51 protein-coding genes and 1 pseudogene (2 of these 52 running past the window's edge) are annotated in these 57,671 nt (G+C 51.9%); 48 read left to right on the top strand and 4 right to left on the bottom strand.

The annotated features are described in order from the left end of the window. The 3 genes and pseudogenes from BMX45_RS26155 to BMX45_RS26145 form a co-directional block, all read right to left on the bottom strand. Positions 1-52: pseudogene (locus tag BMX45_RS26155) on the bottom strand (helix-turn-helix domain-containing protein) (its annotated part extends 230 nt beyond the left edge of the window); the annotation flags it as partial. Between the two features lie 69 nt (positions 53-121). Further along, complete coding sequence (locus tag BMX45_RS26150; RefSeq protein ID WP_090913120.1) at positions 122-1,234, bottom strand: coiled-coil domain-containing protein; 1,113 nt, start codon at positions 1,232-1,234, stop codon at positions 122-124. A 255-nt stretch (positions 1,235-1,489) separates the two neighbouring features. Continuing rightward, a complete protein-coding gene (locus BMX45_RS26145; RefSeq protein WP_006209059.1) occupies positions 1,490-1,726 on the bottom strand; it encodes a DUF2626 domain-containing protein in 237 nt (78 codons plus the stop codon). A gap of 341 nt (positions 1,727-2,067) precedes the next feature. Between BMX45_RS26145 and BMX45_RS26140 the strand changes: the two genes are divergently transcribed. The 38 genes from BMX45_RS26140 to BMX45_RS25955 all read left to right on the top strand — a co-directional run bounded on the left by BMX45_RS26140 (position 2,068) and on the right by BMX45_RS25955 (position 44,900). Continuing rightward, entirely contained in the window at positions 2,068-2,718 is a 651-nt protein-coding gene (locus tag BMX45_RS26140) for an RsfA family transcriptional regulator (RefSeq protein ID WP_090913118.1), read from the top strand. A 139-nt stretch (positions 2,719-2,857) separates the two neighbouring features. Beyond that, complete coding sequence (locus tag BMX45_RS26135; RefSeq protein ID WP_090913117.1) at positions 2,858-3,817, top strand: ketopantoate reductase family protein; 960 nt, start codon at positions 2,858-2,860, stop codon at positions 3,815-3,817. A gap of 12 nt (positions 3,818-3,829) precedes the next feature. Continuing rightward, positions 3,830-4,216, top strand: a complete 387-nt coding sequence (locus tag BMX45_RS26130; RefSeq protein ID WP_090913115.1) for a DUF3397 domain-containing protein — start codon at positions 3,830-3,832, stop codon at positions 4,214-4,216. Between the two features lie 149 nt (positions 4,217-4,365). After that, the gene (locus tag BMX45_RS26125; protein ID WP_090913113.1) at positions 4,366-6,030 is read left to right on the top strand and encodes a peptide ABC transporter substrate-binding protein; all 1,665 of its coding nucleotides are present in this window, start codon (positions 4,366-4,368) and stop codon (positions 6,028-6,030) included. Between the two features lie 207 nt (positions 6,031-6,237). Beyond that, on the top strand, positions 6,238-7,170 hold the full coding sequence (locus tag BMX45_RS26120) for an ABC transporter permease (protein ID WP_090913111.1): 933 nt from the start codon (positions 6,238-6,240) through the stop codon (positions 7,168-7,170). Between the two features lie 2 nt (positions 7,171-7,172). Further along, positions 7,173-8,123 (top strand): ABC transporter permease, encoded by a 951-nt coding sequence (locus BMX45_RS26115; RefSeq protein ID WP_009590830.1) that lies wholly within the window; start codon positions 7,173-7,175, stop codon positions 8,121-8,123. 13 nt (positions 8,124-8,136) lie between these two features. Then, positions 8,137-9,132 carry an ABC transporter ATP-binding protein gene (locus BMX45_RS26110; RefSeq protein WP_009590828.1) on the top strand — a complete coding sequence of 332 codons (996 nt, stop codon included), beginning with the start codon at positions 8,137-8,139 and terminating at the stop codon, positions 9,130-9,132. Then, positions 9,129-10,067 carry an ABC transporter ATP-binding protein gene (locus tag BMX45_RS26105; RefSeq protein WP_009590843.1) on the top strand — a complete coding sequence of 313 codons (939 nt, stop codon included), beginning with the start codon at positions 9,129-9,131 and terminating at the stop codon, positions 10,065-10,067. The genes BMX45_RS26110 and BMX45_RS26105 overlap by 4 nt, the downstream gene beginning before the upstream one ends. A 188-nt stretch (positions 10,068-10,255) precedes the next feature. Then, positions 10,256-11,887 (top strand): bacillithiol biosynthesis cysteine-adding enzyme BshC, encoded by a 1,632-nt coding sequence (bshC, locus tag BMX45_RS26100; RefSeq protein ID WP_090913109.1) that lies wholly within the window; start codon positions 10,256-10,258, stop codon positions 11,885-11,887. Between the two features lie 40 nt (positions 11,888-11,927). Beyond that, complete coding sequence (locus BMX45_RS26095; protein ID WP_090913107.1) at positions 11,928-13,196, top strand: adenosylhomocysteinase; 1,269 nt, start codon at positions 11,928-11,930, stop codon at positions 13,194-13,196. Between the two features lie 207 nt (positions 13,197-13,403). Next, complete coding sequence (gene mraZ, locus BMX45_RS26090; RefSeq protein ID WP_009590832.1) at positions 13,404-13,841, top strand: division/cell wall cluster transcriptional repressor MraZ; 438 nt, start codon at positions 13,404-13,406, stop codon at positions 13,839-13,841. An 80-nt stretch (positions 13,842-13,921) separates the two neighbouring features. Further along, positions 13,922-14,875 (top strand): 16S rRNA (cytosine(1402)-N(4))-methyltransferase RsmH, encoded by a 954-nt coding sequence (rsmH, locus tag BMX45_RS26085; protein ID WP_090913105.1) that lies wholly within the window; start codon positions 13,922-13,924, stop codon positions 14,873-14,875. Between the two features lie 33 nt (positions 14,876-14,908). Further along, positions 14,909-15,322 carry a hypothetical protein gene (locus BMX45_RS26080; protein WP_009590826.1) on the top strand — a complete coding sequence of 138 codons (414 nt, stop codon included), beginning with the start codon at positions 14,909-14,911 and terminating at the stop codon, positions 15,320-15,322. An 18-nt stretch (positions 15,323-15,340) separates the two neighbouring features. Beyond that, positions 15,341-17,647, top strand: coding sequence for a penicillin-binding transpeptidase domain-containing protein (locus BMX45_RS26075; RefSeq protein WP_090913103.1), 2,307 nt, complete (start codon positions 15,341-15,343; stop codon positions 17,645-17,647). Between the two features lie 86 nt (positions 17,648-17,733). Next, complete coding sequence (locus BMX45_RS26070) at positions 17,734-19,677, top strand: stage V sporulation protein D (RefSeq protein WP_090913101.1); 1,944 nt, start codon at positions 17,734-17,736, stop codon at positions 19,675-19,677. 61 nt (positions 19,678-19,738) lie between these two features. Then, on the top strand, positions 19,739-21,223 hold the full coding sequence (locus BMX45_RS26065) for a UDP-N-acetylmuramoyl-L-alanyl-D-glutamate--2,6-diaminopimelate ligase (RefSeq protein WP_090913099.1): 1,485 nt from the start codon (positions 19,739-19,741) through the stop codon (positions 21,221-21,223). Continuing rightward, positions 21,223-22,644 (top strand): UDP-N-acetylmuramoyl-tripeptide--D-alanyl-D-alanine ligase, encoded by a 1,422-nt coding sequence (gene murF, locus BMX45_RS26060; protein WP_090913098.1) that lies wholly within the window; start codon positions 21,223-21,225, stop codon positions 22,642-22,644. Before BMX45_RS26065 ends, murF begins: the two co-directional genes overlap by 1 nt. Positions 22,645-22,648: 4 nt before the next feature. Further along, on the top strand, positions 22,649-23,614 hold the full coding sequence (gene mraY, locus BMX45_RS26055) for a phospho-N-acetylmuramoyl-pentapeptide-transferase (protein WP_090913096.1): 966 nt from the start codon (positions 22,649-22,651) through the stop codon (positions 23,612-23,614). Between the two features lie 3 nt (positions 23,615-23,617). Further along, positions 23,618-25,051, top strand: coding sequence for a UDP-N-acetylmuramoyl-L-alanine--D-glutamate ligase (gene murD, locus BMX45_RS26050; protein ID WP_090913094.1), 1,434 nt, complete (start codon positions 23,618-23,620; stop codon positions 25,049-25,051). A 49-nt stretch (positions 25,052-25,100) separates the two neighbouring features. Continuing rightward, positions 25,101-26,198 carry a stage V sporulation protein E gene (gene spoVE, locus BMX45_RS26045; RefSeq protein ID WP_090913093.1) on the top strand — a complete coding sequence of 366 codons (1,098 nt, stop codon included), beginning with the start codon at positions 25,101-25,103 and terminating at the stop codon, positions 26,196-26,198. A 5-nt stretch (positions 26,199-26,203) separates the two neighbouring features. Further along, positions 26,204-27,313: an undecaprenyldiphospho-muramoylpentapeptide beta-N-acetylglucosaminyltransferase gene (gene murG / locus BMX45_RS26040; RefSeq protein WP_009589637.1), complete on the top strand. Its 1,110-nt coding sequence runs from the start codon at positions 26,204-26,206 to the stop codon at positions 27,311-27,313. A 158-nt stretch (positions 27,314-27,471) separates the two neighbouring features. Next, on the top strand, positions 27,472-28,377 hold the full coding sequence (murB, locus tag BMX45_RS26035) for a UDP-N-acetylmuramate dehydrogenase (RefSeq protein ID WP_015734237.1): 906 nt from the start codon (positions 27,472-27,474) through the stop codon (positions 28,375-28,377). A 16-nt stretch (positions 28,378-28,393) separates the two neighbouring features. After that, positions 28,394-29,677 carry a UDP-N-acetylglucosamine 1-carboxyvinyltransferase gene (murA, locus tag BMX45_RS26030; protein ID WP_009589613.1) on the top strand — a complete coding sequence of 428 codons (1,284 nt, stop codon included), beginning with the start codon at positions 28,394-28,396 and terminating at the stop codon, positions 29,675-29,677. Between the two features lie 58 nt (positions 29,678-29,735). Continuing rightward, on the top strand, positions 29,736-30,491 hold the full coding sequence (locus tag BMX45_RS26025) for a cell division protein FtsQ/DivIB (RefSeq protein ID WP_090913125.1): 756 nt from the start codon (positions 29,736-29,738) through the stop codon (positions 30,489-30,491). Positions 30,492-30,706: 215 nt separating this feature from the next. Beyond that, the gene (gene ftsA, locus BMX45_RS26020) at positions 30,707-31,990 is read left to right on the top strand and encodes a cell division protein FtsA (RefSeq protein ID WP_009589690.1); all 1,284 of its coding nucleotides are present in this window, start codon (positions 30,707-30,709) and stop codon (positions 31,988-31,990) included. A 57-nt stretch (positions 31,991-32,047) separates the two neighbouring features. Then, positions 32,048-33,175 carry a cell division protein FtsZ gene (gene ftsZ, locus BMX45_RS26015; protein WP_090913091.1) on the top strand — a complete coding sequence of 376 codons (1,128 nt, stop codon included), beginning with the start codon at positions 32,048-32,050 and terminating at the stop codon, positions 33,173-33,175. Positions 33,176-33,563: 388 nt separating this feature from the next. Continuing rightward, on the top strand, positions 33,564-34,577 hold the full coding sequence (gene spoIIGA / locus BMX45_RS26010; protein WP_254778269.1) for a sigma-E processing peptidase SpoIIGA: 1,014 nt from the start codon (positions 33,564-33,566) through the stop codon (positions 34,575-34,577). 169 nt (positions 34,578-34,746) lie between these two features. After that, on the top strand, positions 34,747-35,469 hold the full coding sequence (gene sigE, locus BMX45_RS26005) for an RNA polymerase sporulation sigma factor SigE (RefSeq protein WP_009589674.1): 723 nt from the start codon (positions 34,747-34,749) through the stop codon (positions 35,467-35,469). A gap of 77 nt (positions 35,470-35,546) precedes the next feature. Beyond that, positions 35,547-36,329: an RNA polymerase sporulation sigma factor SigG gene (gene sigG / locus BMX45_RS26000; protein ID WP_006209087.1), complete on the top strand. Its 783-nt coding sequence runs from the start codon at positions 35,547-35,549 to the stop codon at positions 36,327-36,329. A 197-nt stretch (positions 36,330-36,526) separates the two neighbouring features. Beyond that, complete coding sequence (locus BMX45_RS25995) at positions 36,527-36,826, top strand: YlmC/YmxH family sporulation protein (RefSeq protein ID WP_139083843.1); 300 nt, start codon at positions 36,527-36,529, stop codon at positions 36,824-36,826. Positions 36,827-36,893: 67 nt separating this feature from the next. Further along, positions 36,894-37,748 (top strand): peptidoglycan editing factor PgeF, encoded by an 855-nt coding sequence (gene pgeF, locus BMX45_RS25990; RefSeq protein ID WP_090913087.1) that lies wholly within the window; start codon positions 36,894-36,896, stop codon positions 37,746-37,748. Positions 37,749-37,756: 8 nt separating this feature from the next. Then, positions 37,757-38,446 carry a YggS family pyridoxal phosphate-dependent enzyme gene (locus tag BMX45_RS25985; protein ID WP_090913085.1) on the top strand — a complete coding sequence of 230 codons (690 nt, stop codon included), beginning with the start codon at positions 37,757-37,759 and terminating at the stop codon, positions 38,444-38,446. A 2-nt stretch (positions 38,447-38,448) separates the two neighbouring features. Next, positions 38,449-38,895, top strand: coding sequence for a cell division protein SepF (locus BMX45_RS25980; protein WP_009589651.1), 447 nt, complete (start codon positions 38,449-38,451; stop codon positions 38,893-38,895). Positions 38,896-38,903: 8 nt separating this feature from the next. After that, a complete protein-coding gene (locus BMX45_RS25975) occupies positions 38,904-39,173 on the top strand; it encodes a YggT family protein (protein WP_090913083.1) in 270 nt (89 codons plus the stop codon). An 11-nt stretch (positions 39,174-39,184) separates the two neighbouring features. Beyond that, positions 39,185-39,970 (top strand): YlmH family RNA-binding protein, encoded by a 786-nt coding sequence (locus BMX45_RS25970; protein WP_090913081.1) that lies wholly within the window; start codon positions 39,185-39,187, stop codon positions 39,968-39,970. Positions 39,971-40,141: 171 nt separating this feature from the next. Beyond that, on the top strand, positions 40,142-40,636 hold the full coding sequence (locus BMX45_RS25965) for a DivIVA domain-containing protein (protein ID WP_090913079.1): 495 nt from the start codon (positions 40,142-40,144) through the stop codon (positions 40,634-40,636). Positions 40,637-41,227: 591 nt separating this feature from the next. After that, entirely contained in the window at positions 41,228-44,317 is a 3,090-nt protein-coding gene (ileS, locus tag BMX45_RS25960) for an isoleucine--tRNA ligase (RefSeq protein WP_090913077.1), read from the top strand. A 232-nt stretch (positions 44,318-44,549) separates the two neighbouring features. Beyond that, the gene (locus BMX45_RS25955) at positions 44,550-44,900 is read left to right on the top strand and encodes a DUF5665 domain-containing protein (RefSeq protein WP_009589626.1); all 351 of its coding nucleotides are present in this window, start codon (positions 44,550-44,552) and stop codon (positions 44,898-44,900) included. A gap of 59 nt (positions 44,901-44,959) precedes the next feature. On the opposite strand, the gene BMX45_RS25950 is transcribed toward BMX45_RS25955, so the two are convergent. Further along, positions 44,960-45,700, bottom strand: a complete 741-nt coding sequence (locus BMX45_RS25950; RefSeq protein ID WP_090913075.1) for a TraR/DksA C4-type zinc finger protein — start codon at positions 45,698-45,700, stop codon at positions 44,960-44,962. A gap of 212 nt (positions 45,701-45,912) precedes the next feature. On the opposite strand from BMX45_RS25950, the gene lspA reads away from it, so the two are divergent. The 10 genes from lspA to carB form a co-directional block, all read left to right on the top strand. After that, positions 45,913-46,413: a signal peptidase II gene (lspA, locus tag BMX45_RS25945; protein ID WP_015734248.1), complete on the top strand. Its 501-nt coding sequence runs from the start codon at positions 45,913-45,915 to the stop codon at positions 46,411-46,413. Continuing rightward, positions 46,413-47,384: an RluA family pseudouridine synthase gene (locus tag BMX45_RS25940; protein WP_090913073.1), complete on the top strand. Its 972-nt coding sequence runs from the start codon at positions 46,413-46,415 to the stop codon at positions 47,382-47,384. Before lspA ends, BMX45_RS25940 begins: the two co-directional genes overlap by 1 nt. Before the next feature lie 152 nt (positions 47,385-47,536). Beyond that, entirely contained in the window at positions 47,537-47,692 is a 156-nt protein-coding gene (locus tag BMX45_RS31470) for an RAxF-45 family protein (protein WP_009589583.1), read from the top strand. Between the two features lie 144 nt (positions 47,693-47,836). Further along, positions 47,837-49,798 (top strand): ABC-F family ATP-binding cassette domain-containing protein, encoded by a 1,962-nt coding sequence (locus BMX45_RS25935; protein ID WP_090913071.1) that lies wholly within the window; start codon positions 47,837-47,839, stop codon positions 49,796-49,798. Between the two features lie 151 nt (positions 49,799-49,949). Further along, entirely contained in the window at positions 49,950-51,203 is a 1,254-nt protein-coding gene (locus BMX45_RS25930; RefSeq protein WP_090913069.1) for an LL-diaminopimelate aminotransferase, read from the top strand. A gap of 317 nt (positions 51,204-51,520) precedes the next feature. Continuing rightward, positions 51,521-52,081 (top strand): bifunctional pyr operon transcriptional regulator/uracil phosphoribosyltransferase PyrR, encoded by a 561-nt coding sequence (pyrR, locus tag BMX45_RS25925; RefSeq protein WP_015734253.1) that lies wholly within the window; start codon positions 51,521-51,523, stop codon positions 52,079-52,081. Beyond that, positions 52,081-52,992, top strand: coding sequence for an aspartate carbamoyltransferase catalytic subunit (locus BMX45_RS25920; RefSeq protein WP_175495207.1), 912 nt, complete (start codon positions 52,081-52,083; stop codon positions 52,990-52,992). Before pyrR ends, BMX45_RS25920 begins: the two co-directional genes overlap by 1 nt. Positions 52,993-53,114: 122 nt before the next feature. Continuing rightward, positions 53,115-54,416, top strand: a complete 1,302-nt coding sequence (locus BMX45_RS25915) for a dihydroorotase (RefSeq protein ID WP_090913065.1) — start codon at positions 53,115-53,117, stop codon at positions 54,414-54,416. 60 nt (positions 54,417-54,476) lie between these two features. Then, complete coding sequence (carA, locus tag BMX45_RS25910; protein ID WP_009589632.1) at positions 54,477-55,613, top strand: glutamine-hydrolyzing carbamoyl-phosphate synthase small subunit; 1,137 nt, start codon at positions 54,477-54,479, stop codon at positions 55,611-55,613. A 1-nt stretch (position 55,614) separates the two neighbouring features. Next, a protein-coding gene (carB, locus tag BMX45_RS25905; protein WP_090913062.1) for a carbamoyl-phosphate synthase large subunit crosses the window boundary here: on the top strand, positions 55,615-57,671 show its 5' portion. It continues 1,150 nt past the right edge of the window; 2,057 of the gene's 3,207 nt are visible here — the first part of the coding sequence; its start codon is at positions 55,615-55,617; the stop codon falls past the right edge of the window.

Here is a 57,671-nt window from a genome sequence, read left to right as displayed (position 1 = left end):
AGTCATACCCTTGAATTAATGCCAATTTGCTGTCCTTAGTAAATTTAGTCATAAAAAACTGCACCTCCAACTGTTAGATGTGTCTAACAATTGGGGTGCAGTTCATCGCGGGCAGCTTTTTCTATAGATCCAGCTCCATTTTGACCACTAATCGTTGATCATCGCTTGCGACCTCCGTCGCTTTCAAGAAAGAAACCAGCTGCTTGGGATAAAAGTTCATGTCGAATTCTTCCTGCAGCGCTCTGCGCGTTGTATCGGGCAATTCCAGCCGGTTGAACACAAGTTTGTCGACTTCAAACATAATGGCATTCTCCGGTTCGTTAATGACGGTGTATTTCCCTTCAATCAGCAGCGACAAATTTCCGCTTTCGCCGGAAGCTATTACTTTTCCATCGTCAAAATGAAACGCAAAGCTATTGAAGATTTCGTCTTCGGATCTTAAAAACGTGTTGAGATCATCTTCATGGATGTCGATGGTGTATACCTTTCCGTTGGTCTTCAGCATATTTTTGCTGCCTTGGACGAACGACGGCAGATTTTCCATGGCGTTAGCCAGGGCCTGGAAATGACGCTTCACCTCGTACAGCCCTACATTCTCCCAATAGAGGGTAAACTCCTCGATCAGCCTCTTCATGGCATCGGGATTGCTGCTGGCTGTGAGTGCTCCATCTACCTGCTGCTCAAGCGCAAGCACCCGTTCGCGCTGCTTCACCAGGCTGTCCTTTACTTCGGCGAGCTGGGACGCATTCCGTGCTGCTTCAGCCTGAGCGGAAGCAAGGGAGCGGTACTGATTGTTATATACGGTAAGCGTATCCCGGTCGTTCTGAATAATAATATCGTAAAAGTCCATGATGCGGAAAAAGCCGGCTAAGTCTTTTGCAGAAAGCAGCATGAAAAATAAGCTATCCCGCTCACCCATGTAATATGACCGAAGGACGGCAGCTGCTCGATCTCGCCGGTCTTCAATACGCAAGCCCATATCCTGGATTTGGATTTGCAGGTCGCTCTGAAGAGTCTGCAATTCCTCCATGCGTTTGGTTATCCGTTCGATTTCATGATCGATTTCCACGATGGAGAGGCTGTCCTCCAGAAGCTTGCGCGCCTCTTCCGAGTCAGGCATGACGGGGCTGACATCCTGCTGGGAATAAACCGCGGCGGGAGCCCCAAAGAAGCTGAAGAACAGGGTTAAACACAGCAAGACCGGGAGGAGTGGGTATTTTACTCGTACTTTCAAACGGGAGTCCTCCTTGCATGGTTGTTAGTCGAAAGGATACCAACCACGGTCTGTCCCTTCATTTTAACCAATATATGACGCGTACGACTCAATTATCAACCATTAGGCACTAAAAAAGCGATCCGGCAGCTAAAGCACCTGATCGCTCTTTTAAGTACTTGTTCTCTAATCGCAAGGAAAAATCCACCAGCGGCCTCAGGTTGTCCAGGTTGACCGCCGGCGGATCTCGTTTATCGCTTGCATGGTTTACATATATTAGAGTGGTTTGCCCATAATGAAGACCGTCCAGTAGCTAAAGCCTGTGAAGGTCACGATCATATAAGCCCAGAAGAGAAGAATATAGGTTCTCTCCGTGAATTTCAAATATCCCAGGATCACGAAAAATGCAGTCTGCAGGAAGAAAAGCAGTGCCATTTCAATATGATCTCCGGCAAAGGCCATCAACCCGATGGTCAGGGTGAAAAAGCCAAGGACTCGAAACATCCGTGCCACGATTATATCCTCCTCTCGTATGTACGCACATAATGCTGCTATGAACATTATAGCGTTATGGGAAAAACGTGTAAACGCCTAACTCAAGAAAACCCTTTATTTTTTATTATTAACCCGAAGCAGGGCATTGAATTCGGGAACAATTTGGATGAAACGCCCCTTTTCCCTCCGTAAGAGTATGATCTGTAATCAAAATGGAAATACATTTTAGTATCAAATAGATTCTATGAACTCTATGAGAGGCATAGAAATGAACTAAGCAGTTTTTATACCCTATTCAGCAGCCGATTTACGGTATTGAAGACGGTTATTTTAGGATGTCGTTAGGAGGGTTTTATGGTATGTCAGCAGTGAGACAGGATGCATGGAGCGCAGAGGACGACCTAATACTGGCGGAGGTGACCCTGCGTCATATTCGTGAGGGCAGCACCCAATTGGCTGCCTTTGAGGAAGTCGGAGAAAGAATAGGCCGGACGTCGGCGGCTTGCGGATTTCGTTGGAACAGCTGTGTTCGCAAGAAATATGAGGATGCTATCAGCTTGGCGAAATCTCAGCGTCAAAAGAGAAGTTATTATAAGAAGCAGCCTTCCGCTAGCGGACCTCAAGTTGCAGGATTGGCAGCTCCGGAAATGGAGCACGATGTTTATAAAAATGATGGCGCAAGCGAAGAGACGCTGTCCATCGATGCGGTGATCCGTTTCCTTCGTCAGTGGAAGGGCGGGCTGCAGGAAAGTTCACGCCAATACAAACTGCTTGAGAAGAATTTGCGTGAAAAAGAGGATGAGCTTGCAAGGCTACGCAGCGAGAATCAACGGTTGTTGAAGGAAGTAAGCGAAGTGAAAACCGACTACCATGTGGTCAATGACGATTATAAGGCACTGATTCAGATTATGGATCGGGCACGGAGACTGGCTTTTTTGAATGAAGAGGATGAGGAACTGAAGACCCGCTTCAAAATGGATGCCAACGGTAATCTGGAACGAATCGAATAGGTAAAGGTTATCCTGATCCGCCGTAACCCGCACTAGTGCATTTCATGCGCTTTGGCGGGTTATTTGTGCGTATTGAAGATTATTCTGATATATACTAAGACTAGCACATCATGTTTAATGACAGTAATGGGGGATGATCATGAATATACATATCATCGGGGCCGGATCTTTGGGCCTGTTATATGCCGGCAAACTTGCAGCTTCAGGCTGCAGTGTCACGGTATGGTGCCGCAGCGAGGAGCAGGCGAGCAAACTCCGGACTTCCGGCATCACGATCGAGAAGACGGAGGGGAAGCCTCAGACCGTTGCCCCCAAATCTTTTTCGGTCCGTGCATGGGATGCCTTTGCCGAGTCGGGAGCGGCAGCGGATGCGGATTATCTCTTTCTCATGTTGAAACAGCAAGGGATCGAAGAAATGGCCAGGGACGTGCTGGCACCATTCGGACACAATCACCGCAATCTCATATGTTTTCAGAACGGTACGGGCCATTTGGAACGGCTTCGGGAGCTGCTGACCATGTGGAAGCTCTATGCAGCGATTACCACGGAAGGAGCCAAGCGTACAAGCAGTTCCTCGGTTCTGCACGCCGGCAATGGAACGACGACAATCGGCAAAATGATGCCTGCTTCGAGCTTTATAGGGGCTACACATCATGAAGATCATGATATTGAGCTGGTTAAAGAGCTGAATAGAGCAGGATTTGAAGCTTTATTGTCGAATGAGATGGATGAGATGATCTATCGTAAACTGCTGATGAATGCGGTCATTAACCCTTTGACTGCATTGTGGCGGATTCCTAACGGAGCGCTGTTAAACTCCCCTGAACGGGCCGGGCTTATGAAGCAGCTGTATCATGAAGGAATCCTTGTATATGAAGCTGCCGGAATTCCGTATGGAAACAAGCTGTGGGAATGGATTGTAAGCGTCTGCCAATCAACTTCAGGTAACACGTCCTCCATGCTAAAGGACGTGATGGACGGCCGAACGACGGAAGTTGCCTGGATTAACGGAAGCATTGTCCAGCTTGGACACAAATATGGCGTTTCTGTGCCAAAACACGAGCTGATCACGCAGCTCATCGAGGGGATGAATCTATAGGGGGGTCTTAGCATGGGATTTTTACAGGGTCTGTTTAACACATTGAGTCTTTTTCCGTTCATTCCGTTTCTGATCGTGTATATCATAGTGCTCCAAAGAAATAAGAATCGAAAACAAGCGCTGGAGCTGGCGATGGATATTACCACCTTTTTTATGCTGTTCTCGGTATCCGCCTTGTTTAATAATACGTTTCAGACCAAATTCGGATTTTATCTGATACTCCTGATGCTGCTGATCGCGGCGGGGCTGATCGGGAGCGCGCAAAACCGCTGGAAGGGCAAGGTAAACGGAAAAAGGCTGCTGCGAGCCGTGTGGAGGCTCGGCTTTGTCACGATGGGTTTTGGTTACATGGTTTTTACATTTTTTGGTCTACTCACCTACATAATTAAGATGATGTAAGTACAATCTAATAACTAGTATTATATGAGAAATCTGTTTGATCATTGGGTCAGGCAGATTTTTCAATTTCTTGATTTCTGGATTTTTTTGACCACTGGTTGTATAATCGATAAGCATATACCTAAAATCTATGAGGGGGATACCGCAAGATGAAGAAACAAAAGAAACTACTGCTTCTCATGACGCTGATTCTTGCCTTCAGTTCAGTGTTGGCAGCATGTGGAGCTAACAAGAATGATCAAAGCGCCAACAATGGGGAAGCGGGTAACAAACCGAAAGAGCAAGTCTTTCGCATGAACCTTGCTTCCGACCCTCCAACATTGGATCCGGGGTTGTCTCAAGACAATACATCGAATACGGTAATCAATGCTGTGTTCGAAGGTCTGGTTCGTAAAGGTGCAGAAGGCACTGAAGAGCCGGGCGTGGCTGAAAAATGGGATGTTTCGGAAGATGGACTGAAATATGTCTTCACCCTTCGCCAAGATGCCAAATGGAGCAACGGCGATCCTGTAACGGCCAAGGATTTTGAATACGCATGGAAACGCGTACTTGATCCAAACTTTACTCCTGCATCACCGTACGCATATCAGCTGTACTATATCAAGAACGCTGAAGCTTACAATCTTGGAGAGATCAAAGACGCCAATGAAGTGGGCGTAAAAGCTACCGATGATTACACGCTGGAAGTTACGCTGGAGAACCCAACGCCATACTTCCTCAGCTTGATGTCTTTCCAAACGTACTTCCCGGTTCACAGCTCTGTGGAAGGTAATGCTTCTTGGGCGACCAAACCGGACACTTTGATCGGCAATGGTCCGTTCAAAGTTTCACAAATGACAAAAGGTCAAAAGATCGAGCTTGTTAAGAATGACCAATATTGGGACAAGGACTCCATCAAACTTGAAAAAGTCCAAATGAGCATCGTCAACAGCTCTGCAACTGAACTCTCAAGCTACCGTAACGATGAATTGGATTATGCAGGTCACCCAACAGGCAACATCCCGACGGATCAACTGACGGCGATCAAAAAGGAACTGGGCGATGAACTGATGATCAAAGGGATTTCATCGACGTATTTCTATATCTTTAACACAACGGAAGAGCCATTCGACAATGTGAACATCCGTAAAGCATTTTCTATGGCGATTGACCGTAAAGCGATCGTAGAGAAAATTACGCAAGGCGGACAATTGCCTGCTTACGGCTTTGTTCCTCCAGGCATCAAGGGTGAGTCCGATGAGTACCGTAACGAGGTGCCGGATACTTACTTCCAAGAAAATCTTGAAGAAGCCAAGAAACTGCTCGAGCAAGGAATGAAGGAGAAAGGCTATACCACAATGCCTGAAGTTACTCTGATCCACAACTCCGATGACAACCACAAGAAAATTGCGCTTGCCATTGCCGATATGTGGAAGAACAACCTTGGCGTTACTGTGAAGGTTCAAAACCAAGAGTGGGGCGTATTCCTTAAGAATCGTGATGACTTGAACTATCAAGTGGCACGTTCCGGCTGGGGGGCGGACTATAACGACCCGATGACTTATATCGATATGTGGACATCCAACGGCGGTAACAATGACACTGGTTTCAAAAACGAAGAATACGACAAACTTGTGAAGGATGCCTATGCGACAAGCGATAATGCCAAACGCATGGAGCTGATGTCCCAAGCTGAGAAAATTCTCGTTGAAGACAACCAAGTGGTCATGCCGATCTACTACTACTCCAGTGTGTCCCTGGTTAAACCATGGGTGAAGAACTTGCATCTGGATTATAAAGGTGACATTGATTTCACACGCGCATATATCGAGTAGTCTTTTGTAAACCATTATAAAAGGTTGCGTTTCGGGATATATATGTGGGGCATTCTAAACCTCATATATATCCCGATTTTTTATATGAGCGCAAGGTTTCCAAATCTTGTGTCCGTTGGGGAAAGTTAAGGGATGCCCAATCCGTCCTGGAATTATACAATTATAGAGACGGCTTGGTTTAGAAGAACAGATCAGGAGGCTAGCGAAATGCTGAGGTATGTGGCGAGTAAGTTTTTTTATATGCTTGTATCGTTGTTCATACTGATCTCAGCCACTTTTTTTCTTATGAAAGCCATACCGGGCGATCCGTTTATGGGAGAGAAAAAGCCATCGCCTGAAATTCTGGCGAGGCTGATGGAGCAGTATGATTTGGATAAACCGGTATTTCAGCAGTATACGAAATACTTGGGCAATATCATCCAGGGTGACTTTGGCTTGTCCATGAAGAAACAGGGACAATCCGTAACAGATATTATTGTAGACACGTTCGGCCCGTCACTACGTCTGGGTCTTATCGCGATTGTGGTATCCGTCATCGTGGGCGTCCTGCTGGGGATGCTTGCAGCCTTGTATCACCGCAAGCTGATTGACAACATCGCCATGATTATCTCGGTTCTGGGCATCGCGGTACCGAGTTTTGTGCTCGCGTCCTTGTTGCAATTCGTTCTCGCGGAGAAAGCAGGCATATTCAACGTCATGGGCTTCGAGGGACCGCTGGACTACGTGCTTCCGGTCATGGCGCTGTCTGCACAACCGATTGCATTTATCGCTCGTTTGACAAGGTCCAGCATGCTGGAAGTTTTGCATTCGGATTATATCAAGACGGCGAAGGCCAAGGGCCTTAACTGGTTTGCGATTATGTTCCGTCATGTTATCCGTAACGGTATTTTGCCGGTCGTGACTTATGTCGGTCCAATGACAGCGAACATTATCACGGGTTCGGTCGTCATTGAACAGATTTTCGGTATCGGCGGCATAGGCAAGCAGTTTGTTGAAAGTATCACGAACCGTGATTATACAGTCATCATGGGAATTACGATTTTCTACGGCATCCTGCTGATGCTGGCTCGTTTTATCACGGACATCGTTTATGTATTTGTGGATCCACGCATTAAATTGACCGGCGGGAAGGAGAGGTAGACATGGAGAAAGAACAGCGTATGCCTCATCCTGCGGCACTAAACTTGAAGCCTGAAGATTTTCAGAAGATTGGTCCTGATGAGAAGCAATCCGAGGTAATACAGCGTGAAAGCTTGTCTTCCTGGAGAGATTCCTGGGAGAGATTGCGCAAGAACAAGCTGGCAATGACAGGCTTGATTATTATGATCCTGATTGTCATCATGGCCATCATCGGCCCGATGATCTCTAAATATGATTATGAAACGAATGATTTGATGAATACGAATATGCCGCCTTCATCAGAACATTGGTTTGGAACCGACGATCTGGGCCGCGACGTTTTTGTTCGTACCTGGATGGGAGCTCGGATATCCTTGACCGTTGGTCTTGCAGCAGCTGCGATTGACTTGATGATTGGCGTAATATATGGCGGCATCATGGGTTATTTCGGTGGCCGCGTCGATGAGTTCATGAATAAGTTTGCGGAAATTTTGTATTCCATTCCGTACCTGCTCGTTACGATCTTGCTATTGGTTGTATTCGAGCCAAGTTTAGGCACGATCATACTCGCCTTAACCATCACGGGATGGATTAACATGTCCTGGATCGTGCGGGGCGAGATCATGCAGCTGAAGAGCAGAGAATATGTACTCGCTTCACGCTCGATGGGTGCGGGGACTGCGCGCCTGCTGTTCCGGCATTTGATTCCGAATGCGATGGGTCCGATCATCGTTACCTTGACCTTGTCGGTTCCAAGCGCAATCTTTGCCGAGGCTTTCCTGAGTTTCCTTGGTCTTGGCGTTCAAGCACCGGTTGCTTCATGGGGCTCCATGATTAATGATGCCTTGTCCGGATGGATGTATTATCCATGGCGGATGTTGTTCCCTGCTCTATTTATCAGCTTGACGATGTTGGCATTTAACATTTTCGGTGACGGGTTGCGTGACGCGCTGGATCCGAAATTGAAAAAATAGGAGGTGGGAAGGTATGGAACCGATCTTGCAGGTGAAGGACCTCAACGTATCGTTTCGTGTTCGCGGCGGTGAAGTAAAGGCAGTCCGCGGCATGAATTTTGAAGTCGGCAAGGGGGAGACGGTTGCCATCGTCGGTGAGTCCGGAAGCGGTAAAAGTGTTACCGCCCAGACCATTATGCGATTGATTCCGTCCCCGCCCTCGGAAATAAAAAAAGGAGAGGTCATTTTCCAAGGACAAGACCTTCTCAAAAAAACGAACAAACAGATGGAAGCCATTCGCGGCAAGGACATCGGGATGATTTTCCAGGATCCGATGACCTCGCTCAATCCAACCATTAAAATAGGAAAACAAATCACGGAAGTGCTGGTCAAGCACCAAGGGATGTCATTCTCGGAAGCCAAAAAACATGCCATCGAAATGCTGAAGCTGGTGGGCATCAAAAACGCGGAAGAGCGCTTCAACCAGTATCCGCATGAATTCTCCGGCGGTATGCGCCAGCGCGCGATGATCGCGATCGCCCTTGCATGCAAGCCGACCCTGCTGATCGCGGATGAACCGACGACTGCCCTTGACGTTACCATTCAGGCGCAGATTATGGACGTGATGAAGGAAATGCAGGAGCGTTTGGGCACATCCATCATTCTGATTACGCATGATCTCGGCGTTGTTGCCGGCATGTGCGACCGCGTGATTGTCATGTATGCGGGCGAAGTGGTGGAAACGGGAACGAAATGGGAGATTTTCAAAAATCCGCAGCATCCTTATACCAAAGGCTTGCTTCGTTCCATGCCGCGCCTGGATCAGAAGAAGGACGAGCCGTTGATTCCGATCATCGGTACGCCTCCCGATCTCATTAAGCCGCCGGTGGGCTGCCCGTTTGCTGCTCGCTGTGATGAGGCTATGCGAATTTGTGAACGGGTTGACCCGGGCGCAACGGAATTCAGCGACACGCACATCGCGCGCTGCTGGAATCTGCACCCGATGGCGAAGGAGGCGCAGGGCTCATGAAGGATAACCATTTAATTGAGGTAAAAGGCCTGAAGAAATATTTTAACGTTGGGAAAGGTCAAGTGCTTAAGGCGGTTGACGACCTGAACTTCTTCATTCGCGAAGGCGAAACGCTTGGTATGGTGGGTGAGTCCGGCTGCGGCAAGTCAACCGCAGGACGGACGATTCTTCGCCTCTATGAACCTACGGCCGGAAGCGTTAATTTTAACGGCACGGACATTTACAAGCTGTCCCCTGGCAAGATGAAGGCGATGCGCCGCGATATGCAGATGATTTTCCAGGATCCGTATGCCTCGCTGAATCCAAGATTTACGGTGTCGGACATTATCGGCGAAGCGTTGGATATTCATGGAATGGCAGGCAGCCGCGCCGAACGCAAGAAGCGTATTGAGGAGCTGCTGGATATGGTCGGCTTGAACAGCGACCACGCGACGCGTTACCCTCACGAATTCTCGGGTGGTCAGCGTCAACGGATCGGGATTGCCCGCGCCCTTGCGGTAAACCCTAAATTCATCATTTGTGACGAGCCGATTTCGGCGCTTGACGTTTCGATTCAGGCGCAGGTGGTCAATTTGTTGAAAGATCTGCAGGATCGGCTTGGATTAACTTATCTCTTCATTGCGCATGACCTGTCCATGGTTAAGCATATCAGCGACCGGGTTGCGGTGATGTATTTGGGCAAAATGGTGGAGCTGGCAGACAGCGAGGAACTGTATGCGAACCCGATCCATCCGTACACGAAAACCCTGCTGTCCGCGATTCCGATTCCCGATCCTGAAATTGAGGCAAACAAAAAGCGCCTTAAGCTGGAAGACGATTCGCAGGGGCCGATTTCGGCGGCCAAAGGCGAAGACGGAACGGTTCAGCTGGACGTGAAGGATTCGGAGCTGGTCGAAGTGTCCAAAGGACACTGGGTTGCCAAAGCCTACGCTTAAGTCATCGACAACTTGTTAATAGGAAGCTGCTACAAGAATAGCCGCTGGCATCGTGCCGGCGGCTATTCTTTTCCTTTGACGCACAATGCCAACATTCGGTACAATCAAGAAAGGCAAAAAATAAAGAAACAAATTACTTGCATGCACAATCTAGATTTGGTTGCGACGTAGAATAGGAGGCATACCTCATGAATATCGTTCCGGAACCATTATCCCTTGCTTCGCGTCTCGCCCATGATTATATTCACCATTTCGACCGGGTAAGCGGGTTCTACGGTGAAGATCACCGCGGCGAGCACGGCTATGCCGAGCGGGTACAATGGCTGGATCTTTCGGAAGACAAACGAATTCAGCGCAAGTTGCTGGCAGCATGTCTTCGGACGTATAACCAGAAACACAATGATCATCCCGCCGTACATAAATCACTTCAACTGCTGGAACAGCCCGGAACTGTTACCATGGTTGGTGGACAGCAAAGCGGTTTGTTTACCGGCCCCCTGCTTGTCATATATAAAGCCATCACCGTAATTCAGGCTGCACGCGAAGCGGAGGAACGCTTGAATCGTCCCGTTGTGCCTGTATTTTGGATCGCCGGAGAGGACCATGACTGGGATGAAGTCAATCACACGTATTTCCTGACTCCGGATCAGCAGCTGTCCAAAATCAAGCTGGATGCCAAGGACGGGCTCAGGACATCGGTGAGTTATACCGATGTTCCTGAAGAGGACTGGTCGATGATGCTGGCAGAGCTTCAGACGCAACTGGCGGACAGCGAATACAAGGCAGACCTGCTGAAGCTTGCGTCTCAATCGTTTGACGGCTCGGCCGGATTAAGCGAAGCATTCGCTAAACTCATCGGCTGCATGTTCGGCAAATATGGACTGATCCTGCTGGATTCCGCAGACCCGGGACTTCGGGCGCTGGAAGTGCCCATATTCGAATCGCTGATTACCCGCAACGAGACACTGGGACTTTCGTACCAGCAGGCTGCAAGGGATATCGACGGACTGGGCTACGAGGTCCAGGCCGACGTATCCGAGAACGGGGCCAATCTGTTCTACTTGCATGAAGGCAGACGCCTGCTGCTGTACCGGGAAGGAGGCGTGTTCTCCGACCGCAAGGGCATCGTTTCTCTCACGGAGGAAGAATTGCTTCGGGATTTGCATCAGTTTCCTGAGCGCTTCAGCAATAACGTGCTGACCCGGCCGATCATGCAGGACTCGCTGCTCCCCGTGCTGGGGACGATACTCGGTCCTGGCGAAATCTCTTACTGGGCGATTACGCGCTTTGCATTTGCCGATATGGGCTTACAGATGCCTTTGATCATCCCGAGAATGTCTTTCTCCATTGTGGACGGCACCGTCCACAAGCTGATGGAGAAATACGGATTGTCCTTCGAGGATGTTCAGCTTCGCTTGTCCGAGAAGCGCGAGGCTTGGCTGGCAAGCAAGGACGAATTGAATCTGGAGGAACGCTTCAGCGAAACCCGGAAACAATTCGAAGCATTATATCAACCTCTGATAGAAGATCTTGGCAAAATGCAGGGCGGACTGTTAAAATTAGGTCTAACCAATAAGGATAAAATATTGGAGCAGATGGATTACCTGTTAAGTAAATCCCGGAATGCCCTGGAACAGCAGCATGAGGCCGCCTTGGCGCAGTGGAAGCGCATCGAACAGACGCTGCTCCCGGAAGGGAAGCCTCAGGAGCGGGTATACAACATACTGGAGTACATGAATCGTTACGGATTGAATCTGGTGGATCGCCTGATGGAAATCCCATACGATGCTTCGGGCATGCACCGCGTCGTTTACGTATAATGATCAGGAATTCAATCATCAGATCCTAGGAGGCTGTTAAATGAGCTCATCATCAATACAAACCAGCAATATTGCCGACCTGAAACTGGCGCCGGAAGGTCATCTCAAAATTGATTGGGTGCAGGCGCACATGCCGGTATTGAACCGGGTACGCGAACAATTCGAGAAAGAACAACCGTTCAAAGGCTTGAAAGTGGCCATCTCGCTGCATCTCGAAGCGAAGACTGCGTATCTGGCGAAGGTCATCCAGGCCGGCGGAGCCGAAGTGACGATTACCGGCAGCAATCCGCTGTCTACGCAGGATGATGTATGCGCTGCGTTGGTGGAAGACGGAATCACGGTGTTTGCCAAGTACAACCCGGATCCGGAGGAATACAAGCAGCACCTCATCGCAACGCTGGAAACGAGACCGGATCTGATCATCGACGATGGCGGGGATCTGGTAACGATCCTTCACTCCGAGCGCACGGATCTGCTAGAAGGAGTGCGTGGCGGTGCCGAAGAGACAACGACGGGCATTCTGCGCCTGAAATCGCTGGAGAAAGAAGGCGCTCTGAAATTCCCGATGGTTGCCGTGAATGACGCTTACTGCAAATACTTATTCGATAACCGTTACGGTACGGGGCAATCAGTCTGGGACGGGATTAACCGAACGACCAACCTAGTGGTTGCAGGCAAAACGGTCGTTGTCGTCGGCTACGGCTGGTGCGGCAAAGGCGTGGCGATGCGCGCCAAGGGTCTCGGCGCCAACGTCATCGTGACCGAGATTGATCCGATCAAGGCGGTTGAGGCTTACATGGACGGCTTCCACGTTATGCCGATGCGCGAAGCGGCTAAACAGGGAGACTTTTTCGTAACCGTCACGGGCAACCGCGACGTCATTAGCGGAGAAGACTTTGATGTCATGAAGGATGGCGCCATTTTGTCCAATGCCGGGCACTTTGATGTGGAAGTCAACAAGCCGGATCTGTCGGAGCGATCCCAGTCGGTTCGGACGGTTCGCCGAAATATCGAAGAATACCATTTGAAGGACGGCCGTAAGATTTATTTGCTTGCAGAAGGCCGTTTGGTGAATCTGGCGGCAGGAGACGGCCATCCGGCAGAAATCATGGATATGACGTTTGCCCTTCAAGCCTTGTCGCTTAAACACGTGAATGATCAGTACCAAAGCATCGGCAACCGCGTCGTGAATGTTCCGTACGAGCTGGATCAACAGGTTGCTTTATATAAACTGGAAAGTCTAGGTATCCATATCGACAGCCTGAGCGCTGAGCAGAAGTCCTATTTGGACAGCTGGGCGCAGCATTAAACCGCAGCAGCTTCAGATCATTTGCAAACCTCCTTTCCATCCCCCGGCGGGATGAAAGGAGGTTTTTTGCGCGGTTGTTCTGAGAGAAAGTTCCAAAAAAACAACTGCAGCTCAGAAGGGATTTGATTCTTGACGCCGAATCTATTATCCTAAAGTGGTGGAAAGTGGTGCAAAGTGGGGAATCGGGGTTAAGGAGTGGAATGCCTGATGTTTATGGGGGAGTTTCAGCATAGCATCGACGATAAGGGGAGAATCATCATCCCTGCTAAATTTCGCGACCTCCTGGGCACCTCGTTTATCGTAACCCGCGGATTGGACAATTGCCTCTTTGTATACCCCAAAGATGAATGGGCCATCATGGAGCAGAAGCTCAAATCCCTACCGCTCATGAAGTCGGATGCTCGCGCATTCACCCGGTTTTTTTTCTCCGGGGCGACGGAATGTGAATGGGATAAACAGGGAAGGGTAAATTTGCCGGGCAATTTGCGCGAGTTCGCCAAGCTCGAGAAGGAATGCGTCGTCATCGGCGTATCGAGCCGCGTGGAGATCTGGAGCAAGGAGCAATGGCAGAATTACTATCAGCAGTCGGAGGAAGCGTTCAACGACATTGCTGAGAAGCTGGTAGACTTTGATTTTGACTTATGACCAGCTAGGAAAATCCCGTAATCGCAAATGGACAAGTTACACTAAAAATCAGGAATGAGACACAATGGAGGGCTGCAGCTTTGTTCCATCACATCACAGTGCTTAAGCAAGAAGCGACAGAAGGGCTGCGCATCAAACCAGACGGTATATATGTTGACTGTACGCTCGGGGGAGCGGGGCACAGCTCGCTCATTGCTTCCCAACTAAGTTCGAAAGGCCGGTTGATCGCTTTGGATCAGGACGACTGGGCATTGAATAACGCCCGGGAGGCCATGAAGCCTTATGCGGACCGGATCACCCTCGTTAAGACCAATTTTCGCGATTTGGAGAAGGTGCTCCGAAGCGAAGTGGGGGCTGGCGAGAACGGGCAGCCGCAAGTTGACGGTATACTGTTCGATTTGGGCGTATCTTCTCCGCAATTTGATGAAGGGGAGAGAGGGTTTAGCTACAATCATGATGCCCCGCTGGATATGCGGATGGATCAATCCGCCGAGCTTACAGCAGCCAAGATTGTAAACGAATGGCCGGAACAGGAAATCGCGCGGATATTGTACCAATACGGCGAAGAGAAGTTCTCAAGGCGGATTGCCAAGGTCATCGTTGAAAGAAGGGCACAGAGTCCTATTCAGACAACCGGAGAGCTTGTCGAAATGATTAAGGAAGGGATACCGGCCGCGGCTCGAAGAACGGGCGGCCACCCGGCGAAGCGAAGCTTTCAAGCATTTCGCATCGCGGTAAACGATGAGCTGGGCGCTTTCGAGGATGCGCTTCATCAAGCCGTAAGATGTCTTGCGCCGGGAGGAAGGGTCTCGGTGATTACGTTCCACTCGCTCGAAGACCGGATATGCAAGCAGATTTTTAACAGTTACATTCCCAAGTGCACGTGCCCTCCAGACTTTCCGATGTGCGTATGCGGAGGCGGCCAAGGCGATCTGAAACTGGTAAACCGTAAACCGCTTATTCCGTCGGCGGAAGAAATTGAGAGTAATCCAAGGGCGCGTTCGGCGAAGCTGCGGATTGCGGAGAAACTGTAGAAACATCAAATCCCTGAAGAAGGAGAATCAGCCATGGCTTACACGCGCGGCAATTTAGCCGTACAGGAGAGACAGAAGGAAACGCAGCAGTCCGCTTATCTCGAGAAGACCAAAGTCGTTAAACGTCGTTCCCAGCTTCCGCAAAAAGAAAAGCTGCTGTATTTGTTGTCCGTGGTGTTCGTGGTTGCCGTCATGGGCGTCATCGGCATGAGTCATGTTCATTCCTATGACCTGAACCGGCAGATCCAGGCGACGGAGAACAAGATATTGGATGCGAAGCGGAATATTAATCAACTTCAGGTAGAAAAGCAAACGCTGGAGATGCAGGTATTGGACAAGGCGAAAGAGCTTGGTTATGTGCCGATTGAGGACGATAACATGATCCATCTATCACCTGTCTCGGGAGCAACCGGGACACAGGATTCAGACTCGGGACAAAATGATTGAAGTGTGAGGTTTTGACCGATGATTAAAAAAATCAAACTGCGTACCGTGCTAATAGGGGGATGTATAACCCTCTTTTTTGCTTTATTGATTGGTCGGGTATTTTGGCTGCAGGTGATCGATAACGACTTCTGGAAGGAACAAGCCTTAGCGAAATGGTCCAGAACCCAGGACTTGCCGGCATCCCGCGGTACGATCATGGACCGGGACGGCGACATCCTGGCCATGGACGCCCCCGCTTTCACGGTCATAGTAAATCCTGCGGTCATCCAGGCTAACGGCTTGGAGAATGAGGTCGTTAAAGGGCTGCACGAAACCCTCGGCAAGGATGAGGATAAGCTTCGTGAAATGGTTCAAGCCAAAGGCAAGGATGGGGAATACCTGAAGGGCGTGGAAGTCCGCAACGAAGGATGGAAGATCAGCCAGGAGAAGATGGAAGAGGTTAAAGCGTTCAGCCAAAGCTTGAACGATAAATTGAAGGCCGCAGGCAAAGTTCCCGATTCGGGCATCGGCTTTCAACGGGAGCAGAAACGCTTCTATCCCAAAGAGACATTGGCTGCGCATATGCTGGGTTATACCGATCGTCAAGGACAGGGGATCGGAGGCATTGAGCAGTTTTATGACGAGATGCTGAAGGGGACCGACGGCTTCGCTTCTTACAAGAGCGACAAGAAGGGAGTCAAGCTGCCCAGCGAGGATGATTTATACCAGCCTGCAATAAATGGGAAAAATTTAGTGCTGACGACCGACGATACAATCCAGTATTATATCGAGGAAGCGATGCGCGACACGTATAACCAATATAAACCAATCAGTATGACGGTGATCGCGGCGGATCCGAACACGATGGAAATACTGGGGATGGCCAACATGCCGACTTTTGATCCCAATACATATTCGAAGTGGAATCAAAAGAATTTTATCAACCATGCCGTGCGGTCCATCTATGAGCCGGGATCGACCTTCAAAATTGTAACCCTGGCCAGCGCAGTGCAGGAAAAGCTGTTTAATCCGGGTGATATCTATCAATCCGGATCCATCAGGGCGGGGGGAAGAACCCACCGGGACATTAACAGCGTAGGGTGGGGCCCGATCACCTACCTGGAAGGCGTGAAGAGGTCCAGTAATGTGGCTTTCGTAAAATTGGGCTACGAAATGCTCGGCAAAGAGCGGTTTACCAATTATATTCGGGAGTTCGGTTTTACCGAGAAAACGAATATTGACCTGCCGGGGGAAATTCTCGGCACCTTGAACATGATCTATGATTCCGATATTTCAACCATGACCTACGGTTACGCCGTATCCGTAACGCCGATTCAACAAATTGCGGCCATTTCGGCCGTTGCCAACGGCGGCAAGCTCATGGAGCCGCATATGGTGAAGGAGATCGAGGACCCCAACACGGGCGAGGTTCAGAAAATCGAGCCGAAAGTCGTGCGTCAGGTCATATCTCCCGAAGCCGCAAGAGAAACGGGGACTTACCTTGAGCAAGTCGTAGCCGACCAATTAAACGGCACAGGCAAGCTTGCGTATATCGACGGCTACCGTGTTGCGGGCAAAACCGGTACCGCCATTAAATCCGGCGGCGGATATAAAGACCGTTCGAAACAGGTGGTTTCGTTCATCGGGTACGCTCCCGTCGAGAACCCGAAGATCGCCGTGCTGGTCATTATCGACGAGCCGAACGTGGAGAAGGGCGGCGGCGCGCTGGCGGCACCGATATTCAAGGAAATCGTCTCCAAGTCATTGAATTATTGGGGCGTTCCCAAATCGAATGCTACTCAGGATAAAGAACAATCGAATCCGGGCACGGCGCCGAAGGATTCCCTTAAAGCACCTGACTTTACGGGGATGAAGCTCAGCGATGTAAAGGCCAAGCTGCTGAAGGACGGAGTTGCGTTTGAGACATTGGGCAATGGAAGCACCGTGAAGGAGCAGTATCCGCCCGCAAATGCGATCATCAGCGTTGGACAGCGCATTTATCTTCTTACAGAGGACAGCCCATCGATGAAAATCCCGAATTTAGAAGGAGAATCGCTTAGGGACGCCATGGAGGTGCTCACCTTGATGAAAGTCAAGGTGAACGTTCAGGGCGAGGGTTTTGTTGCATCGCAATTGGAAGCCAAAGAGAATGGCCAGCGGATCGTGCAATTAACGCTGAAATCGGCTCAAGAACTGATAACGGGGAACAGCAGCACCGATGAAACCTCCTCCGCTGGAAACGAAAATGCGAACGGGGAAGAAACCGGCGAGAAAGAGACGGGAGGAACCCCCGAAAACGAAGCTGAAACAAACGACCAAGGACAAGGCGATACAGAAGGGGAATAGCTTGTTCTAACCCGGGTTTGTCCCGAATACTCATGTGAAGAACGCATATCATGAGCTTTCGGGTTCAAACAGGGAGGGAAGCTTAGGTGAAAGTATCCAAGGTATCGCAGCGGAGAAGGCTGCTCTGGAGCCTGCTGCTGCTGCTCCTGCTGTTCTCTGCGCTGATCGTCAGACTGGCCTATGTGCAGATCGGGAAAGGCGCGGAGTTGTCGGCGAAGGCGGAGGATCTCTGGCGCCGCGACATTCCGTTTGCGGCACAGCGGGGTGAAATTCTGGACCGTAACGGAACCGCATTGGTTACGAATATAACGACACCGACCATTTGGGCGATTCCTGTACAAATCAAAGATCCGGACCATACAGCCGAGACGTTGGCCGGGCTGATCAGCATGGACAAGGCCGATATCAAGAAGATCATTACGAAACGTTCGAGGTTGGAACGGATAAATCCCGGTGGACGAAAAATTACGATGGAGCTGGCTCAGGAAATTCGTGATTTGAAGCTGCCGGGTATCGTTGTTGCTGAGGATAACAAACGGTATTATCCCTTCGGCGATCTCGCGGCCCATATTTTGGGGTTTACGGGAGCCTACAGCCAGGGACTCACCGGTCTGGAAGCCATGCATGACGACAAGCTGAAGGGCTTCGAAGGCGGAATATCCTACTTGTCCGATGCGGGCGGAAGAATCATGCCGGGCTCCTCGGAGAAATACGTAGAGCCCCGCGACGGTCTGAATCTGGAGCTGACGATCGATAAATCGATTCAGTCCATCATGGAGCGTGAGCTTGACCAGGCCATGGTGAAATACCAGGCGAATGGAGCATGGTCGATTGCCATGAATCCGAAGACGGGCGAGATTTTGGCGATGGCCAGCAGGCCGGGGTACTCCCCAGCCAACTATCAGGAATTTTCAGCGGAGACCTACAATCGCAACTTGCCGATCTGGATGACCTATGAGCCGGGCTCGACGTTCAAGATTATTACGCTTGCCGCTGCCCTCGAAGAGGACAAGGTCGATCTGAAGAATGACCATTTCTTCGACAGCGGGGCGGTAGAGGTCGGCGGAGCCAGGCTGCGCTGCTGGAAGAAAGGCGGACATGGCAGTCAAACCTTCATGGAGGTTGTGCAGAACTCCTGCAACCCGGGCTTTGTGGCATTGGGCCAGAAGCTGGGTAAGGAAAGCCTGTTCCAGTATATCCGGGATTTCGGCTTTGGAGCGAAGACGGGCATCGATTTGAACGGGGAAGAGAACGGCATTCTGTTCAAGCTCGATAACGTTGGCCCTGTGGAGCTGGCCACAACGGCGTTTGGCCAAGGCGTATCGGTTACGCCGATCCAGCAGGTTGCGGCCGTGTCCGCCGCCATTAACGGCGGTAAGCTGTTCAAGCCGCACGTCGCCAAGGCTTGGGTCAATCCGGAGACGGGCGAGACGGTTGAGGAAATCAAACCGGAACTCGTCAGACAAGTAATTTCGGAGGAAACCTCCAAGCAAGTACGCGAGGCACTCGAAAGCGTCGTCGCCAAAGGAACCGGACGTCCGGCCTTTATCGACGGTTATCGTGTGGGAGGGAAGACCGGTACCGCCCAGAAGGTGATTAACGGCCGTTACTCGTCAACCGAGCATATCGTCTCCTTCATCGGATTCGCGCCGGCCGATGATCCGGAAATCGTGGTGTACACGGCGGTGGATAACCCGAAAGGCATACAGTTCGGCGGCGTCGTGGCAGCCCCGATCGTGCAGAATATCCTGGAGGATGCGCTGCACTATATGAACGTCCCGCCGCGCAAAGATCAGCTTGCCCGCGAATACAAGTACGGCGAGACGCCGACCGTGACCGTACCGAACCTGGTCGGTGCAACCGTTCAGGATCTGTATGAGGACTTGAATATGAACTTCATGCTGGCCAAGTCCGGAACCGGCAATACGGTAATTTCCCAGGCGCCGAAGCCGGGAAGCCGGGTGGAGCGAGGGTCCACCATTCGGATTTACATGGGTGAAGACCCGGGGGAATCCAAGCACCAACACTAAGGCATCATCCGGTCGGCAAGCGAAGGTCGGATGATGCAGATATATAGAGAGAGGGATAACAATGAACTTAAAGCAATTATCATCCGTATTGGCCGCTGCTGTTATCGAGGGATCCGGAGATGTTGAAATTACGGGGATAGAAACAGACTCCAGACAAGTGAAGCCGGGGGATTTGTTCATTTGCCTGCCGGGCCATACGGTGGATGGACACCAGTTTGCAGCCCAGGCCGCCGACAAAGGCGCCGCGGCGCTGGTCGTTGAACGCAAACTGGAGGTTGACCTCCCGCAGGTCATCGTGAAAGACAGCCGCTTCGCGATGGCGGGTTTGGCGAACGCCTTTTATCATCAGCCGAGCTCCCGCATGAAGATGATCGGCGTAACCGGTACGAACGGCAAGACAACGACAACGTATTTGATCGAGACGATCATGAACGATTTCGGGTTGAAAACCGGATTGATCGGCACGATTCAGATGAAATACGGCGGCCAGTCCTTCCCGATGCCGAGAACGACGCCCGAGGCGCTGGAGCTTCAGCGTTACTTGAACGATATGGCCAATGCAGGCACCGCGTGCTGCGTGATGGAGGTATCCTCGCATGCGCTCGAACAGGGACGCGTGAAGGGAACGGATTTCCGGACGGCCATCTTCACGAATCTGACCCAGGACCATCTGGACTATCATCACACGATGGAAGAATACCGGTCCGCAAAAGGGTTATTTTTCTCCCGGCTGGGCAACGCTTTTGCCAAGGATGAATCCGCGCGCAAATATGCCGTCCTGAATGCGGATGACGATGCTTCGGCATATTTCGCCAAGCAGACAGCGGCGGAAGTGATAACCTACGGTTTGGGTGAAGATGCGGATGTGCGGGCGAGCAACATATCGATCACCGCGCAAGGCACCTCGTTCCATGTGGATACGTTCCGCGGCAGTGCGGACATTTCGATTCGAATGGTAGGAAAATTCAACGTGTATAACGCCATGGCTGCGATCGCGGCTGCGCTCCTGGAAGGTGTGCCGCTCGAAGATATCAAGAACAGTCTGGAATCCGTGCCCGGAGTCGATGGCCGCGTTGAGGTCGTAGATGAAGGCCAGCCGTATGCCGTGATCGTGGATTATGCCCATACGCCGGACGGACTTGAAAATGTGCTCCGCACCGTCAATGAATTCGCGGAAGGCAGGGTGCTCACCGTATTCGGCTGCGGGGGCGACCGGGACCGGACCAAACGGCCGATCATGGGTAAAATCGCTGCGAAATACAGCGATGTTGTACTGGTAACTTCCGATAATCCCCGTACCGAGGATCCGGAGTTGATATTGAAGGATATCGAGGCGGGATTGGTCGAGGACGGTGTGGCAACCGAAAGCTACAAGCTCATCGTCGATCGCCGGAAAGCGATCGAAAAGGCTATTGAAATGGCAAGCCCGGGCGATGTAGTATTGATTGCGGGGAAAGGTCATGAGACCTATCAGCTGATTGCGGGCGAAGTGCTTGATTTTGACGACCGCATCGTAGCCAAAGACGCGATAAGGGGCAGACAATAGTGATCCATAAATCATTAAAGAGCATCGCCGACATGTGCGGCGGAACGCTCTCACGTAACCAAGATGATAACCTCATCATTCAAGGAGTCGGTACCGACTCCCGAACCATACAGCCGGGCAACCTGTTTGTTCCGATTGTCGGCGAGAAGTTTGACGGGCATGAATTCGTGGATAGTGTGCTCGCCGGCGGAGCCGGCGCGGCATTCTGGCAGAGGGATCATCAGCCGGTTCCCGCCGACCTTCCGCTCATTCTCGTGGAGGATACGTTAAAGGCGCTCCAGTTACTTGCGGCGGCCTATTTGTCCGAGAGCAAAGCCAAGGTGGTGGGCATAACCGGCAGCAACGGCAAAACCACCGTGAAGGACATGGTGTCGGCACTGCTTGAAACCACGTATAACGTTCACAAAACGCAAGGCAATTATAATAATCATATCGGGCTTCCGTTAACCGTGCTGGCCATGAAGGAAGACACCGACATTATCGTGCTTGAGATGGGCATGAGCGGACGTCATGAAATCGAGTTGCTATCGAACATAGCCCGTCCGGATTTAACCGTGATCACCAATGTCGGGGAAGCGCATTTGCTGCAGCTCGGTTCCCGGGAAGAAATCGCGCGGGCCAAGCTTGAGATTATCAGCGGCATGAAGCCTGGTGGTTTGCTGATCTATCATGGGGATGAACCTCTGATCCGTCAGGTGCTTGCTGAAGAGGCAACGGTGAAACCTGAGGGGCTGCGTACGTTTACGTTTGGAAATCAAGATACCAATGACGATTATCCGACGGGACTCATGTTCCATGCCAGAGGAATCATATTTACTTCCAGTCGGCATGCAGGCGAAGGCTTCAGCCTGCCGCTCCTCGGCCGCCACAATGTGGTGAATGCCCTGGCAGCCATGGCTGTGGCGGACCATCTGGGCATTGGCGATGAAGCCATTCGCAGCGGGTTTGCCCATCTGAAGCTGTCGAGCATGCGGATCGAAGCCGTAGAGACCGCGTTTGGGGTAACCGTGCTGAACGATGCCTACAACTCCAGCCCGACGGCGGTGAAGGCGGCTGTAGACGTGCTTGGCGATATGAAGGGCTACCGCCGCCGGATCGCCGTGCTCGGGGACATGCTGGAACTTGGTCAGCGGGAAGAGTCATTCCATGCCGAGATCGGAGATTATTTATCTCCGGACAATGCGGATCTGGTGTTCACCTACGGCCCGTTGTCTCTTCATACGGCTGATAAAGCGAAAGCCCGCTTCCCGGAAGGGGCCGTGCTTTCATTTACGGATAAAGAGAAGCTGATCGAAGCCCTGTTGGAGCAAGTTACGGAGAAGGATATCGTATTGGTGAAAGCCTCGCGCGGCATGAGGCTGGAGCACGTGGTTGATGCCTTGAAGGCACTGCCGGGCAGCAACAACGGAGTGAGGGGGTGAGCTGATGGACTTTCAATTGCTGTTATTGACAATCGGTGTAGCGTTTGTGCTTGCGGTGATATCGGCTCCGCTGCTCATTCCGCTGCTGCGGCGTATGAAGTTCGGCCAGCAGGTCAGGAACGACGGTCCGCAGAGCCACTTGAAAAAAGCCGGGACGCCAACGATGGGCGGCGTCGTCATTCTTCTAGCTTTTACACTGACTTATATTAAACTTTCGCCTGTCGATACCGATTTCTACGTGCTGATCGTAGCCACGCTCGGTTTCGGTTTGATCGGCTTTCTTGACGATTACATCAAAATCGTGTTTCGCAGATCATTAGGACTTACGGCCCGGCAGAAGCTGTTTGGACAGCTTCTGTTTTCCGGTATGATGTGCTGGCTGTTGATTTCCAACGGCCACAGCACGGCAATCAGCGTCCCGGGCATGGATTGGTCCTTTGATTGGGGCCCATGGTTCTATTATCCGTTCATCGTGGTCATGATGCTTGCAATCAGCAACGCAGTCAATTTCACCGACGGATTGGACGGCCTGCTGTCCGGCGTCAGCGCGATTGCCTTTGGCGCCTATGCCATCGTCGCGATCCAGTCCACCTCGTTCGCGGCGGCGTTCTGCGCGGCTGCCATGATTGGCGCGGTGCTCGGGTTTCTGGTATTTAACGCTCATCCCGCGAAGGTGTTCATGGGAGATACGGGTTCATTAGGCATCGGCGGTGCCATCGGCGCCATTGCCATCGTAACCAAGAGTGAGCTGCTGTTCCTGATCATTGGAGGGGTCTTCGTCATCGAGATGCTATCTGTTGTGCTTCAGGTGATTTCCTTCAAAACCCGGGGCAAACGAATATTCAAAATGAGCCCGATCCACCACCATTACGAATTATCCGGGTGGTCGGAGTGGCGCGTTGTTTTTACATTTTGGGCCGTGGGACTGGTACTTGCGGGACTCGGACTCTATATCAACAAGGGGTTGTAACATATGAAGCAGCTAGATGATTATCGGGATAAGCGTATCGTCGTGTTGGGTCTTGCCAAAAGCGGAGTGCAGGTAGCCAAGGTGCTGCATCAGGCCGGCGCCTCCGTCATTGTGAATGATCGAAAGGAAAGAGAACAGTGTCCTGAAGCCTCGGAGCTCGAGGCTTTGGGTATTTCTGTTATTTGCGGCGGGCATCCCGATGACCTCATTCATCCCGGCGTGTCGCTCCTTGTCAAAAACCCGGGAATTCCATATTCGGTTCCGCCTGTCCAAAAGGCGATCGAGCTTGAAATTCCTATCGTGACCGAGGTTGAAATCGCCTATCACTTGTGTGAAGCTCCGATAATCGGCATCACGGGCTCGAACGGCAAAACAACCACGACGACTTGGGTAGGCAAGATGCTGGAAAGCGCCGGCCTTTCTCCGATCGTTGCCGGCAATATCGGCACGCCCCTATCCGAGGCTGCTGCGACAGCCACCGAACATGACTGGATGGTCGTGGAGCTGAGCAGTTTTCAGCTAAAAGGAACGGAGGCGTTCCGGCCGCGCATTTCCTGCCTCCTCAACGTGACGGAAACGCATCTGGATTACCATGGCGGAATGGATGATTATGTGGCATCCAAAGCCAAGCTGTTTGCTAACCAGACTTCGGAGGATACCGCTGTGCTCAATTGGGATGATCCCGTGTGCAGAAACCTTGTCCCGTATATCAAGGCGCACATCGTGCCTTTTTCGATGAGCGAGAGCCTTCGTGAAGGGGTTCACATCACGCCGCCATATGCTCCCGGTGCCCAGGATTCGGACGAAGACGATCAGGGGCGCAGAATCATTTATACAGACGGCGAAGGGTTTACCCATGAGATCATCCGTGTGGAGAACATCGGACTGCCGGGAAGATTCAATGTGGGGAACGCAATGGCGGCTTGTGCCATCGCCATAGCGGCGGGCGTTGCCCCCGATAAGCTGGAGGAAGCTTTAGCCAGCTTCCGCGGCGTTGAGCATCGCCTGGAATTTGTGGCGGAGCTTCAAGGCGTATCCTATTACAACAATTCCAAGGCAACCAATTCCAAGGCGACGCATATGGCCTTGACTTCGTTTAAGGAACCTGTCGTTTTGATCGCGGGAGGGCTTGACCGGGGCTCGGATTACGAGGAACTGATCCCATCCATGCAAGGGCGGGTGAAAGCGGTGGTGCTTCTTGGCGAAACCAGGGAGAAGATCGCGAATGCTGCCGCCAAGGCCGGATTAAAGGACATCATCCTCGTCGATAATGGGGAGGACGCCGCTTCGACATTGACCTCGGCTGTCCGGAAGGCTGCCGGTCTGGCGGAGAGCGGAGACATCGTTCTCCTTTCCCCCGCGTGCGCGAGCTGGGACATGTTTCCTTCCTATGAGGCGCGAGGACGCATTTTTAAAGAGGCGGTGCATAACCTTTAAGTAGGGGGGTGGAAAAGCCCCTACTAAGGATGTACGAGGTGGCCTTTCCATGAACAAGAACCGCCAGGCGCCCGATCTGTGGCTGCTTATCTGTATTTTGGCCCTGCTGGCCATCGGAATCGTCATGGTATACAGTGCAGGTTCCGTCCTCGCTTTTCATGACTATGGCGATAAGTTTTATTTTGTGAAGCGTCAGCTGTTTTTTGCCTGTCTGGGGCTTGCTGCCATGTACTTCACATCGAGGATCGATTTTCGGGTTTGGAAGAAATACAGCAAGATTGCGCTGCTGGTCTGCTTTTTTTTGCTTATTATCGTATTGATTCCTGGCATCGGCGTTGTTCGCGGCGGGGCCAGAAGCTGGCTGGGCATCAGCTCGTTCGGCATTCAGCCCTCCGAGTTCATGAAGCTGGGCATGATTCTGTTTCTATCGCGCTGGCTTAGCAAGCAAGACTATGATATTACATCCTTTACCAGAGGGCTGATGCCGCCGCTAGGTTTAATCGGACTGGCATTCGGGCTGATCATGCTCCAGCCTGATTTGGGTACGGGCGCCGTTATGCTCGGTGCTGCGATGATGATCGTATTTACGGCAGGAGCACGGATGAAGCATCTGGGCTTTCTCGCATTAGGCGGGATAGCCGGATTCATAGGCTTGATTCTGACGGCTCCCTACCGGCTGAAGCGGATAACCGGCTTTCTTGATCCATGGTCCGATCCGCTCGGCGCAGGCTACCAGATCATCCAATCTCTCTATGCGATAGGGCCGGGCGGACTCGGCGGACTCGGACTAGGCATGAGCCGTCAGAAGTACGCTTATGTGCCTGAACCGCAGACTGATTTTATTTTTTCGATCCTGGCCGAAGAGCTGGGGTTCATCGGCGGCTTGATTGTACTGCTCTTGTTCGCCGCCTTGGTGTGGCGGGGCATGAGGGTGGCCATGACGGTTACCGACGGCTTTGGCAGTCTGCTGGCCGTAGGGATCGTAGGCATGGTCAGCATCCAGGTCGTCATCAATATCGGCGTCGTTATCGGTTTGATGCCGGTGACAGGGATTACGCTGCCGCTCATCAGTTACGGAGGCAGCTCGCTGACGCTGATGCTGACGGCGCTCGGCATTCTATTAAATATTTCCCGTTATGCGAGGTGAAGGGTATGCGTGTCGTTTTGACCGGCGGCGGAACGGGGGGGCATATTTACCCCGCCGTTGCCATAGCAAGACAATGTGAGAAGGAAGATCCGAAGACGGAGTTTTTATATATCGGAGGCGAGCGAGGCCTAGAAAGCAAGCTGGTACCCCAAGAGAAGCTGCCGTTCGAGAGCATCGATATCACGGGGTTCCGGCGCAAGCTGTCGATGGACAACGTGAAGACGATCATGCGTTTTTTCAAAGGCGTAAAGCGATCGAAGGCCCTACTGAAGGAGTTTAAGCCCGATGTCGTGATCGGGACGGGTGGATATGTGTGCGGCCCTGTCGTTTACGCCGCCGCGAAGCTGGGAATACCGACCATGATTCATGAGCAGAACGCGATTCCGGGCCTGACCAACCAATTCCTCAGCCGATATGCGGATACGGTTGCCGTCAGTTTTGAAGGAACGGAGTCTTCTTTTCCTAAAGCCAAAAGAACGGTATATACAGGAAATCCACGTGCGACAACGGTTTTATCCGCCAATCGTGAACGTGGATTTGCTACGCTCGGCATTCCGGTGGACAGCCAGGTCGTTCTGATCGTCGGCGGAAGCCGGGGAGCCAAGGCGATCAACAACGCGATGATCGGGATGGCGCCGTTCATTCACAAGCTGCCGAACGTCCATTTTGTATTTGTTACGGGCGATACGTATTTCGAGAATACGCGGGAATCCATTCGGTCCCAGCTCGGCACCATGCCGAATCATCTTCATATTTTGCCTTATATTCATAATATGCCGGAAGTGCTTGCGGCTACTTCGCTGATCGTAAACCGTGCGGGAGCCTCATTCCTGGCGGAAATTACATCGCTTGGCATCCCATCCGTCCTTATACCATCACCTAACGTCACCAATAACCACCAGGAGGCGAATGCGAGGCAATTGGAGGAAGCGGGGGCATCCAGCATGATTTTGGAAAAGGACTTGACGGCTGAATCGCTGTTCCGAAAGCTTGAGGAGATCATGACCAACCGCTCCGCAAGGGAGCTGATGTCTGCGGCTTCGAAAGAGCTCGGCAAACCGGACTCGGCAGCCGTCATAACCCAAGAAATCCGCCGGTTAACCGGCAAACGCTAAAACGGCTGGGCGATTGTCACACACCTATGGAGCCTGACATAAGATACTCTATAATCGTGACACACCCATGAGGCCGGCATTACTGACAGCGGCCATCTCTTCATCCAGTTGAAGGAATGGCCTTTTGGTTTTGAAAGTCAAGGGAGGTTTATTAAAAAATGCAGCAGTGGAAATCGCTACTATCAGAGGCCAATGTCGGAGCAGTGCTATGGAATGAACCGCTGGCAAAATATACGACATGGAAAATAGGCGGACCAGCCGATTGCCTGATTGTTCCTGAGAACAAGGAACAGCTCAAGGAACTGGTCACTCTTCTCCATGCCCATCACATACCTTGGACACAGCTGGGTCGCGGTTCAAACATGCTGGTTGCCGATAAAGGGATTCGGGGAGCGGTCATCAAGCTGGGCCAGGGTTTTGAGGAGCTTCGTTTTGACGGAGAGACGGTAACTGCAGGCGGCAGTCTGTCTTTTGTCAAACTTAGTGTTCTGGCCGGAAAACAAGGATTATCCGGGCTCGAATTTGCCGGAGGCATTCCTGGATCGGTCGGAGGGGCCGTCTACATGAATGCGGGTGCCCATGGGTCTGATGTGTCACGCATATTCAAGTCCGCTGACATTGTACTGGAAACAGGGGAATTGGTTACGTATGCTGCGAAAGATATGGCGTTTGATTACCGACACTCCATTCTGCATGAACGAAAAGGGATTGTGACTGAAGCGGTATTTGAGCTCCGTCAAGGAGACCGTAAGGAGATTACAGCTGTTATGGCCTCCTATAAGGACCGTCGCCGGCGTACGCAGCCACTCCAATCCGCAACGGCAGGCAGCGTATTTCGCAACCCGCCCGGCGACCATGCGGCGAGGTTGATCGAGGCTGCCGGTCTCAAGGGCCTGCGGATCGGAGGCGCAGAAGTTTCTTTACAGCATGCCAATTTCATCGAGAACACCGGTCAAGCGACAGCAGAGGACGTGCTCGCTTTGATGGAACGCATCAAGGAAACCATATCGGAGAAGAACGGAATTCAAATGGTGCCTGAGGTGTACGTTCTGGGCGAGCGGTAAACTCGGAGGTGATACATTGGACAAATTGGTGATTGAGGGCGGAAGGCCCCTATCAGGAACCATACGTATCCATGGAGCAAAAAATGCAGCTTTACCTATTCTAGCAGCAAGTCTTCTTGCAGAAGGGACTGTAAGATTAAGCAATGTCCCGCATCTGCTGGATATTGAAGTGATGCTCAGCATTCTCGGCCGTCTCGGCTCCAAATGCAAGCATGAGCTGGAGACGGTGACCGTGGATACCTCGTCGGCCAATTCGTTTCATGTCCCGGAAGATCTAATGAAGCAGATGCGATCCTCCATCTTTTTGATGGGACCTCTGCTGGCCCGTTTTGGTGAAGTGACGATCTACCAGCCCGGAGGCTGCGCGATCGGTGAACGCAAGATCGACCTCCATCTTAAAGGATTGCAGGCGCTTGGTGCGGAAATCGAGGAGAGCAACGATAAAATCCATTGCAGGGCCAGCCGTTTGATCGGAACCGATATTCATCTGGATTTTGCCAGCGTGGGGGCGACGGAGAATATCATGATGGCAGCTGCAACGGCGCTCGGCACGACAGTGCTCACCAATGCCGCGAGAGAGCCTGAAATTCAGGACCTTCAGCATTTCCTGAACAAAATGGGAGCGAACATTATCGGTGCAGGAACGGATACCATAACGATCCATGGCGTGGAGCGCCTGGAGCCTTGCGAGTATGAGATCATTCCGGACCGGATCGTTGCCGGCACCGTCATGATCGCAGCGGCGGTTACCCGCGGCAGCGTAACGCTTACAAAGACCAATCCGTCCCATTTAACTTCCCTTATACATGTGCTGAAGCGCGCCGGTGTTCAAACCAGTATATGCAATGATATAATAAATATAAGCTGCATGAGCCGTCCTAAAGCTGTGGAACGAATCGTGACTTCGCCGTATCCTTCGTTCCCGACTGATTTGCAATCCCAGGTCATGGTCTTGCTGTCCTTGGCCGACGGATTTAGCGTGATGAAAGAGACGGTATTCGAAGGGCGGTTTAAGCATGTGGAGGAACTCTCCCGCATGGGAGCGGACATTTCCACGGATCTGAACTATGCATTCATACGCGGCGTTCAGAGAATTTACGGAGCCACCGTGGAAGCAACCGATCTTCGGGCTGGAGCGGCGCTCGTCATTGCCGGTTTGGCCGCGCAGGGAACGACCGTGGTGGAGCAAGTTCACCATATTGATCGCGGTTATGATCGTATTGAAAACATGTTCCAAGGTTTAGGCGCACGGATCTATCGTCAGTCCCCGGTGCCAAAGCCGCTTGATTTAGCCAATTGAGGTCCTGAGCATCCCCTCCAGGAGGAGGGGATAACAGGTCTTTATGGAGAGAGTGGATATGTCCAAGACACATATGCCTGTCCTGAAGCAGGACAAGCCCAAACCGAAAACGGCCAAAAAAATCATATGGATTCTTTTGCTGCTGTTCGCAGCTCTGCTGACGATCTTGTTTTTCCGGTCGTCGGTCAGCCAAGTTACCGAGATTCATTTTACAGGCAATACGTTTAATACAAATGAGCAGCTTACCAAGCAAAGCGGGCTCCACATCGGAGACCAGTACTTTGGCGTCGACCCCACGCTCGTGCAGGAGCGCCTGATGGAGCTGGGCACGATTAAGACGGCCGAAGTGGTCAAGAGCTTTCCCGGCGAAATCAGTATCGTGGTGACGGAACATCCTACGGTTGCCTATGAGCTGTCCGACAGCGGCGAGCTGCAAGCGATTCTGTCGAGCGGTACCTCGGTTCCCGTCACGGCAAGCGGCATTGCCGTGGAGAAGCCGATTCTGACCAATTGGGATGCGAACGACCCCAACAAGGCCAAGCTCAGCAAAGTACTTGCCGATATTCCGGGCAGCCTGACTTCGGACATTTCGGAGATCATGCCATCGCCAACGTTATCTTTTCCGGACCGGATCAAGATGTACACGCGTTCCAAATTCGAGGTCATTACATCGGTTTCCTTGCTCCGTGACAAGGTGGAGTACTTGAATCAGGTTACGGAAATCGAACGGCCGGGTGTGATTACGATGCTGGAAGCCGATTCTTACGTGCCGTTTGAAGAAGAAGTTGGAGAAGACACTGAGGAAGGGCAATAACCCCCTACTCAGGCATAGGAATAAATGGTACAATTGAAAGTATTGACAACTTGTTTCGGATCTTCTTTTTTGAATGACTTTTACGGCCTGTTATAGCAAATGTTGGCAGTAAAAAAAATGTAGAAAAAAGAGGGAAAGACCCGCGAGTGTTGAATAAGTAGAAATGTATTCTTTATAATCAAAATTAATTTGCTAAAAACAGGAGGTGCCAGGGCTTGAGCAACAATGACATCATTGTTAGTTTGGACATCGGTACATCCAAAGTTCGTGCTATTATTGGGGAAGTTAATAATGGAACCTTTAATATTATTGGAGTTGGATCTGCCGACTCGGAGGGAATTCGCAAAGGTGCAATTGTAGATATCGACCAGACCGTACAATCCATTCGCAGCGCTGTTGATCATGCGGAGCGTATGGTCGGTATTCAAATATCCGAAGTTTATGTCGGCATATCTGGAAATCATATCGGACTTCAATCCAGCCACGGCGTCGTGGCAGTATCGAACGAGGATCGCGAAATTGGTGAAGAGGACATTGACCGCGTGCTGAAGGCAGCGGAAGTCGTTGCGCTTCCTCCCGATCGTGAAATTATCGATGTGGTTGCTAAACAGTTTGTAGTTGACGGTTTGGAAGGAATCTCTGATCCGCGAGGAATGATCGGCGTAAGGCTGGAAGTGGAAGCGACGATTATAACTGGCGCCAAAACGGCAATACATAACCTGTTACGCTGCGTGGAGAAATCAGGTCTGAAAGTGAAGGATCTGGTGCTGATACCGCTTGGTGCTGGACAGCTGGCCTTGTCAAAGGACGAGAAAACGATGGGATCCGTGCTGGTCGACGTCGGAGCGGGCTCAACCACGCTGGCTGTGTTCGAGGGAGGCAGCATTGCCGCAACCTCCACGCTTCCGGTAGGCGGAGATTTCGTGACGAATGATATCGCATACGGCCTGCGAACGCTGACGGATCAAGCAGAGAAGGTTAAACTGAAGTACGGGTGCGCGCTGATCGAGAGTGCCGCACACGAAGTAACGTTTAAGGTAACGAGAATTGGAAGCAATGTGGACAAGGAGTTCACTCAAGAGGATCTGGCAGCTATCATAGAGCCTCGCGTTCAGGAAATATTCCAATTAGTGCGCCAAGAAATCAAGCGCTTGGGTTACAGTGAGCTTCCTGGTGGTTATATACTTACTGGGGGCACTATGTCCATGCCTGGTGTGCTGCAGGTGGCACAAAATGAGCTGGCGACTTCCGTACGGATTGCGGTTCCCGATTTTATCGGTGTTCGTGATCCGGGATACTGCAGCGGAGTCGGCATCCTCCATAATGCAATCCGGAACGTACGTGTACGGAATACAGGAGGAAGCAACAACAGCAGCGGAAATAGCAAGAAACCGGTGAACCGCGCTAAGCAGCAAAATCCTGTCGCAGCAACTCAGGAGACCAGCCAGAAGCCGGGATTTATTGAACGCCTGAAAAAGATGTTCAGCGAGTTTATATAGCGGATTCATTCGACTGTGGACGTGCCATCCACGCACATTGAGGGGGAGATGGATTAGATGTTGGAATTTGATTTTGAAATGGAGAGCTTAGCTCAAATAAAAGTAATCGGAGTAGGCGGCGGTGGAAGCAACGCCGTTAACCGAATGATTGAAAATGGTGTGCAAGGCGTTGAATTCATTACGGTCAATACGGATGCTCAGGCACTCCACCTTGCAAAATCCGAACATAAACTGCAAATCGGGGACAAGCTCACTCGCGGTCTTGGTGCAGGCGCCAATCCTGACGTAGGCAAGAAGGCTGCGGAAGAATCCCGTGATTTGATCATGAACACCCTGAAGGGTGCCGATATGGTATTCGTTACAGCCGGTATGGGTGGCGGTACAGGTACTGGAGCTGCGCCAGTCATTGCCGAAATCGCTAAGGAGTGCGGGGCATTAACGGTTGGGGTTGTCACCCGTCCGTTTACGTTCGAAGGACGCAAGCGTGCTTCCCAAGCGGAGCTTGGCATTGAAGCATTGAAAGAGAAAGTGGACACACTCATCGTCATTCCGAATGATCGCTTGCTGGAGATCGTGGATAAGAAGACACCGATGCTGGAAGCGTTCCGAGAAGCTGATAACGTATTGCGTCAGGCCGTTCAGGGCATTTCCGATCTGATCCAAGTGCCGGGTCTGATCAACCTTGACTTTGCCGACGTGAAAACGATCATGACAGAACGCGGCTCGGCTCTGATGGGTATAGGACTGGCTACTGGTGAAAACCGTGCCTCCGAGGCTGCCCGCAAGGCGATCATGAGCCCGCTGCTTGAAACCTCAATCGAAGGTGCTCGCGGTGTCATCATGAATATTACGGGAGGAACCAATCTTTCCTTGTATGAAGTGAATGAAGCGGCCGAGATTGTCACATCTGCTTCTGATCCGGAAGTGAACATGATCTTCGGTGCGATCATTGAGGAAAGCATGAAGGATGAAATCAAGGTAACGGTTATCGCTACCGGCTTTGAGAGCAAGCCTGCTCCAATCCCGCCGGGACGTCGTCCTGCAATGCCGCAAGGGGAACAACAGCAGCAACAGCAGCCGGAAACGGACAAGAGTAATGTGAATCTGAAGCCGTTTGGCAATCAGAGCAATGATCAGCTTGATATTCCTACTTTTCTTCGCAATCGTACCCGCAATAATGATTAATAACGGTAAGCCTGTGCTTCGTCATCATGATGAAGACAGGCTTATTTTTATATCCAAGCCTCGTCATCTTCCTTTTATTTCATATACAAGGCCAACAGCTGATGCTGTCACACTTTCACGAATGAAAGCCCAATCAGCAATTACTGTGGAAATTCCGGATATTCCCCGAGCCTTCCTGCCAAGTTAGAGATTGCCGATAACGCTAAGAGGCTGCTCTTGGTACAGGTCTCTAAAAACTGCCCTTCATCGACAAAAAAAGTCTGAAATCCGCCCACAGGTTTAGACAGACTTTGAATTCTATTCTTCTTATACTAGTAACATCTCCCATAGCCCAGAATTCAACAGAAGGATAACGGTAGAGGATTCTTCGACTAGGCAGGTGAACAACCTGGTTGTTTATATTGATCTCATATTTTTGGCAAACCTCGTCATTGACGCCGTTTTGCTGGCTTTGACCGCCTGGATGCGAAGAGTAAAGCCAACGTGGTGGAGGCTTGCATTATCCTCTGTGATCGGCGCTCTGTATGTCGTCATGATGTTTGTCCCGCAATTGTCGTTTTTGTTTACCTTTCTCATCAAGTTTGGACTATCGTTGATCATGCTGTGGGTGGCTTTCGGCTTTGTAAGCCTGCAGAGCTATCTTCGGAATTTGGGAGCTTTTTATATGGTGAATTTTGCCGCAGCCGGAGGCATTATCGGTTTTCATTATTTGGTCCAAAATTCGGGAGAGTTGTTCAGCGGGATATGGTATACGACATCGGGCGGGCTATCCTTTGAATTGAAGGTGGGATTCTGGTTTGCGTGCATTACCTTTTTTGTAGTTGTATTCGCGTTTAAAGCCGTTCAGACCACGAAACGAAAAACCGAGAGCCGGGAAGCCTTATTGGGAGAAGTGTCCGTATGGATCGGCAGCGCTAAAATAAGCTGTGTGGGTCTGCTTGATACAGGTAACCAATTGAGCGATCCCTTGACGCGCACGCCGGTTATGGTGATGGAAGCAGAACTATGGGAAGCCTACCTGCCCCAGGGATGGAGCAAACAGCTGATGGAGGGGGAACCGGACAAATTAATCATGGGGCTGGCGGCAGAGGAATTCGAATGGCAGGACCGCCTGCGGCTGGTTCCGTATCGCGGCGTCAACCGGGGTGCTGCATTTATGCTTGCGCTGAAGCCTGACATGGTACGAGTCGAGCTGGGGGGATTTGAATACACGGCATCCAAGGTGCTGATTGGTCTTGACGGCGGAACGCTTTCGGGAGACAGGGCATACAGGGCCATCATTCATCCAGCATTGACGGAAGGAGAGGGGACGCTGAAGAATGCACAACCTGCCATAACGGGCGATTCTCAGAATCATGAGGCGACCGGTCTGACATCAGGCGAGGCCAAGACTGCAGGATAATGACAGGTGAAGCCATTTTCATAGTGTTCGAGTCTGTAATCCAACATTTGAGCGATGGATAAGTCTTTGAAAATCTTCATGAAAACCCATCCTTTCCGGATTTGGAGCCTAAAGATGATGTTTATGAAGTCAGTTAAACCTTCGGGAAAACGCATTAGGAGGATAAGAGATGCCCGTTAAATGGAGATTAGCGTTGCAGCTGCAGTATTACCGCGTACTTTTTATGCTGGGTTTGAAGAGTCAGGAAATCTACTATATCGGAGGAAGCGAGGCGCTTCCGCCTCCGCTAACGAAAGAGGAAGAGGAGTTCTTGCTCAAAAAGCTGCCTACCGGCGATGCGGCCACACGGGCCATGCTGATCGAACGTAATCTGCGTCTGGTCGTTTATATCGCCCGCAAATTCGAGAACACCGGCATTAACATCGAAGATTTGGTGTCGATCGGTGCCATCGGTTTGATTAAGGCGGTGAATACGTTTGACCCCGAAAAAAAAATCAAGCTGGCCACGTATGCCTCGCGCTGCATTGAAAACGAAATTTTGATGTACCTGCGCCGGAATAACAAAACACGAAGCGAGGTCTCTTTCGACGAGCCGCTGAATATCGATTGGGACGGCAATGAATTGCTTCTGTCCGACGTATTGGGCACCGAGAACGACACCATCTACCGCAACATCGAGGAACAGGTTGACCGGAAGCTGCTGCAAAAAGCACTCGATAAATTGAGCGACCGGGAACGCATGATTATGGAGCTTCGTTTCGGCCTGCAGGACGGGGAAGAAAAGACGCAAAAAGACGTGGCAGACCTGCTTGGAATCTCGCAATCCTACATTTCCCGATTGGAGAAGAGAATCATTAAACGGCTCCGCAAAGAATTCAACAAGATGGTGTAACTGGAAATCGCAAGGAATAAAATAACCCCCCTCGGAGATAATGTACAGTAATGTTTCTCCTTGGGAGGTTAGTCATCATGACGCGAAACAAAGTTGAAATTTGTGGTGTGGATACGTCAAAACTGCCTGTTCTGACGAACGTGGAAATGAGGGAGCTGTTTCATAATCTGCAGCAGAACAATGAACGGTCGGCCCGAGAAAAATTGGTGAACGGCAACCTGAGACTGGTGCTCAGCGTCATCCAAAGGTTCAACAATCGGGGAGAGTTCGTTGATGATCTGTTTCAGGTAGGCTGCATCGGATTGATGAAGGCCATCGACAATTTTGATTTATCGCAAAATGTTAAATTTTCCACTTATGCCGTACCGATGATTATCGGAGAAATACGTCGATATTTAAGGGACAATAACCCGATTCGCGTCTCCCGATCACTGCGCGATATTGCCTACAAGGCACTTCAGGTCCGGGATCAGCTGACCAATGCGAATTCGCGTGAACCAACGATTTTTGAAATTTCCGAAGCGCTGAATGTGCCCAAGGAAGACGTTGTTTTTGCACTCGATGCCATTCAAGATCCCGTTTCGCTGTTTGAGCCGATTTATCATGACGGTGGCGATCCGATATATGTGATGGATCAAATCAGTGATGACAAGAACAAGGATGTGTCCTGGATTGAGGAAATCGCTCTCCGGGAAGCGATGCACAAGCTCGGGCAGCGCGAAAAAATGATTCTGTCCATGCGGTTTTACGAAGGCAAAACCCAGATGGAAGTTGCCGATGAAATCGGTATCTCCCAAGCCCAAGTGTCGCGCCTGGAGAAGTCGGCGATCAAGCAGATGCAAAAGCACGTCAAAACTTAAGGAAGCCCAGCAATCAAACGAACAGACAACGATCCCGTTAATGGGGTCGTTTTTTTCGTTTTAGATAAGCTATTTTACCCAAGCGGATCATATATTGAACAGAGGGATGCGGATTGAACAGGGATGGACGGATAACCTTCAAATACATCTAAGGTGTGATGCTCATGATACCTGATAATCAAATGGTGGGGAAAAAGATGAAAATTTCCGATTTTCAAACAAAGGATGTTATTAATATCATCGACGGCAAGCGGCTCGGGCAAATCAGCGATTTGGAGCTGGATCTGCGGCAGGGCCGGATTGAAGCGATCGTGGTGCCGAGCTACGGCAAATTCATGGGGCTGTTCGGCGGCGGAAGCGATCTGATCATACCGTGGCGGAATATCGTCAAGATCGGCTCGGACGTGGTCCTTGTCAAAATGGAGGAACTGCGGAGAACGCCGGATGATCAGGAACCGGTGGAGTATCTGGATCGTCCTGACCGTCGTTCCTTCTAACCAAACGGCGGGTTCATATGTCTCCGGCGTATGTTTTCTGTTACACTGGTCATAGAGGTGAATGTTCATGGAACCGTTTGTTAGTCAAGATCGGCAGACACCGAGTCTGTTTGTGCTCGAAAAATGGGAAGGGAAGTCAGCGGCCGCACTCACGGCCGGGTTCACGGGCCGGCATGGCGGCGTGAGCCGGATACCCTACGACAGTTTGAATATGGCCTTTCATGTCGGAGACGAGCCGGGTGACATTGTCGAGAACCGGAAGCGGGTCGCCGCGGCGCTTGGCTTTTCTCTCGAAGACTTGACGTGCGGCGAGCAGGTGCACGGCGTCCGGATTGGCGTCGTTCATGATAAGGACAGGGGCAGAGGGAGCTTGGACCGGGCCTCGGCCTATCAAGATACGGATGGGCTCGTAACCGATGTTCCCGGCGTGCTGCTGACTTCCTTCTACGCGGACTGCGTGCCGCTGTATTTCTGGGACCCGGTCACGGGCGCCGTCGGTCTGGCCCACGCGGGCTGGAAGGGAACCGTGGGTGCCATAGCCGAACAAATGGCGGTCAGGATGTCTGCGGAATACGGAAGCTTGCCTCGGAACCTCCATGCAGCCATCGGTCCGTCGATCGGCGAATGCTGTTACGAGGTGGACGATCGGGTCATGGATCGTGTCCGCGAACTCGGAATTGAAGGATCCCCAGTCGATAAAGTTACAAATTCAGTTCTTTATATCGACAAGGGACACGGGAAATACATGCTGAACTTGAAAGAAATAAACAGACACATTATGATTAAAGCAGGAATATTGGCGGAACATATCGAATGTACATCATGGTGTACAAGCTGCAATCACGATCGGTTCTTCTCCTATCGCAAAGATGGAGGGACTACGGGTCGGATGGCGAGTTGGATCGGGATGAGAAAGAGGTGAGTCGTCCCTTGAGTTTGAAGGAACGTATCGATCAAGTGGAACAGCGAATAACGGAGGCTTGCGCAAGAAGCGGCAGGGACCGGAATGATGTGAACATGATTGCGGTCACGAAATATGTCTCCTTGGATATGACAGCTTCGGTACTGGATCACGGACTTTTGCATATCGGCGAGAACCGCTGGCAGGATGCCCAGGCGAAGTGGAATGCACTCGGCAGCCGCGGCACATGGCATTTCATCGGCCATCTTCAGACCAATAAGGTCCGGGATGTCATTGATAAATTTCAATATATTCATTCGCTCGACCGCTTGTCTTTGGCCCATGAGCTGGAGAAGCGGGCGGCTGCGCTGAATCTGCAGGTATCCGCCTTGATGCAGGTCAATATCTCGGGTGAGGAATCCAAGTACGGCTTGCCTCCCGAGCAAGCAGCCGAGTTTTTGAAGGAAATCAACAGTCTTTCGCACGTAAAGGTAACTGGACTCATGACCATGGCTCCATACGAATCGTCGGCGGAGCAGACGCGTCCTGTATTTCGTGGTTTAAGACAACTAAGAGATGAGCTGAACGAGCAGGCGCTTACGGCGGAGCCATTGACCGAATTGTCCATGGGCATGTCCAATGACTTTGAAGTTGCCATAGAGGAAGGGGCGACCTGGGTGCGTCTCGGCTCAATTTTAGTAGGGAAAGAGGAGGTTTGAGAATGGGCGTGATGAACCGGTTTATGAATTTCTTGGGACTGCAAGAGGAAGAAGAAGTTGTGGAACGCGAGGTTCTGGCCTCGCAGGAAGAGCCGGTGGAGGCAACGCCGTTTGATCATCGGAAAAACCAAAAGAGCGGCAATATCGTTAGCATTCATTCGCAGAAGAACGTTAAGGTTGTATTAGTCGAGCCTCGTTCATATGATGAAGCACAGGAGATTGCAGATCATCTGCGGTCATTCCGAACGGTTGTGGTCAACCTTCAGCGCGTGAGGAACGATCAGGCGCTGCGCATTATCGATTTTCTTAGCGGAACCGTTTATGCGCTTAGCGGCGGAATCTCGAAGGTGGGCGGGAACATCTTCCTATGCACGCCGGATACCGTTGAGATCCAAGGTTCGATCTCGGAGATTCTAGCAGACGAGCATGAATATAACAGAATGAGGTGATTTAGGCTTTGACCTACGAAATTTACAGTATCGTTGGAACGCTGTTCCAAATTTATTTTTACATGATCTTGGTCTACGTCTTAATGTCATGGCTTCCGAATGTGAGGGAAAGCTTTGTCGGGGAGCTGCTTGGCAAGCTGGTAGAGCCTTATCTGGCGCCTTTTCGCCGGTTCATTCCGCCGATTATGGGCATGATCGATATTTCCCCGATTATCGCGTTGTTCGTCCTACAGCTGGCACAGCGCGGCGTATACGCTATTCTCGGATATTTCCTGTAGCAGGAGAATGAATGATGAAACTGGACATCTACGATCATTTTCACAAGGACGAACGGGAATTTGTGGACCGGGCTTGGGAATGGGTGGTCAATGCCGGACAATATCATGAAACCAAGCTGACGGATTTCCTGGATCCCAGGCAGCGGTTCATTCTGGAATCACTCGTGAATCGTCATCCGGACGTGCATGCCGTGTTTGATGGCGGACATGCTGAGGCCGAACGCGTGCGGGCGATGATTGCCCCGGATTACCGGGCGCTTGAAGGCGAGGATCTGAAGATGAAGGTGCTCAGCATCTCTTCCGGAGATCAGAAGTTTCTGGAGCTGGAGCATGGCGATTATATGGGGTCGATATTGGGTCTGGGCATTAAGAGATCCAAGATCGGTGATATCCATGTGCTTGCGGACGGCTGCCATGCGGTCGTTGCCGACGATATCAGCGCCTTCCTGCATCTGAATCTAAGCCAGGTCCACCGGGTGCATGTCATGACGGATCTGCTGCCGCTGGACAAGCTTCAGGTGGCCCAAACGAATTTTGAGGCGATGGACATTACGGTATCTTCCATGAGACTGGACGGAATCGCCAGCGATGCCTACCGGATCAGCCGCACAAAAATCGTGGTTCCGATCAAGGCCGGCCGGTGCCGCGTCAACTGGAAAGTGGAAGAGGATCCCTCTACGAATTTAAAAGAAGGCGATGTCGTCTCCATCCAAGGATTTGGACGGTTTAAAGTACTGGAGACGGGCGGCCTGACGAAAAAAGGGCGGTACCGTATCAAGGTTGGGAAATATGCTTGACCTTTGAAGGAATTGCCGTTTTTTTGTCGAAACCATACAGGGAACATTCAAAATGACAATGGATTTGCCGATAAATCGTAAATGACCGCTATTGTCTTCACGGACGGGTGGTTTGGCTAACACAGCGGACGGACCGTCCTGTAAGGCCCATATATTTAGGAGGTGCACACCATGCCATTGACACCGCTTGATATACATAACAAGGAATTCGCCCGTCGAATTCGCGGTTATGATGAGGACGAGGTCAACGAGTTTTTGGATCAGATTATTAAGGATTATGAAAGTGTGATTCGGGAAAATAAAGAATTAGGCAACCAGCTAATGGCGATGCAAGAAAGACTGGATCATTTTTCGAATATTGAGGAAACCTTATCGAAGACCATCATTGTCGCCCAGGAGGCGGCGGATGAGCTGAAGAACAACGCGAAGAAGGAAGCTCAGCTGATCATTAAGGAATCCGAGAAGAACGCGGACCGGATCATTAACGATGCGCTCGGGAAATCCCGCAAAATCGCGCTGGAGGTTGAAGAGCTGAAGAAGCAGGCCTCCATTTACCGCACCCGTTTCCGCTCCTTGGTAGAGGCTCAGCTGGAGCTTCTGAAGCAGGAAGGCTGGGAGACGCTGGAGAACCGCGAACCGAGTCTGGAGCCGAAAGAGGTATACTAGGCGGGTATCCGGTTGACTTTTTTCGCGAAGTCGTCTATAACTAATAACATATTGTTGATTCATACCGTAATTCGTTGATGGGAATAGTACGCGAAGGATCTGTCCCCCAGAGAGCCGGCAGTTGCTGAAAGCCCGGCGTTCAGGCCTAGCAGAAGATCATCCCGGAGAAGTGAAGCTGAAGCGTGTAACCGCGTGCGTAAGCTAAGCCGTCTGCCGAACGTTATATCGGACCTTGCCTTACGAACAGGCATGGACATTGAGGTGTCGCTTGAGCAGGCTTCCATTAGAAGTCGGCCGGGCGAAATTAGGGTGGTAACGCGAGACAGGTTCTCGTCCCTTGGGGGATGGGGCCTTTTTTTATGTTCACAGAACATTTACGAAAAAGGGCGAGTTCAAAAAGGTCGGTTTTCAGCACCGAAGCTTATGCTTCCGATGTGCGTTTTTTCAAACGCTTCAGTTGGATGAAGCTAGGGGGTGAGGAGCGGAGCGTACGTAGTTTGTACGTGAGCACCGGAAGGCCCGGCTGGATTCAAGATTCGATCAAAATCGGACTTTTTGAACAACCTCGAAAAAGGTGAAAGGAAGATCGGTATGAACAGAGTAGACGTCAAGGAGAAGGCGCGGGCAAGAGAACTGCGCATCTTGAACAAATGGAACGAGGAGAACACGTTCAAGAAATCAATCGAGCTGCGGGCAGGCAAGCCGAATTATGTATTTTACGAAGGTCCGCCGACCGCGAACGGCGCGCCTCATATCGGGCACGTGCTCGGCCGCGTCATCAAGGATTTTGTGGGCCGCTATCAGACGATGAAGGGCTACCATGTCGTCCGGAAAGCGGGCTGGGATACGCACGGGCTTCCGGTAGAACTGGGCGTAGAGAAGCAGTTGGGCATCTCCGGCAAGCAGGAAATCGAGAATTACGGCGTGGAGGCCTTTATCAAAAAGTGTAAAGCCAGCGTATTTGAATATGAGCATAAATGGCGCGAGCTGACCGAAGCGATTGCGTATTGGACCGACCTGGATCATCCGTACATCACGCTTGAGAACAACTATATCGAGAGTGTATGGAACATTTTGGCGACGATTCATGACAAGGGCCTTCTGTACCGTGGCCACCGCGTAAGCCCATACTGCCCTTGCTGTCAGACGACACTGAGCTCCCACGAAGTGGCACAGGGTTACGAGGATGTTAAAGACCTGAGCGCAACGGCGAAGTTTAAGCTGCATGACAGCGGAGAGTATGTGCTGGCATGGACGACGACGCCTTGGACGCTGCCATCCCACGTGGCGCTCGCCGTGAATCCGGATATGGATTACGCCCGCGTCGAGCAGGAGGACGGCATCTATATCGTGGCTAAAAATCTGGTAGAGGATGTCATGAAAGGCGACTTTACCGTTCTATCGACGTTGAAAGGCTCCGAGCTGGTCGGCAAGACTTACGACCCTCCATTCCCTTATGTAAAAGCGGAAAAATCGAACATCGTTGTCGGCGCATCCTTTGTTACCGATGCCAGCGGTACGGGGATTGTACACATGGCTCCTGCGCACGGTGAAGACGACTACCGCGTATGCCGCGAGAATGGCATCAGCTTCGTGAGCGTCGTGAACGGCCAAGGGCGTTATACGGATGAAGTGACGGATTTTGCCGGACGCTTCGTCAAGGATTGCGATCTGGACATCGTGAAGGCATTGTCCGAAAAAGGACTTCTTTACAGCAAAGAGAAGTACGAGCACAGCTACCCGTTCTGCTGGCGCTGTAAATCCCCGCTGCTCTATTATGCGATGGAGAGCTGGTTTATCGAAACGACGGCGGTTAAGGATCAGCTGATCGCGAACAACAACGAGGTGACCTGGTATCCGGGCCATGTGCGCGAGGGACGCTTCGGCAAATTCCTTGAAGACCTGGTCGACTGGAATATCAGCCGGAACCGTTACTGGGGAACACCGCTTAACGTATGGGTCTGCGATTCTTGCGAAGGGCAGTTCTCGCCGCACAGCATTGCGGAGCTTCGGGATAATGCCGTAGGCGAGGTGGCAGAGGATCTGGAGCTGCACAAGCCATATGTGGATGAAGTGAAAGTGAAATGCCTGCATTGTGAAGGCGGCGTGATGGAACGAACCTCGGAAGTCATCGACGTATGGTTTGACAGCGGATCGATGCCGTATGCGCAATACCATTATCCATTCGAGGACAAGGAGCAGTTCGAGCAGCAGTATCCTGCCGATATGATCTGCGAAGGGATCGACCAGACGCGCGGATGGTTCTACAGCTTGCTCGCCGTATCGACGCTCTTCACGGGTAAAGCGCCTTATAAAGCGGTCATGGCCACGGGCCATATTCTCGATGAGAACGGACAGAAGATGTCCAAATCCAAGGGCAACGTCATCGATCCTTGGGAAATCATCGAGGAGTACGGCACGGATGCCTTCCGTTGGGCACTCCTGGCCGACAGTGCGCCATGGAACAGCAAACGCTTTTCGAAAGGAATCGTCGGCGAAGCCAAATCTAAGGTTGTCGATACGCTGGTGAACACCCATGCGTTCCTGACTTTGTATGCCGGCATTGACGGCTATGATCCAAAGGAGCATGACTTCAAGGGATCAGACCATAAGCTGGACCGCTGGATTCTATCCCGCCTGAACAGCTTGATACAAGTGGTGGATAAGGGACTGGCCGTCAATGATTTCCTGAACGCGGCCAAAGCCATCGAAGCTTATGTGGATGAGCTGAGCAACTGGTATATCCGCCGTTCGCGCGACCGTTTCTGGGGCAGCGGACTCGGGGAAGATAAGCTGGCGGCATACGGGACGCTTACTCACGTGCTGTTGACGCTCTCCAAGCTGATGGCTCCGTTCACGCCGATGCTGTCCGAAGATATCTTCGTTAACCTGGGCGGCGGGGAGAGCGTGCATCTGGCCGACTTCCCGCAAGCCGACGAAGCGTTGATCGACAAAGCGCTCGAGCAGGACATGGAGACGGCAAGACAGATCGTAGAGCTTGCGCGCAACGTCCGCAACGAGACAGGAATCAAGACGCGTCAGCCGCTGTCCGAGCTCATCGTATCCATGGATCGCGAGTTCGATCTCGCGGGGTATGAAGACATCATCAAGGATGAGATCAACGTCAAAGCGATTGAGGTGGAGACCAGCGACAGCGGGTTCGTTGATTTCACGCTCAAAATGAACCTGAAGGTTGCAGGCAAAAAATACGGTAAAAATATCGGCTTCCTGCAAGGTTTCCTGAAGGGAATGAGCAGTGACGAGACCCGCAAGGTGGTCCAATCGGGCGGCGTGAACGTAACTTCACCGGAAGGCGAAGAATTGCAGATCACGTCCGAAGAGCTGCTGGTAGAGAAGAAGGCGAAGGAAGGCTTTGCATCCGCTTCGGGTTACGGGTTAACCGTTGCGCTCAATACGGATATCACGCCGGAGCTGGAGCAGGAAGGCTGGGTTCGCGAAGTGGTGCGTGCCGTGCAGGATACGCGCAAGAAGCTGGACCTCCCGATCGAGAAGCGGGTCAATCTGACACTCGATACGGATGATGAGCTTCAAGCTGCGATCACCGCATTTGAAGATGTGCTGCGCGAAAATGTTCTGGTTAACGATTTGCAATACGGACAAAGCGAAGGCATGGAGCGGGTTGAGCTTGGCGGCAAAACCATTGGCATCCATATCGCCTGAAAATAGTTGATATTATTAAACCACCGCCATGAAAATGGCGGTGGTTTTTTTGCTGTCCCCAATAAGCACCGGCTTTGTTCGGAGGATTCCGTGCGAATGAGATGCTTCCAACAGATGCATAATAATCAGCGAATTCTCATGCATGATATGTAAGGTTTCAAGCACGAAGAAAGCGGATCCTGATCTGTTTTTTCCAGAGTCTGCCTAGTATAGTGGCAAGGGGGCGGTGAATATGGCAGAGAAGCCGGAAAATGCGTTATCAACCGAAAAGAATAAATCGCTTGTGGAAGCTGAGCGGGACCAATTGAGCGCCATACACCGCATGACCACGGACATCGCGCAGCAGCTGGAGAAGGCCCGGATCGCGGAATACACCCAGCTGTTGAACCGCCCCTGGAAATTGATATGGACCAATCTGCTGGCCGGGTCGGCACGCGGCGTGGGAATTGCGATCGGGTTTACTTTTTTTGCGGCAACCATCATATATGCCCTGCAGGCGCTTGGCGCGCTGAATTTGCCTATTATCGGCGATTACATTGCGGATATTGTCCGGATTGTTCAGCGGCAGCTTGAACTAACGTAATGGATTATGTAATGCCCGGCAGCCGCTGCAAGTCATATGCTGCCGGGTAAGACGCTTAATCAGCTGAATGCTTCATCATCCGGGTCGCCATTGGGGTCAAGGAGATAGCTTCCTTCGCCCCGGTTCAGGTAATCGACATATTGGGGACTGCGTACAATAAACACTTCCGAGCCATCGATATTGGTGGCAACGAAGTTTTCGTACACCTCCACAAATCCGCCTTGATCGTCGCCATTCTCGATATCCATTTCGTTATAGCTGTCCATTTCGTTGCCTTCCGCCAAAGCCGGGGAATTGGAGTTCCCCCAGCTCTCAACGATCTGCCAGGCGTCTTCGCCGTCAAATGCAGCATATTCATGCTCATCCATACTGGATTTTCCGAAAGCGGGAGCTAGAACGTCCTCCTCGACCGGACGGTCGCGGGACACGCGCTCCCGAGGCGTATGTTCTACGCAATATTGCGTATCCGGGATAACCTCCAGCCGCTCGTACGGAATGGGCTGGCCGCAGGTAAGGCACACGCCGTAACGGCCATGATGAATGGCTTCCAGCGAAAAAATAACCCGCTGCAGCTCTTGATCCACCCTGTCCTGAAGCGCGAGGTCTTTTCCTCTTTCAAACACCTCGGTTCCCACATCGCCAGGGTGATTATCAATATGGGACAGCTCGCCGGTCATATCTCGCTCCGATTCTCCCAGCCCGTGTTGGTCGTTATTGACCATGCGCCGTTCAAGTTCAACCTTTCGATCCATCAGCTTTTGTTGCAAATTATGAAGTTGCTCCTGAGTGAGATGCGACATGTCAGGCTCCTTTCATGGTCCCGAAGTTGACCTTCTTGGTTCATAGGTATAGAGTGCACCCATCGATAAGGTTTTACTGACGGAAAATGTTCTCGCCGCTGGGCAGGAATGGACGGTTTCTCAGCCGCTGTGCTACAATAAGACGAGTTACGGACCGATCGGCGAAGATGTTCGCCTGATTGGAGAAGACAAGAACGGAGTGACATAAACAAGTGGTATATTATTTGATTGCATTTGTTTTATTTCTTATCGATCAGGGAACCAAGTACTTGATTGCTACCAGACTCGAGCTTTATGAACAGATACCGGTCATCGGGGATTTCTTCCTGATCACGTCCAGCCGGAACCGGGGAGCCGCGTTCGGCATACTCCAGGACCAGTTATGGTTCTTCATCGTGGTGACACTAATCGTTGTGGGCGGAATCGTCTGGTACCTGCAGAAGGTATCGAAAGAAGGACGCAAGCTGCTGCCTACCGCGCTAGCGCTTGTACTGGGCGGGGCACTCGGGAACTTCATCGATCGATTGATAATGGGAGAGGTCGTCGATTTCCTCCAGTTTAATTTTGGCAGCTACACCTTCCCGATCTTCAATATTGCCGATTCTTGCATCGTGATCGGCGTGGGATTGATCATATTGGATACGCTTCTGGAAGGAAGACGCGAGAAGATGCAGACAACAAGTGAAGTTTCTGGCACAGAAGGGACTGAATGATGGTGCAAGACGGTAAGGATACAGATACGGATTGGACAGATGAGAACGGTCAGGAACCGGAAGCCAGCGAATGGACGGTGGATGCCGACGCTGCCAAAACCCGTATCGATAAATACATAACGGAGAATCTTGGGGAAGAAGTGTCGCGTTCCCAAGTGCAGTTATGGATTGCCGACGGACATGTGAGTGTGAACGATGGCCCGATCAAGTCCAATTACAAGGTGAGTCAGGGTGACCGCATCGTGCTGAAGATTCCAGAGCCATCGGCCGTCGAGATCATTCCCGAGGACATCCCGCTTGAGATCGCGTTTGAAGACGGGGACGTGATTGTCGTAAACAAGCCGAGGGGAATGGTTGTCCATCCGGCTCCGGGACATTCGTCCGGCACGCTGGTGAATGCATTGATGTTTCACTGCAAGGATTTATCGGGAATCAATGGAGAGCTTCGCCCCGGCATCGTCCATCGGATTGATAAGGATACGACGGGCCTGATCATGGCTGCGAAGAATGATAAAGCCCATGCTTCGCTGGCCGCCCAGTTGAAGGAGCACAGCGTGAACCGCCGTTATTTGGCGTTGGTGCACGGCAATATCACCCATGATCAGGGAACCATTGACGCACCGATCGGCCGGGACGCCCAGGATCGCAAACTGTATACCGTCACGGACCGGAACAGCAAACATGCGGTGACGCATTTTACCGTCGTGGAGCGGTTCGGGGATTACAGTCTCCTCGAGCTGAAGCTGGAGACGGGGCGAACCCATCAGATTCGAGTGCATATGAAATATATCGGGCATCCTCTCGTAGGGGATCCCGTTTACGGCAAGAGCAAGGGGATCAAATTAAACGGACAAGCGCTTCATGCGGCCGTATTGGGTTTTGTCCATCCTTCGACCGGAGAGTATAAGGAGTTTTCGGCACCGATGCCGAGCGATATGAATGAGCTGTTGACGATTTTAAGGGGCCGCTAGCGGCCCTTTTCGCATGTATAAGTATGGGGTCACACAAAGGACTTGGAGTAAGCATCGAAGCCGGGGCTCTATTTTGCTTGGGCTATTTTTCTTGCCTTCCAAACCATGGATATGGTATAGTGACGATAACTTTGATGAAGGAGGTGAGCAGGATGAATATCGAGATGGTCAACAACCGTATTAGCCAGCTGCCTATCGCTATGGCTGGCATTGTTCATGCATTTCTCAACAACGGGAGAGGTCTGTCCAATTTTAATGATACGAGTTGTACCATCGCGAGAAGTCACCTGCCTGCCTGCACGGATTAAGCCGATTTAAGGCTTACGATTCTTAAGGGTCCGCGGAGCTTGCTCTGTGGACCCTTTTTTGCGTTTGCAGTCCGGTTCTTCTCCCTAATTCATGCGCTCGAACAGAGTTTTGGTATTGTTCGCAGCATACAGGAGGAACCAAGAATGAACATGATCAATGTACAGAAACTGACGCAATACCACGGGGCCCAGCTGGTATTGGACGGGATATCGTTTGAAATACAGGAAGGCGAGAAGGTAGCGCTTATCGGCAGGAACGGAAGCGGCAAGTCCACGCTGATGCGCCTGCTTGCCGGATTGGATCAGCCGAACGAAGGGCAGCTTGCCATCAAGAAGGATACAAGAATCGGGTATGTGGAGCAGATTCCGAGCCACATGGATTCCTGGACGGTGCTGGATGTACTGTCCCATGGATTGATTCACTTGAAGGAATACCGCGCGGAGATGACGGAACTGGAGAAGAGAATGAGTGATCCGGGCATCGCCGGGAATGCAGAGCTGCTCGATCGTGTGCTGCGTCGTTACTCGGCGCTCCAGGAACGGTTTGAAACGGAAGGCGGTTATGAGCTGGAAGCCAGCATCGACAAAATCGCTACCGGGCTGCAAATACCCAAGAGCGAGTACGGACTGGCATTCGGCTCGTTGTCGGGAGGAGAGCAAACCCGCGTCGTGCTGGCATCGCAGCTGATCGTACAGCCGGATCTGCTCCTGCTCGATGAACCGACGAATCATCTGGATTTGGCTCGCACGGAATGGCTGGAGGAATTTTTGCGGGAATACCCGGGAACCTGCGTCATTATTTCTCACGACCGGTATTTTCTCGATCGGGTGGTGACCAAGACGATAGAGCTCGAGGACGGAGAGGCTTTCTCTGCCCAGGGTGGTTATACCGCATTCATGAAAGACAAGGAAGAACGGCTGCTGCAGCAGTTCGCCGATTACCAGGAGCAGCAGAAAGTGATCAAGAAGATGAAGGAATCCATCAAGCAGCTGGAGGAATTCGGCCGGATCGGCGGCAACGAGAAATTTTTTAAGCGGGCGGCTTCCATGCGGCGAGCGCTGGAACGGATGGAGAAGGTCAAGCGACCTGTGCTGGAACGAAGACAGGCTGATTTCGAGCTTCATCCTCAGGATCGTTCCGGCCGCCGCGTGGCATACTTTGAACAAGTTGAGGTTCGCTATGGGAATCAGGCGGTGTTGGGAGGGGCTTCCGGTCTTATCGAATTCGGCGAAAAAATTGCGCTGATGGGCCCGAACGGCAGCGGAAAAACGACGCTGTTCAAAGTGCTGGTGGGTGAGCTTCAGCCCGACTCCGGGTCCCTTGAATGGGGCGCGCGAGTCAACGTGGGTTATCTGGCACAGCAGGAGGAGCCGGAAAATCCGAAGGAAACTGTGCTCCAATATTTTCGGGAGAACGCCGGGGTTGAAGAGGGAGAGGCGCGCGGGATTTTGGCAAGATATCTGTTCTATGGCGGGGCTGTGTTCCGATCGGTGGGTCAGCTGTCAGGCGGTGAATGGACACGATTGAGGCTGGCGCTCCTTATCCATCAGAAGCCGAACCTGCTGCTCCTGGATGAACCTACGAACCATCTGGATATCGCTTCCCGGGAAGCCTTGGAGGATGCGCTGCAGGGGTATCATGGGACCGTTCTTGCCATTTCCCACGACCGGTATTTCGTAAACCAAGTGTCAGGCAAGGTGTGGGATTTGAACCAAGGAACGCTGACCGTCTATCATGGAAATTATGATGATTTCCGGACCAAGAAAGACCAGCTTGAAGCCGCATTGCAGGCAGGAGAACTCTCAGCTGGTGCGAAAGCCGTTTCTTTACCAAGGGGGACGACGCCGTCCAAAGCCAACGAAAAGCCCGGCCAGAAATTCGAACGCAACCATCCTGACCGCTCTGCCGAAGAAAGATCCAAATGGCTGGAAGAGGAGATCGCCCGTTTAGAGACCCGCATCCGGCAGCTGGACGGCTCGCTTGAAACGGAAGGATCGATAAGCGGCCATTCGGACATGTCGCTGCTCGAAGAGCGTTGGAACGAGCGGGAGTCGCTGGCAGCAAGCCGCGACGAGCTCTTAGCGGAATGGCTGGAGCTGTCTTAACCGACTTCGTGCAGGGAGGCCATGGCGTGTATCAGCTCCGACTCAACCTAAAAAGTACAAATCATCTGATATATAATGCATGGCTCCAGTCGTGATTTTCCTGCATATTTAGGATGTGTAACAAAGCTAGAGTAGGAGATGAATACAAATCATGAGCATGGATAAATATCAGGAGACGTACATTCAACAGAGCTTTGCCGATCGGATTGGCGGTGCTAATTACGGTAAAGATACGGCCATTTATAAATTCGAGAAGATCAAGAGAGCTAAGGCGGCTGCGAAGCAGGAGCATCCTGACACCGAATTGATCGATATGGGAGTAGGCGAGCCGGATGAGATGGCGGATGCAGGCATCGTGGCAAAGCTGGCGGAAGAGGCGGCGAAGCGGGAAAACCGCGGATATGCGGATAACGGAATTCCGGTGTTCAAGGAAGCGGCTGTTCGCTATTTGAACAACGTATTCGGCGTCGAAGGCATCGATGCGTCCACGGAAGTGCTGCACTCCATCGGCTCCAAGCCGGCGCTGGCCATGCTGCCGTCCTGTTTCATCAACCCGGGCGACATCACGATCATGACGGTTCCCGGATATCCTGTGCTTGGAACGCATACCAAGTATTTGGGCGGCGAAGTTTACAATGTGGAGCTGAAAAAAGAGAATGCATTTCTGCCGGATCTCGGCTCGATCCCTGAGGACATTGCCCGCCGTGCCAAACTGCTCTACCTGAACTATCCGAACAACCCGACGGGGGCCAGCGCAACGGCCGAATTCTTCGCCGAGGTTGTCGAGTGGGCCCGCAAATATGGCGTGGTGGTTGTCCATGACGCACCTTATGCTGCTCTCACCTACGATGGCTTGAAGCCGCTGAGCTTCCTATCCGTTCCTGGAGCGAAGGATGTCGGGGTAGAGCTTCACTCCCTGTCCAAATCCTATAACATGACGGGGTGGCGCATTGGCTTCATCGCCGGCAACCCGCTGGTGGTTAAAGCGTTTGGCGACGTGAAGGACAACAACGATTCCGGACAATTCATCGCCATCCAAAAGGCTGCCGCTTACGGTCTGGATCATCCGGAAATTACGGAGAAGATCGCCGAGAAGTATTCCCGCCGCCATAACCTGCTGGTCGACGTGCTGAACGGACTCGGTTTTACGGCGGAGAAGCCCAAAGGCTCCTTCTTCCTGTATGTGGAAGCTCCGAAAGGCGTGAAAGGCGGACGCCGTTTTGAATCCGGGGAAGACTTCTCCCAGTACCTGATTCGCGAGAAATTGATCTCCACCGTTCCTTGGGATGATGCAGGACACTTCGTTCGTTTCTCCGTTACCTTCATTGCCGACGGCGAGGAGGAAGAGAAACGCGTCATTTCCGAAATTCGCAGAAGACTCAGCGATGTGGAATTTGAGTTCTAATTAAAGGCTATGAACGTGCTTGGAACGCGACAACGTTCGACATGATTGCTGTTGACATCTCTTGTAGGGTCTGTCATAATGGGATCAATCGAATAGCACCTTTAAATCAGTCCCGTGAGGCTGGCAAGGTAACGTGAACCGAGGTTCATTAACAGGAGGCATGGCTCTGTCTGCGGATAGATGCTGCGCTTTCCACACCATCTCTATGAGATCAACTCCTTGTCCAGCCGGGCAAGGAGTTTTTTTGTGTGGAATGAATCCACGGATCGTCAGGAACGATAAAGGGCTAATCAAACGTTTAGAAGGAGGACAAGAGGATGAGCAACGAACAGCATGTGATTATGGACGAGACGGCCATCCGCCGCGCGCTAACGAGAATTGCCCATGAAATATTGGAAAAAAATAAAGGGATCGAGGATTGCGTATTGGTCGGGATCCGCACGCGCGGCGTGTTTCTGGCCCAGAGAATCGCGGAGCGAATGAACGAGATCGAAGGTACTCCGATTCCATGGGGAGAGATCGACGTGACCTCCTACCGCGATGACCGGGACAGCAAGGGAGCTGCTGCGGAACGGGGTGAGGGAGCGAAGCACAGCCTAGCGCACCTGAACATCCATGACAAGAAGGTTATTTTGTTTGATGACGTGCTGTACACCGGCCGGACGATTCGGGCAGCGATGGACGCCCTCATGGACTGCGGACGGCCTAGAATGATACAGCTTGCGGTTTTGGCAGACCGGGGGCATCGCGAGCTGCCGATCCGGCCGGATTATATCGGAAAGAACGTTCCTACCTCCAAACAAGAGGAAATTACGGTGGCATTAACCGAAATCGACGGCAAGGACGAAGTGACCATTAGCCAAAGAGAGGAACGATAATCATGACAACAGCCATTTCATTGAAAGAACGCAGCCTCTTAGGTTTGAAGGATATTAGCAGAGACGAAATCGGATCCATCCTGAATCGGGCAGCATATTGGGAAGCGCAGTCCGAGAAAGTGGTGCCGGTACTTCAATCGAAATTTGCGGTTAATATGTTCTTCGAGAACAGCACCAGAACGAGATTCTCGTTTGAAATGGCTGAGAAAAGACTCGGTGCCGAGGTCATGAACTTTGCGGCGGCAGCATCCAGCGTCGAGAAAGGCGAGTCGATCTACGATACCGTCAGAACGCTGGAATCCATGGGAATCGACGCGGGCGTCATCCGGCTGAAGCCAGCCGGCGTGCTGCAGGAGCTGGCGGAGCGGATCTCGATTCCGCTGGTCAATGCGGGCGACGGCAACAATGAGCATCCCACGCAGGCGCTGCTTGATCTATACACGATGAAGAAAAGCTTCGGCGAGCTTAAGGGATTAACGGTATCCATCATCGGGGATATCAAGCACAGCCGGGTTGCTCGTTCGGATCTGTGGGCCCTGCAGAAGTTCGGAGCACATGTGCAGTTCTGCGCGCCGGAAACGATGCAGGCTCCGGAGCTGGCTCAGTATGCGCCTTACGTATCGATGGAAAAGGCGCTCAAGGCCGATGTGGTGATGATGCTGAGAGTTCAGCTGGAACGCCATAACGAAGGGGTGTTCAAATCCAGCGCGGATTACCGGGAGCAGTACGGCTTAACGGAAGATCGGGCGGCCAAGCTGTCGGGGCACACCATGATTATGCATCCGGCACCGGTGAACCGCAACGTTGAAATCGACGACGCGGTCGTGGAAAGCCCGAGATCGATGATATTCAAGCAGATGGCGAACGGAGTGCCCATTCGCATGGCGGTCATGGAACGGGCGATGGTCTGATTCGAACATGCGGAATACGGTTTACAGAATGAATGAATATTAATAATTATACACAAACATGAATTTTTATTATACAATATACAAAGAAGCGAACGGTGCTTCTGCTGCGGAGGGGAACCAAGATGCAAATGCAAGTGATAAAGAATGCCAAAGTGATCAATGAACAAGGACAGCTCGAAGATAAACATATCGTCATTGCAGACGGATTGATTCAGTCGGTTGCGAGCGATATCGCAGCCTTGCCGGAACCGGGCGATCACGTTCAAATCATCAATGCCGAGGGCAAGCTGGTCACGCCGGGATTCATCGATATGCATGTGCACTTGAGAGAGCCGGGTTATGAGCACAAGGAAACCATCGAGAGCGGCAGTCGCTCGGCAGTCAAAGGCGGATTCACCACCATCGCCTGCATGCCGAACACAAGACCGGTGACCGATACGCCGGAAACGGTGAAGCTCGTGCTGGATAAGGCCAGCGAAGCGAATCTTGCGAAGGTGCTGCCATATGCAGCCATTACGAAGAACGAGCTGGGCCGCGAACTGACAGACTTTGAGGCCTTGAAGGCCGCGGGTGCGATCGGATTTACGGACGACGGCGTCGGTGTGCAGAACGCACAGATGATGAAAGATGCCATGAATAAAGCGAAAGCGCTGGGCATGCCGGTCATTGCGCACTGCGAGGATGACTCGCTGGTAAAAGGAGCTTGCGTGACCGAGGGCAAATTCGCTCAGCAGCACGGCCTGAAAGGAATACCGAACGAGTCGGAAGCGATCCATGTCGGGCGCGACATTCTGCTGACCGAAGCCACCGGCGTGCATTACCATGTATGCCATGTGAGCACGGAGCAGTCCGTAAGATTGATCCGCCAGGCAAAAGCGATTGGCATCTCGGTAACGGCCGAGGTATGCCCGCATCATCTGGTTCTCTCCGACGAAGACATTCCCGGCCTTGATGCAAACTGGAAGATGAACCCGCCGCTGCGCACACCGCGTGATGTGGAGGCTTGTATAGAAGGTCTGCTGGATGGAACTCTTGATATGATCGTAACGGATCATGCGCCGCATAGCGCGGAAGAGAAAGCAAAAGGCATGGAGCTGGCTCCCTTCGGCATCGTGGGATTCGAGACGGCCTTCCCGCTGCTCTACACCAAGTTTGTCGCCACAGGAAAATGGGATCTCGCCCTGCTCGTAAAACGGATGACAAGCGATCCGGCAAGAGTATTCGGTCTTGCAACGGGGGTGCTGGAAGCCGGTAAAGCAGCGGACCTGACCATGATCGATCTCGAAGCGGAGAAAGAAGTAAATCCGGAAGAGTTCGCAACAAAAGGCCGCAACACGCCATTTACAGGCTGGAAACTGAAAGGCTGGCCCGTGATGACTTGGGTGGACGGCGAAGTGAAATGGTCCGAACAATACGGATTCTGAGTAACAAATAGGCAAAAGACTTATAAAATAAATTACACATAGATGACAGGAGTGATCGGGATGCAGGCAAGATTGTTACTGGAGGACGGAACGCTGTTCAGCGGAAAATCCTTCGGCGCGGATGCAGAAATGACCGGAGAGGTTGTTTTCAATACAGGGATTACAGGATATCAAGAGGTGCTGAGCGACCCGTCCTACTGCGGACAGATCGTAACCATGACGTACCCTTTGATCGGCAACTACGGCATCACGCGGGATGACTTTGAATCCATTCGGCCGTTCGTTCACGGATTCGTCGTTCGTCGTCATGAGCCTGTTCCCAGCAACTGGCGTGCAGAATACAGCGTTGACAGCCTGTTGAAGGAATACGGAATTCCGGGGATCAGCGAGATCGATACGCGGATGTTAACCCGTATCATCCGTCACTACGGCACGATGAAGGGCATTCTGACCACTTCCAACAAACCGGTGGAAGAGCTTAAGGAGATGCTCGGCGATACGACGATCGCTGAACTCCGCAACCAGGTGGCAAAAACCTCAACGCCGCAAATGTTTACGAGTCCAGGTTCAAAGGAACGCATCGTTCTGGTCGACTTCGGTGCAAAAAGCGGGATTCTGCGCGAATTGACGTCCCGCGGGTGTGACGTCATGGTCGTTCCGCATGATACGACGGCCGATGAAATCCGCAGACTTCACCCGGACGGCATTCAGTTGTCCAACGGCCCTGGGGACCCGAAAGACGTGCCATACGCAGTCAACATGGTCAAAGAACTGCTCGGCGAATACCCGATCTTCGGCATCTGCCTTGGCCACCAATTGTTTGCGCTGGCTGCGGGCGCGGACACCGAGAAGCTGAAATTCGGACATCGCGGCGGAAACCATCCGGTTAAAGAGCTTGCCAGCGGACGCTGCTACATCACTTCCCAAAACCACGGATACACCGTAAACGAAGAATCCGTCAAAGGGACGGATCTGGAAGTTACGCATATCAACAACAACGATAAAACGATCGAAGGCTTGAAGCATTCGAAATTCCCGGCCTTCTCCGTGCAATACCATCCTGAAGCTGCGCCTGGTCCGCACGACAGCAGCTATCTGTTCGATCAATTCCTTGAAATGATAAGAGACCATAAACAGAATGAAATCCGGAAACCGCGCCAGGCGGTTCTGGCCGCAGCCGTGAAAGGAGCTCAATAATATGCCTAAACATGATACCTTGAAAAAAATTCTCGTCATCGGCTCCGGTCCGATCGTCATCGGGCAAGCAGCGGAATTCGACTACGCTGGAACCCAAGCCTGCCAGGCACTGAAAGAAGAAGGCATGGAGGTCGTGCTGATCAACAGTAACCCGGCGACCATCATGACCGACACCAACATGGCGGATAAAGTATACATCGAGCCGATCACGCTGGACTTTGTTACCCAGATCATCCGTCAAGAGCGTCCGGACGGACTGCTCCCGACGCTTGGAGGACAAACGGGGCTGAACATGGCGGTTGAGCTTGCCCGCGCCGGGATTCTGGAGCAGGAAAACGTCAAACTGCTCGGAACGCAGCTGGAATCGATCGAAAAAGCCGAAGACCGCGACTTGTTCCGTGAGCTGATGCGCGAATTGGATCAGCCCGTGCCGGAGAGCACGATCGTAACGACCTTGGAAGAGGCGCTTGAGTTCGCGAATGAGATCGGTTATCCGGTGATCGTGCGTCCGGCCTACACGCTTGGCGGCACCGGCGGCGGCATTTGCGCAACCGAAGAGGAGCTGCGCGAAACGGTCAGCTCCGGACTTCGCTACAGCCCGATCACGCAGTGCCTGATCGAGAAGAGCATTGCGGGAATGAAAGAAGTCGAGTACGAGGTTATGCGCGACGCCAACGATAACTGCATCGTGGTATGTAACATGGAGAATTTCGATCCGGTCGGCGTTCATACCGGCGACAGCATCGTCGTGGCGCCAAGCCAAACGCTGTCTGACCGCGAGTATCAAATGCTCAGATCCGCATCGCTGAAAATCATCCGCGCGTTGAACATCGAAGGCGGATGCAACGTGCAGTTCGCGCTGGATCCGAACAGCTATCAATATTACGTCATCGAGGTAAACCCACGGGTCAGCCGCTCATCCGCGCTGGCTTCCAAAGCAACGGGCTACCCGATCGCGAAGATGGCAGCAAAAATCGCGATGGGTTACACCCTGGACGAGATCGTTAACCCGGTTACGGGCCAGACGTATGCTTGTTTCGAGCCTACGCTCGATTACATCGTCAGCAAAATTCCGCGCTGGCCGTTCGACAAGTTCATCCATGCCAACCGGAAGCTGGGCACCCAGATGAAGGCAACCGGCGAAGTGATGGCAATCGGCCGCACCTTCGAAGAATCGATCCATAAAGCGGTCCGTTCTCTGGAAATCGGCGTGCACCGTCTATGCCTGAAAGGCGCGAACGAACTGAGCGATGAAGTACTCCAGCAGCGCCTGATCAAAGCCGACGATGAGCGGATGTTCCTGATCGCGGAAGCGTTCCGCCGGGGCTATGATCTGCAGCAAATTCAGGACCTGACGAAGATCGACTGGTGGTTCCTGGACAAAATCGAACGCCTGATCAAGTATGAAGACCATATTCGCAGCGAAGCGTCGCTGACTTACGAAACGCTGTACGAAGCGAAGCGTCTCGGCTTTACGGATCGTGCCATCGCCGAGCTCCGCGCAGAAGGCAAGGCCAGCACACACACGACCGAGGAGTCGATCGGATTCCTCCGCCGCGAGCACGGATTGCGTCCGGTTTACAAAATGGTGGATACTTGCGCAGCGGAGTTTGAAGCAACGACGCCGTACTACTACTCCACCTACGAAACGGAGAATGAAGTCATCGAATCCGCGAAGGAGAAAGTCATCGTGCTCGGCTCCGGTCCGATCCGGATCGGTCAAGGGATCGAATTCGACTACTCCACGGTGCATGCCGTATGGGCCATCCAGAAGGCGGGATATGAAGCGGTTATCATCAACAACAACCCGGAGACCGTATCCACCGACTTTAATACATCGGACCGTCTCTACTTCGAACCTCTGTTCTTCGAAGATGTCATGAATGTCATCGAGCAGGAGAAGCCGATCGGCGTCATCGTACAGTTCGGCGGGCAGACGGCGATCAACCTCGCGGAGCCGCTCAGCAAAGCGGGCGTGAAGATTCTGGGCACAAGCCTGGAGAGCATTGACGAAGCAGAGGACCGCAAGAAATTCGAAGCGCTTCTGTCCCGGTTGGA

Source organism: Paenibacillus sp. cl141a (genome assembly GCF_900109305.1).
In the GTDB taxonomy this organism is placed as follows: Bacteria; Bacillota; Bacilli; order Paenibacillales; family Paenibacillaceae; genus Paenibacillus_AQ; species Paenibacillus_AQ lautus_A.
The sequence above is the reverse complement of the archived record's forward strand: the minus strand, read 5'-3'. Positions and strand labels throughout refer to the sequence as shown.

Bases quoted from the DNA above. Each gene is read 5' to 3' on its own strand.
- BMX45_RS26140 (WP_090913118.1), top strand. From the start codon at position 2,068: ATGTCAGCAGTGAGACAGGATGCATGGAGCGCAGAGGACGACCTAATA.
- BMX45_RS26135 (WP_090913117.1), top strand. From the start codon at position 2,858: ATGAATATACATATCATCGGGGCCGGATCTTTGGGCCTGTTATATGCC.
- BMX45_RS26130 (WP_090913115.1), top strand. From the start codon at position 3,830: ATGGGATTTTTACAGGGTCTGTTTAACACATTGAGTCTTTTTCCGTTC.
- BMX45_RS26125 (WP_090913113.1), top strand. From the start codon at position 4,366: ATGAAGAAACAAAAGAAACTACTGCTTCTCATGACGCTGATTCTTGCC.
- BMX45_RS26120 (WP_090913111.1), top strand. From the start codon at position 6,238: ATGCTGAGGTATGTGGCGAGTAAGTTTTTTTATATGCTTGTATCGTTG.
- BMX45_RS26115 (WP_009590830.1), top strand. From the start codon at position 7,173: ATGGAGAAAGAACAGCGTATGCCTCATCCTGCGGCACTAAACTTGAAG.
- BMX45_RS26110 (WP_009590828.1), top strand. From the start codon at position 8,137: ATGGAACCGATCTTGCAGGTGAAGGACCTCAACGTATCGTTTCGTGTT.
- BMX45_RS26105 (WP_009590843.1), top strand. From the start codon at position 9,129: ATGAAGGATAACCATTTAATTGAGGTAAAAGGCCTGAAGAAATATTTT.
- bshC (WP_090913109.1), top strand. From the start codon at position 10,256: ATGAATATCGTTCCGGAACCATTATCCCTTGCTTCGCGTCTCGCCCAT.
- BMX45_RS26095 (WP_090913107.1), top strand. From the start codon at position 11,928: ATGAGCTCATCATCAATACAAACCAGCAATATTGCCGACCTGAAACTG.
- mraZ (WP_009590832.1), top strand. From the start codon at position 13,404: ATGTTTATGGGGGAGTTTCAGCATAGCATCGACGATAAGGGGAGAATC.
- BMX45_RS26080 (WP_009590826.1), top strand. From the start codon at position 14,909: ATGGCTTACACGCGCGGCAATTTAGCCGTACAGGAGAGACAGAAGGAA.
- BMX45_RS26075 (WP_090913103.1), top strand. From the start codon at position 15,341: ATGATTAAAAAAATCAAACTGCGTACCGTGCTAATAGGGGGATGTATA.
- BMX45_RS26065 (WP_090913099.1), top strand. From the start codon at position 19,739: ATGAACTTAAAGCAATTATCATCCGTATTGGCCGCTGCTGTTATCGAG.
- mraY (WP_090913096.1), top strand. From the start codon at position 22,649: ATGGACTTTCAATTGCTGTTATTGACAATCGGTGTAGCGTTTGTGCTT.
- murD (WP_090913094.1), top strand. From the start codon at position 23,618: ATGAAGCAGCTAGATGATTATCGGGATAAGCGTATCGTCGTGTTGGGT.
- spoVE (WP_090913093.1), top strand. From the start codon at position 25,101: ATGAACAAGAACCGCCAGGCGCCCGATCTGTGGCTGCTTATCTGTATT.
- murG (WP_009589637.1), top strand. From the start codon at position 26,204: ATGCGTGTCGTTTTGACCGGCGGCGGAACGGGGGGGCATATTTACCCC.
- murB (WP_015734237.1), top strand. From the start codon at position 27,472: ATGCAGCAGTGGAAATCGCTACTATCAGAGGCCAATGTCGGAGCAGTG.
- BMX45_RS26025 (WP_090913125.1), top strand. From the start codon at position 29,736: ATGTCCAAGACACATATGCCTGTCCTGAAGCAGGACAAGCCCAAACCG.
- ftsZ (WP_090913091.1), top strand. From the start codon at position 32,048: ATGTTGGAATTTGATTTTGAAATGGAGAGCTTAGCTCAAATAAAAGTA.
- sigE (WP_009589674.1), top strand. From the start codon at position 34,747: ATGCCCGTTAAATGGAGATTAGCGTTGCAGCTGCAGTATTACCGCGTA.
- sigG (WP_006209087.1), top strand. From the start codon at position 35,547: ATGACGCGAAACAAAGTTGAAATTTGTGGTGTGGATACGTCAAAACTG.
- BMX45_RS25995 (WP_139083843.1), top strand. From the start codon at position 36,527: ATGAAAATTTCCGATTTTCAAACAAAGGATGTTATTAATATCATCGAC.
- pgeF (WP_090913087.1), top strand. From the start codon at position 36,894: ATGGAACCGTTTGTTAGTCAAGATCGGCAGACACCGAGTCTGTTTGTG.
- BMX45_RS25980 (WP_009589651.1), top strand. From the start codon at position 38,449: ATGGGCGTGATGAACCGGTTTATGAATTTCTTGGGACTGCAAGAGGAA.
- BMX45_RS25970 (WP_090913081.1), top strand. From the start codon at position 39,185: ATGATGAAACTGGACATCTACGATCATTTTCACAAGGACGAACGGGAA.
- BMX45_RS25965 (WP_090913079.1), top strand. From the start codon at position 40,142: ATGCCATTGACACCGCTTGATATACATAACAAGGAATTCGCCCGTCGA.
- ileS (WP_090913077.1), top strand. From the start codon at position 41,228: ATGAACAGAGTAGACGTCAAGGAGAAGGCGCGGGCAAGAGAACTGCGC.
- BMX45_RS25955 (WP_009589626.1), top strand. From the start codon at position 44,550: ATGGCAGAGAAGCCGGAAAATGCGTTATCAACCGAAAAGAATAAATCG.
- BMX45_RS25950 (WP_090913075.1), bottom strand. From the start codon at position 45,700: ATGTCGCATCTCACTCAGGAGCAACTTCATAATTTGCAACAAAAGCTG.
- BMX45_RS25940 (WP_090913073.1), top strand. From the start codon at position 46,413: ATGGTGCAAGACGGTAAGGATACAGATACGGATTGGACAGATGAGAAC.
- BMX45_RS31470 (WP_009589583.1), top strand. From the start codon at position 47,537: ATGAATATCGAGATGGTCAACAACCGTATTAGCCAGCTGCCTATCGCT.
- BMX45_RS25935 (WP_090913071.1), top strand. From the start codon at position 47,837: ATGAACATGATCAATGTACAGAAACTGACGCAATACCACGGGGCCCAG.
- BMX45_RS25930 (WP_090913069.1), top strand. From the start codon at position 49,950: ATGAGCATGGATAAATATCAGGAGACGTACATTCAACAGAGCTTTGCC.
- pyrR (WP_015734253.1), top strand. From the start codon at position 51,521: ATGAGCAACGAACAGCATGTGATTATGGACGAGACGGCCATCCGCCGC.
- BMX45_RS25915 (WP_090913065.1), top strand. From the start codon at position 53,115: ATGCAAATGCAAGTGATAAAGAATGCCAAAGTGATCAATGAACAAGGA.
- carA (WP_009589632.1), top strand. From the start codon at position 54,477: ATGCAGGCAAGATTGTTACTGGAGGACGGAACGCTGTTCAGCGGAAAA.